Raw genomic sequence first — 55,103 nt, forward strand, 5'->3', positions numbered from 1 at the left:
AGTCCGCATTTGACGGAAGCTTCCTTTGGCGCATGCCTTCTTTCTGAAAATGAAGAAGTGAGTATTATGCTGAATGAGGAAGATCATATTCGCATTCAATGTCTGTTCCCGGGATTTCTGCTTTCAGAAGCATTAAAAGCAGCAAATCAGGTGGACGATTGGATTGAAGAACGGATTGACTATGCTTTTTCAGAACAAAGAGGCTACTTGACCAGCTGTCCTACAAATGTCGGAACCGGGCTTAGAGCTTCTGTCATGATGCACCTTCCTGCTTTAGTGTTAACTAGACAAATAAACAGAATTATTCCGGCAATTAATCAATTGGGGCTTGTTGTTAGAGGAATTTACGGTGAAGGCAGCGAAGCATTAGGGAATATCTTTCAAATTTCCAACCAAATTACCCTCGGTAAATCGGAACACGACATTGTCGAAGATCTGAACAGCGTCGTTGCTCAGTTGATCGAACAAGAGCGTTCAGCAAGAAAGGCGCTTTATCAGACTTCGCAAATCGAGCTTGAAGACCGCGTCTACAGATCTTACGGCGTACTGTCCAATTGCCGGATGATCGAATCGAAAGAAACAGCAAGATGTCTTTCAGACGTTCGTCTTGGAATTGACCTGGGGATAATAAAAGGTCTTTCCAGCAATATACTTAATGAGCTGATGATCCTCACGCAGCCTGGATTTCTCCAGCAATATTCAGGAGGAGTCTTAAGGCCAAACGAGAGGGACATCAGGCGGGCTGCTCTTATCAGGGAGCGTCTGAAATTAGAAAACAACGGCAATAGACAGGAGGATGAAACGATATGATGTTTGGAAGATTCACAGAAAGAGCACAAAAAGTATTGGCGCTTGCTCAAGAAGAAGCTCTGCGTCTGGGCCATAATAACATTGGAACAGAACATATTCTCCTCGGCCTTGTCCGCGAGGGAGAAGGGATTGCTGCAAAGGCGCTGCAGGCATTGGGACTCAGCCCTGACAAGATTCAAAAAGAAGTTGAAAGCCTCATTGGCCGAGGGCAAGAGATGTCACAATCGATCCATTACACACCGAGAGCCAAAAAAGTGACTGAACTGGCAATGGATGAAGCAAGAAAGCTTGGTCACTCCTACGTTGGAACTGAACACATCCTCCTCGGCTTAATCCGAGAAGGGGAAGGTGTTGCGGCAAGGGTGCTGAATAATTTAGGCGTCAGCTTAAACAAAGCGAGACAGCAAGTATTGCAGCTGTTGGGCAGCAATGAGAGTGGTGGCGCTGCTTCAGGCGCCAACAGCAATGCCAACACACCAACCTTAGACAGTCTTGCCAGGGATCTCACGGCGATTGCAAAAGAAGACAGCCTTGACCCCGTAATCGGCAGAAGCAAAGAAATTCAGCGCGTAATTGAAGTGCTGAGCCGCAGAACGAAAAACAACCCTGTGTTAATCGGGGAGCCCGGTGTCGGTAAGACAGCGATTGCCGAAGGCCTCGCCCAGCAGATCATCAATAACGAAGTACCGGAGATTCTCCGCGATAAGCGAGTTATGACGCTTGATATGGGAACGGTTGTCGCCGGTACGAAATACCGCGGTGAATTTGAAGACCGCCTGAAAAAAGTGATGGACGAAATTCGTCAAGCGGGAAATATCATCCTCTTTATCGATGAGCTGCATACTCTCATCGGAGCCGGGGGAGCGGAAGGGGCCATCGATGCCTCCAATATCCTTAAACCGTCTTTGGCGCGCGGAGAGCTGCAATGTATCGGAGCGACAACCCTTGATGAATACCGCAAATACATTGAAAAAGATGCTGCACTCGAACGGCGTTTTCAGCCGATTCAGGTTGACCAGCCGTCTCCTGAAGAGAGCATTCAAATATTGAGAGGTCTCAGAGACCGCTATGAAGCCCACCACCGCGTATCGATTACGGATGAAGCGATCGAAGCGGCTGTGAAGCTGTCAGACCGGTATATTTCGGACCGTTTTCTGCCTGACAAGGCGATCGACTTAATCGATGAAGCCGGTTCAAAGGTTCGCCTGCGTTCATTTACAACGCCTCCGAACTTAAAAGAGCTTGAACAAAAGCTTGATGAAGTAAGGAAAGAAAAAGATGCCGCTGTCCAAAGCCAGGAATTCGAAAAAGCAGCGTCATTACGGGATACGGAGCAGCGCCTGCGCGAACAGGTCGAAGAAACCAAGAAAACCTGGAAAGAAAAGCAGGGACAGGAAAATTCAGAAGTGACCGTCGACGATATTGCAATGGTTGTTTCAAGCTGGACCGGAGTGCCGGTTTCGAAAATTGCGCAGACTGAAACAGACAAATTACTGAACATGGAGAGCATTCTTCATTCCCGCGTTATCGGCCAAGATGAGGCTGTCGTTGCGGTTGCCAAAGCAGTCAGACGCGCGCGTGCCGGCTTAAAAGATCCAAAACGTCCTATCGGTTCGTTTATTTTCCTCGGCCCTACAGGCGTAGGAAAAACGGAGCTTGCCCGTGCACTTGCCGAGTCCATTTTCGGCGATGAAGAAGCCATGATTCGCATCGATATGTCCGAGTATATGGAAAAACATTCAACATCAAGACTCGTCGGTTCCCCTCCGGGATATGTCGGCTATGATGAAGGCGGACAGCTCACTGAAAAAGTGAGAAGAAAACCGTATTCCGTCGTCTTGCTTGACGAAATCGAAAAAGCGCACCCTGATGTCTTCAATATTTTGCTGCAAGTGCTTGAAGACGGTCGCCTGACTGATTCAAAAGGGCGCACAGTCGACTTTAGAAATACGATTTTGATCATGACATCAAACGTCGGTGCGAGCGAACTGAGAAGAAATAAATACGTCGGGTTTAATGTGCAGGATGAAACCCAGAATTATAAAGATATGAAAGACAAAGTCATGGGCGAATTAAAACGCGCCTTCAGACCTGAATTTATCAACCGGATTGATGAGATTATCGTCTTCCACTCTTTGGAGAAAAAACATTTGAAAGATATTGTATCCCTCATGTCAGAACAATTAACTAAGCGTCTGAAAGAACAGGATCTGTCAATTGAGCTGACTGAAGCGGCTAAAGAAAAAATTGCCGATGAAGGCGTGGATCTCGAATACGGGGCGCGCCCTCTCAGAAGAGCAATCCAAAAACACGTGGAGGACCGGCTGTCTGAAGAGCTCCTGAAAGGCCATATTGAAAAAGGCCAGCATATTGTTTTGGATGTAGAAGGCGGAGAATTTGTCGTAAAAACCGAAGCTAAAACGAACTAATATAGAGACAAAAGAAAGAGGCATACGATGTTCATCAGTATGCCTCACTTTCTTATAAAGGGAGCGTTTTGAAAAATCAATGGCTAAAACAAAGACTAAATTCATTTGTCACTCATGCGGTTACGAATCCGCCAAGTGGATGGGGAAGTGCCCCGGATGCGGCACATGGAATACCATGGTGGAAGAAACGATAAAAAAACCCGCCGCCAACAGAAGAACCGCTTTTTCACATTCCGTTCAAACGGTGCAAAAGCCTTCACCTCTCACTTCAATCGAAACAACAGAAGAGCCGCGAATTAAAACGAAACTGGGCGAATTCAACCGCGTCTTGGGAAACGGTATTGTCAAAGGTTCACTCGTTTTAATCGGAGGCGATCCCGGCATCGGGAAATCAACCTTGCTGCTTCAAGTATCTGCCCAGCTCGCTGATTCAAAAGAAAATGTCCTGTACATCTCAGGTGAAGAATCGGTCAAGCAGACAAAGCTGAGAGCAGACCGTCTAGGCATCAACAGTCCCACTCTTCACGTTTTATCTGAAACCGATATGGAGTATATTACGTCTTCTATAGAAGAGATGAATCCATCATTCGTGGTGGTTGATTCGATTCAAACCGTTTACCAAAGTGATATTACATCTGCTCCAGGCAGCGTGTCCCAGGTCAGGGAATGCACCGCTGAGCTGATGAGAATTGCAAAAACAAAAGGGATTCCGATATTTATCGTCGGGCATGTCACAAAAGAAGGTTCGATTGCCGGACCGAGACTTCTGGAACATATGGTCGACACCGTCCTTTATTTTGAAGGTGAGCGGCATCATACATTTCGGATTTTAAGAGCCGTCAAAAACCGGTTTGGATCAACGAATGAAATGGGAATCTTTGAAATGAGGGAAGAGGGCCTGACAGAAGTGCTGAATCCGTCGGAGATCTTTCTCGAAGAGCGCTCGGCTGGAGCAGCCGGCTCGAGTGTCGTGGCTTCAATGGAAGGCACGAGGCCGGTCTTAGTAGAGATTCAGGCGCTGATTTCCCCGACGAGTTTTGGAAATCCGCGCAGGATGGCAACCGGAATTGATCATAACCGCGTCTCATTGCTGATGGCGGTTTTAGAAAAAAGGGTGGGGCTGCTGCTGCAAAATCAAGACGCCTATTTAAAAGTCGCCGGCGGCGTCAAGCTGGACGAGCCGGCGATCGACCTCGCCGTTGCGGTGAGCATCGCCTCAAGCTTCAGAGACACCCCGCCTCATCCGACGGATTGTTTTATCGGCGAAGTCGGCTTGACAGGGGAAGTCCGCAGAGTATCAAGGATAGAACAGAGGGTGCAGGAAGCGGCGAAGCTTGGTTTTAAAAGAATGATTATTCCTTCTGCAAATGTGGAAGGATGGACAAAGCCGAAAGGAATTGAAGTCGTCGGTGTTGAAAATGTAGCTGAGGCCCTTCGAGCTTCATTAGGAGGATCATAATATATGGAAAAAGACAAAAAAGGAGCGAAACAGGATCTTTCAGAAATATTGCAGTTTGTCGCCCCCGGCACACCTCTTCGCGAGGGAATCGAAAACGTCCTTCGGGCCAAAACAGGCGGATTAATCGTGGTCGGCTTCAATGATAAAGTGAAAGAAGTGGTTGACGGAGGGTTCCACATTAATTCTTCTTTCTCTCCGGCTCATCTGTACGAGCTGGCTAAAATGGACGGGGCGATTATTCTCAGCGATTCAGGGCAGAAAATTTTATATGCCAATACGCAGCTTATGCCTGAGGCGACGATACCATCCTCTGAGACGGGCATGAGGCACAGAACGGCCGAGCGTGTGGCCAAGCAGACCGGCTGTCTGATCATTGCGATTTCTGAAAGGCGGAATGTGATTACGCTCTATCAGGAAAATATGAAATATATACTCAAAGATATCGGCTTTATCTTAACAAAAGCCAATCAGGCGATTCAGACACTCGAAAAATACAAACTCATTTTGGACCATGCGATTTCCAATTTGAATGCGCTGGAGTTTGAAGAGCTTGTGACATTTGGGGATGTCATCTCTGTTCTGCATCGATATGAAATGGTGCTCAGAATCAAAAATGAAATTAATATGTATATTAAAGAGCTTGGAACAGAAGGCCATCTCATCAGGCTCCAGGTTAGTGAACTGATCACTGATATGGAGCAGGAAGCGGCGCTGTTCGTTAAAGATTATGTGAAAGAAAAAATCAAAGACCCGTTTGTCCTGCTGAAGCAGCTACAGGATATGTCGAGTTTCGAATTGCTGGATGACTCGATTCTCCTTAAGCTTTTAGGCTATTCTGCAACTACGAATATGGAGGAATACGTTTTCCCGAGAGGCTACAGGCTCCTTCACAAAATCCCCCGTCTCCCGATGCCGATCGTAGAAAATGTTGTCGAAGCATTCGGCCATTTAAAGCTTATTATCGAAGCGGATGTAAAAGAATTGGATGAAGTGGAAGGAATTGGGGCGGTCCGTGCCCAAAAGATAAAGAAAGGGTTAAAGAGACTTCAGGAGAAACATTATACTGACAGGCAGCTGTGAGAAAAATTTCTAAAAGTGATTAAAATTTGCAATTTATGGGTATATTATTCTTACTTTTTGTTTTCCCTTTTTCCGGTTGAAACAGCTGCATTCATAAAAATTAAAACGATTATTTTAAAGGAGGTGAAGGTATGTTGAAACGAATAGTTCAAGCGTTCTTTGCGATTTTGGGAGGCGTTATCGGTATTTTTCTCATACCGGAATTGTTTGTGCTGTTAAATGTACAGGACATACCTTTAGTAACAAACCCGTATGCGTCCGCTTGTTTAGGAGCTATCATCTTTTTTCTTCTGGGCATCTGGTGTGCGGATCATGTCATCAACTGGGTGAAACAAATTGAGGATTCCTTGATCAAAGCACCTGTCTCAGATTTATTGTTCGGCTCTTTGGGATTAATCTTCGGACTTATGCTCGCTTATCTTATCGTCAATGTCATTCCGTTAAAAGACATCCCTTATCAGTTGATCAGCACGGTCATTCCGATTGTGTTGGCCGCATTTCTCGGCTATCTCGGATTCCGTGTAGGTTTCAAGAAAAAGGATGAAATGCTGACACTTTTCACATCGAGAAAGAAAAAAGGTTCTGCTGAGGAAGAGCGTCCTGAAGAAGACAAAAAGCTGAAAATTTTAGACACAAGTGTTATTATAGATGGGAGAATTGCTGATATTTGTCAGACCGGATTTCTTGAAGGCGTCATTGTGATTCCTCAGTTTGTGCTTGAGGAGCTGCAGCATATCGCCGACTCTTCAGACGTCCTCAAACGAAACAGAGGACGGAGAGGACTGGATATTTTAAATCGGATCCAGAAAGAGCTCGATATCAAAGTTGAAATTTATGAAGGCGATTTTGAAGATATTCAAGAGGTCGACAGCAAGCTTGTCAAACTGGCGAAATTGACCTCAGGCGTTGTCGTTACCAACGATTTCAATTTGAACAAAGTATGCGAGCTCCAAAAGGTTGCCGTATTGAACATCAACGACCTTGCCAACGCCGTCAAACCTGTCGTGCTTCCGGGAGAAGAAATGAAGGTGCAGGTCATCAAAGACGGGAAAGAACATAATCAGGGCGTGGCTTATCTGGACGACGGCACGATGATTGTCGTGGAAGAAGGGCGAAATTATATCGGCAAACATATCGACGTGCTCGTGACCAGCGTGCTGCAGACAGCGGCAGGCAGAATGATATTCGCCAAGCCAAAACTGCTGGAAAAGGCGCTTTGAAAAAGGGAGAAATAAAATGAATTACGAAGTCGTTATTCCTGCCGCCGGACAAGGTAAACGAATGAATGCCGGGAAAAACAAACTGTTTATCGAGGCGAAAGGAATACCTGTGATTATTCATACATTAAAGGTGTTTGATAACCATGATGCCTGCAAAAGGATCATTCTTGTCATCAATGAACAGGAATTCGGTGAATTCAGCACCCTTTTAAAAACCTATCATTTTACAACTCCGATCGAGATGGTTCCGGGCGGAAGAGAACGCCAGCAAAGCGTATTTGCGGGTATTAAAGCGGCCGGCAAAGAGGAAACGGTCCTCGTCCATGACGGAGCAAGACCCTTTATTAAACGGGAATATATCGAACAGCTTGTCGAGAAAACGAAGGAAACAGGGGCTGCTATCGTTGCCGTACCTGTTAAAGACACGATCAAACGCGTTCAAGACGGTGAAGTAGCCGGAACGATTGAACGTTCAAGCTTGTGGGCCGCTCAAACCCCACAAGCTTTTCGTCTTTCTATTCTGATGAATGCTCACCTTGAGGCTGAAACAAAAGGTTTCCTCGGTACGGACGACGCCAGTCTGGTCGAGGAAGCCGGAGGTACGGTTGCAATCATTCAAGGGGATTATCAAAACATCAAACTGACGACCCCGGATGACTTGCTTGTCGCAGAAGCGATATTAGAAGCGGAAAAGAGGAATGAACATGTTTAGAATAGGCCAAGGATTTGACGTCCATCAACTAGTGGAAGGCAGGCCGCTCATTATCGGGGGAATTACGATTCCTTACGAAAAAGGCCTGCTCGGACATTCGGATGCCGATGTGCTTTTGCACACGATTGCGGATGCATGTCTCGGCGCCGTCGGCGAGGGCGATATCGGAAAACACTTTCCGGATACCGACCCTGAGTTCAAAGATGCCGACTCCTTCAAACTCCTTCGTCACGTCTGGATGATTGTGAAGGAAAAAGGCTATACGCTCGGGAACCTGGATTGTACAATCATCGCCCAAAAGCCTAAAATGGCGCCGTATATCGAAGACATGAGAGCCAGAATTGCCGAAGGGCTTGAGGCGGAAATGTCCCAAATTAACGTAAAAGCGACCACAACCGAAAAGCTCGGATTTACGGGAAGAGCCGAAGGAATCGCCGCTCAGGCTTCCGTTCTGCTCCAAAAGGTATAATTCATTTTGAAGACAGGTTCATTTGATGATAGAATAGGAAATAAATTTGAACTCTGTTAGAGACGAAAGGAAGTTAGACAGATGGGAAACGAAGTTCGGGTTCGTTATGCGCCGAGCCCAACAGGCCATTTACATATCGGAAATGCCAGAACCGCTCTCTTTAATTATTTGTTTGCCCGGAGCCAAGGCGGAAAATTCATCATCCGCATTGAAGATACGGACCGGAAGCGTAACATTGAAGGCGGAGAGCAAAGCCAGCTGAACTATTTAAAATGGCTGGGCATCGACTGGGATGAAAGCGTGGATGTCGGCGGAGAATACGGACCATACCGCCAATCCGAAAGAAACGACATTTACAAAACATATCACGAGGAGCTTCTTGAAAAAGGGCTTGCCTACAAATGTTACTGCACGGAAGAAGAGCTTGAGAAAGAGCGCGAGGAACAGGCTGCCCGCGGAGAAATGCCGCGCTACTCAGGCAAGTGCCGCAATTTAACTAAAGAAGAGCAGGAAAAGCTCGAAGCTGAAGGAAGACAGCCGAGCATCCGCTTTAAAGTCCCTCAAGGAGAAGTCATCAGCTTCAATGACATCGTCAAAGGAGAAATTTCTTTTGAAACAGACGGCATCGGCGACTTCGTTATCGTGAAGAAAGACGGAACGCCTACTTACAACTTTGCCGTAGCTGTCGATGACTATTTAATGAAAATGACGCATGTCCTGCGCGGCGAAGACCACATTTCCAATACGCCGAAGCAGATCATGATTTACAACGCCCTTGGCTGGGACATCCCGGCATTTGGACATATGACATTAATCGTCAATGAAAACCGTAAAAAACTGAGCAAACGGGATGAGTCCATCATTCAGTTTATCGAACAGTACGAAGAGCTCGGCTATTTGCCGGAAGCATTGTTTAACTTCATCACTCTTCTCGGCTGGTCGCCGGTCGGAGAAGAAGAGCTGTTTACAAAAGAACAGTTTATTGAGATATTTGATGTACACCGTTTGTCAAAATCACCAGCGGTATTTGATACGCATAAACTGAAATGGGTCAACAACCAGTATGTGAAAAAACTTGATCTTGATCAGGTGATCGAATTGACCGTTCCGCATTTGCAAAAAGCGGGCAAGGTTTCAGAAGAGCTAACAGGCAGCGAACAGGAATGGGTTCGCAAGCTGATTTCTCTATATCAGGAACAGTTGAGCTACGGCGCTGAAATCGTCGAGTTAACAGAGTTGTTCTTTAAAGACGATATCCAGTATAATCGTGAAGCAAGAACAGTTTTAGAAGAAGAGCAGGTTCCGGAAGTGCTTCGCGTATTTGCCGAAAAGCTTGAGCAGCTTGACTCGTTTACGGCAGATGAGATCAAGGCATCCATCAAAGCCGTTCAAAAAGAAACAGGACATAAAGGGAAAAAGCTGTTTATGCCGATCCGCGTAGCGACGACAGGCCAGACCCACGGTCCTGAACTGCCTCAGTCCATTGAATTATTGGGGAAAGACACCGTTTTAAAACGGCTGAATAACATTATTCAATAAGATAAATCGTTGACAGGGATAAGTATAAAGCCAGGGCCTTTAAAGAGAGAGTCTTCATCGGCTGGAAAAGACTTAAGCGCCGGGCTTTAGAAATGCACCTCTTGAGACCTTTGAAGAACGTTTTTACACAAGTATTCAAAGGCGGTATCCGCCGTTATGGATGAGAGTTGAGAAAACAGCTGTGCTGTTTTCTAAACAGAGTGGAACCGCGCGTCAAAAAGCGTCTCTGTCATTAGACAGAGGCGTTTTTTTATATGGTTTGACAATAGATAGAGACAAAGGAAGCGGGGAACGGGGGGAATCATGTGTTCTTTAAAATGCTGAAAGAAGATGTAGACGTCGTATTTGATCAAGATCCAGCTGCGAGAAGCTACATTGAAGTCATCTTAACTTATTCAGGTTTGCATGCTATATGGGCGCATCGAATTGCACATGCTTTATATAAAAGAAAAAGGTTTTTCATCGCCAGAACGATCTCTCAAATCGCCCGCTTCTTTACAGGAATCGAAATTCACCCGGGTGCCAAGATCGGCAGGAGGTTTTTCATCGATCACGGCATGGGGGTTGTGATCGGCGAAACCTGTGAGATCGGAAACAATGTCACGGTTTTTCAGGGCGTAACGCTGGGAGGAACTGGAAAAGAAAAAGGCAAAAGGCATCCGACAATCGAGGATCATGCCCTGATCTCAACAGGGGCAAAAGTGCTTGGATCCATTACAATCGGAAGAGGGGCGAAAATCGGCGCCGGCTCCGTCGTCCTGCATGATGTGCCTGAATGCTCCACCGTTGTCGGCATCCCGGGCCGCGTCGTCGTACAAAACGGAAAGAAAATCAGACGCGACTTGAACCACCAGGACTTGCCGGATCCGGTGGCTGACCGCTTCAGAGAATTGGAAAACGAAATCAGGCAGCTGAAACAAGAGCTCCGGAGAAAAGAAAGGGAAGATGAGCTGTGACACTAACACTGTATAATACTCTCACACGAAAAAAAGAGCCGTTTGTGCCTCTTGAAGAAGGCAAGGTCAAAATGTATGTGTGCGGGCCGACCGTATATAACTACATTCACATCGGAAACGCGAGGCCGGCGATCGTCTATGACACGGTCAGAAAGTATTTGGAGTATAAAGGCTATGACGTCCAATACGTCTCCAATTTTACAGATGTCGATGACAAATTAATTAAAGCGGCAAATGAGCTTGGAGAGGAAGTGCCGGTCATCGCCGAACGCTTTATTAAGGCGTACTTCGAAGATGTCGGCTCACTGGGCTGCACAAAAGCGGATTGCCATCCGCGCGTCACTGAAAACATGGATGAAATCATCGATTTTATTCGAACGCTGATCGATAAGGGCTATGCTTATGAGGCAGACGGGGATGTTTATTATAAAACAAGATCGTTTGAAGGTTATGGAAAGCTGTCGCATCAATCAGTCGATGAGCTGAGATCAGGCGCCCGGATTCAAGTGGGCGAGAAAAAAGAAGATGCGCTCGATTTCGCATTATGGAAAGCGGCGAAAGATAACGAAATCTCCTGGGATAGCCCTTGGGGAAAAGGCCGTCCCGGCTGGCATATCGAGTGCTCTGCGATGGCGAAAAAATATTTGGGCGATTCGATCGACATTCACGCCGGCGGCCAGGATTTGACCTTCCCGCATCACGAAAACGAAATTGCCCAATCGGAAGCATTGACAGGGAAGCCTTTCGCGAAATATTGGCTTCATAACGGCTACATTAATATCGATAATGAGAAAATGTCAAAATCGCTCGGTAACTTTGTGCTTGTGCATGACATTATTAAAGAGCATGATCCCCAAGTGCTGCGGTTTTTCATGCTGTCTGTTCATTACAGACATCCGATCAACTATTCGGTCGAACTTCTTGAGAACACAAAAAATGCTTTTGGTCGTCTAAAAACAGCTTATAGCAATTTGCAGTATCGCCTGAAAAGCAGTACAAATTTAACAGAGGGCGATTCAGAATGGCTTGGAAAAATTGAAGAGCAGCGAAAAGCCTTTGAAACGGCAATGGATGATGATTTTAATACAGCGAATGCAATTTCCGTCCTGTTTGATCTGGCCAAACACGCCAACTACTATCTGCAGGAAAAGAATACTTCAGAACATGTCATTCAGGCGTTTCTACAGCTGTTTGACGAGATCTGCTCAGTGCTCGGCTTCTCCCTCAAGGAACAGGAACTTTTGGATAAGGACATTGAAGAACTGATCGAGAAGCGGAATGAAGCCCGCAGAAACCGTGACTTCGCAACATCTGACCAGATTCGCGACCAGCTGAAAAGCATGAACATTATCCTGGAGGACACTCCACAGGGTACACGCTGGAAAAGAGGAGAATCGTAAACATGAATTTGGAAACCATTAAAGACGCCAAACAGCTGAATGGTTTGGCGCTTGCTTACATGGGTGATGCCGTATTAGAGGTATACGTCAGGCATCACCTCTTAAAGCAAGGCATGACAAGGCCCAATGATCTGCACAGGCAGTCGAGGCGCTATGTCTCTGCCAAGTCGCAGGCAAGCATGCTGTTTGCGCTAGAGGAGCAGGAATTTTTCAACGAGGAAGAACAGGCTGTGCTGAGAAGAGGACGGAATGCCAAATCCGGAACGGTACCGAAAAATACGGATGTTCAAACATATCGTTACAGTACGGCTTTTGAGGCGGTCATCGGGTATCTTTTTCTTGAGAACAGGGAAGATAGGCTTAATGAACTCATCAAAGCAGCACTGGAAAAACGGGATGGCAGGGAGGAAGTCAAATGAGTGAGCAGCATGATTACGTCATAGGAAAAAACGCGGTCATCGAAACATTAAAGTCAGGCCGGGAATTGTATAAGCTGTGGATGGCGGAAAACACAGTGAAGGGACAGGCTCAGCAAGTCGTTGAACTTGCCGCCAAAAAAGGCATCACGATTCATTATGTCCCAAGAAAAAAACTCGATCAAATGGTTTCCGGACAGCATCAAGGCGTCGTCGCTCAGGTCGCGGCTTACGAGTATGCCGAACTGGATGATCTTTTTCAAAAGGCCGAAGACAGAAATGAAAAGCCGTTTATCCTCGTTTTAGACGAGATTGAGGATCCGCACAATCTGGGCTCTATTATGCGCACCGCAGATGCGGTTGGGGCTCATGGCATCATCATCCCGAAGAGGCGCGCGGTCGGCCTTACGACGACTGTCGCCAAAGCCTCGACAGGAGCCATCGAACATATTCCGGTCGTCAAAGTGACCAACCTGTCGCGAACCCTGGAAGAAATGAAGCAACGGGGCATTTGGGTAGTCGGTACCGATGCGTCTGGAAAACAGGACTACAGGTCGCTCGACGGAAATATGCCGCTTGCGCTTGTCATCGGCAGTGAAGGAAAAGGCATGGGAAGGCTTGTAAAAGAGAAATGTGATTTTCTCATCCGCCTGCCGATGGCGGGAAAAGTTACGTCCCTGAACGCCTCAGTCGCAGCCGGCCTCCTGATGTATGAAGTGTACCGGAAACGAAGCCCTCTGGGAGAATAGACGGAATGGACATCCTGTTGGTCGACGGTTATAACATGATTGGGGCATGGCCTCAGTTGAAAGATTTAAAAGAAAACAGTTTTGAAGAAGCAAGGGATCTGTTGATACAGAAGATGGCGGAATATCAATCGTATACTGGGTTCCGGGTAATCGTTGTCTTTGATGCGCATCTCGTTAAAGGAATCGAGAAAAAGAAGGTCAATCATCGCGTAGAAGTGATATTCACAAGGGAAAATGAAACGGCTGATGAACGGATCGAGAAACTGGTGTCAGACTTGAATAATATTCAGACGCAACTCCATGTTGCCACATCTGACTACACAGAGCAATGGGCGATTTTCGGCCAAGGGGCCCTGCGCAAATCAGCCAGGGAGCTGCTCAGGGAAGTCGAAGCGATCGAAAGGCAAATCGAAAAAAGGGTGAAACAAATCACCTCAGAACGTCCCGCGGGGAAAATTCCATTGTCAGAAGACGTCTTGAAGATCTTCGAAAAATGGCGGCGTGGCGACTTGGATTAGGTTGACGCTTTTTTGTCCATTACTGTATAATATTTCTATCTACGTGCGGTCGGGGGGATCGGAGTGAACTTACAAAACAACCAGGGAAAATTCAGCAAAGAACAGTTCAGCAAAGAACGTTTTTGCCAGTTGGAAGACGAGCAGGTCATTGAAATGGTTCATGTCGGAGACAGTGATGCGTTAGATTACTTGATTACAAAGTACCGTAATTTTGTAAGGGCAAAAGCAAGATCCTACTTCTTAATCGGGGCTGATCGGGAAGATATCGTTCAGGAAGGCATGATTGGACTCTACAAATCTATCCGTGATTTTAGAGAGGACAAGCTGACTTCATTCAAAGCTTTTGCAGAATTATGCATTACCCGCCAAATTATTACCGCTATCAAAACAGCTACTCGCCAGAAACATATTCCGCTCAATTCTTATGTGTCGCTGGACAAGCCCATTTATGACGAGGAATCAGACCGGACGCTTCTCGACGTGATTTCCGGAGCCAAGGTCATGAATCCTGAAGAGCTGATCATCAATCAGGAAGAATTCGATGATATCGAGCTGAAAATGGGAGAATTGCTTAGTGATTTAGAAAGAAAAGTTCTTGCGCTCTATCTCGACGGAAGATCCTATCAGGAAATATCCGAAGAACTAAACCGCCATGTAAAATCGATCGATAATGCGCTTCAGCGTGTCAAAAGAAAGCTTGAAAAGTACCTGGAGCTCCGCGAAATCAGCTTGTAGCCAATGCTTATGGCATATTGACAGTCATTTTATGACTGTGATATGTTACTTAGGAAAATGATCGTCCAGAAAAAGGTGTAAACATGAAGAAAAAAGTAACGTTAGCCTGCAAAAATTGCGGAAGTCGTAATTATACGACAATGAAAAGCTCCGCAGCTTTGGCTGAACGGCTCGAAGTAAAGAAATACTGCAATAACTGCAATTCACATACAGTACATCTGGAAACAAAATAGGCGTTTTTGTTTTTAGGTTGTGGAGGTTTCTTACCATGGGTATTATCAAATTTTTAAAGAATGTCGGAAAAGAAATGAAAAAGGTCACCTGGCCTAAAGGAAAAGAACTAACGCGCTATACGATCACTGTTATCACCACCGTTATCTTTTTCGCTATCTTTTTTGCACTCATCGATTCGGGTATTACGCAATTAATTCGTTTAATAGTTGAATAATGATCAGCATAACGTGTTATAATAGATCTAAATATGACTTGCCAAAAAACCCGTTTAACGGGTTTTTTCATTGTTTCAAAATATGAGGCTCGTATAAAAGAAAGTGTCAGTTTCCCGGTACGGCCAAAAACTTTTAAGGTGTGGGGAGGGAAGGACTGAAAGGGTCCTGAATGAGAATGGAAAAGAAATGGTATGTGGTTCATACGTACTCCGGCTATGAAAATAAAGTAAAGGCGAATTTGGAAAAACGGGTGGAATCGATGGGGATGCAGGATAAGATATTCCGCGTCGTTGTACCTGAAGAGGAAGAAACCGATATTAAAAACGGCAAGAAAAAAGTCGTTAAAAAGAAAGTATTCCCTGGGTATGTACTTGTCGAACTAGTCATGACGGATGATTCCTGGTATGTTGTTCGAAATACGCCTGGCGTGACCGGGTTTGTCGGTTCAGCCGGATCAGGTTCAAAGCCGACTGCGCTGCTTCCGGGCGAAGCGGAAAAAATTCTGAAGCGGATGGGGCTTGAAGAAAGAAAAACAGAAATCGACTTTGAATTAAAAGAAACCGTCAAGGTGATCGACGGCCCGTTTGCTGATTTCACAGGGACGATCGAAGAGATCGACCACGACAAAAATAAAGTCAAAGTATTCGTTAATATGTTCGGAAGAGAGACCCCGGTTGAGCTCGAATTTACTCAAGTTGACAAATTGTAATGGAAAAGCGCTTGAAATCACTATATAAAAGTGATAATATACAAAGGTGCGTCTTGGCAAAAAGGTCAAGGCAGCTAGCTTGATATTTTCATCATTCATATAAAGAATGAGACCTTGAGTGGGAGGGTTCACCCTATTACCACATCACGGACTTAAGGAGGTGTGTCTCGTGGCTAAAAAAGTAGTTAAAGTTGTAAAATTGCAAATTCCTGCTGGAAAAGCGAATCCAGCTCCGCCAGTTGGTCCTGCATTGGGTCAAGCCGGTGTTAACATCATGGGATTCTGTAAGGAGTTTAACGCTCGTACATCTGACCAAGCTGGTCTGATCATTCCTGTAGAAATTTCGGTTTACGAAGACCGTTCATTTACATTTATCACAAAAACTCCGCCTGCTGCTGTATTGCTTAAAAAAGCGGCTGGAATTGAGTCAGGTTCTGGTGAGCCTAACCGTAATAAAGTCGCAACCGTTAAACGCGATAAAGTACGTGAAATCGCCGAAACAAAAATGCCTGACTTAAATGCGGCAGATGTTGAAGCGGCTATGCGTATGGTTGAAGGAACTGCCCGCAGTATGGGTATTGTGATCGAAGACTAAGTTTTGTCTCTTTGCTGGGTTGCGAGTTTGGATCAGACAAGTTCGCAACCCTTATTCGTGGGAGGTTATTCCGCTAAAACCACTAAGGAGGAAATTTTAAAATGGCTAAAAAAGGTAAAAAATACGTCGAAGCTGCCAAGCTTGTAGAGCGTACAAAAGCTTACGACGTAAACGAAGCGATTGAGCTTGTGAAAAAAACAAACACAGCTAAATTCGATGCCACTGTTGAAGCGGCATTCCGTTTAGGTGTTGACCCTCGTAAAAACGACCAGCAAATCCGCGGTGCAGTTGTACTTCCAAACGGAACAGGCAAAACTCAGCGCGTTCTTGTTTTCGCTAAGGGCGAAAAAGCGAAAGAAGCAGAAGCTGCTGGTGCAGACTACGTAGGCGATTCTGATTACATCAACAAAATTCAGCAAGGCTGGTTTGATTTTGATGTAATCGTTGCGACTCCTGATATGATGGGTGAAGTCGGTAAAATCGGACGCGTGCTTGGACCAAAAGGTCTTATGCCAAACCCTAAAACAGGAACGGTTACTTTCGAAGTTGAAAAAGCAGTCAACGAAATCAAAGCTGGTAAAGTTGAATACCGCGTTGATAAAGCAGGAAACATCCACGTTCCAATCGGAAAAGTGTCATTCGAAGAAGGCAAGCTTGTAGAAAACTTCGCGACAATGTACGACACAATTTTGAAAGCGAAACCTGCTGCTGCTAAAGGTGTATACGTGAAAAACGTTTCTGTTACATCTACAATGGGACCTGGAATCAAAGTGGACCCTTCAACTTTCAACGTAAAATAATATTGACTTTTGATAAGACGTTCTGATATAATTCAAAACGTTGTAAAAATAAAATATGTCCATTTATACCGTAGACAGTAGGTGCCGATAAGGCTTAATCTCCTACCGAGGTGTATATATATCACAGCTCTAGCGTTACGTATGCTTGTATATACAGCCTCCATGTCGAATGGAGGCTTTTTATATGGAAGATGTCGTTAAAGAACGTGATCACCGAACGGTATAAGTGTTACACAGATGAATCTTACAGGAGGTGTAACCATGAGCAGCGCAATTGAAACAAAAAAAGTTGTTGTTGAAGAAATTACTTCTAAACTGAAAGAAAGTAAATCAACGATCATCGTTGACTATCGCGGCCTTAACGTAGCTGAAGTAACAGAACTTCGTAAACAGCTTCGCGAAGCTAACGTTGAGTTCAAAGTGTACAAAAACACGATGACTCGCCGTGCGGTTGAACAAGCTGAACTTGATGGTTTGAACGATTTCTTAACAGGACCGAATGCGATTGCATTCAGCACTGAAGATGTTGTCGCTCCAGCTAAAGTTCTTAACGAGTTTGCTAAAAAGCACGAAGCTCTTGAAATCAAAGCGGGCGTAATCGAAGGCAAAGTATCTACAGTTGAAGAAGTGAAAGCTCTTGCTGAACTTCCATCTCGCGAAGGCTTGCTTTCTATGTTGCTTAGCGTACTTCAAGCTCCAGTTCGCAACCTTGCTCTTGCAACTAAAGCTGTTGCAGAACAAAAGGAAGAACAAGGCGCTTAATAGCATCAGTATCTAAAAAATAAAACAAAATGGAGGAATTACAAATGGCTTTAAATATCGAAGAAATCATTGCTTCCGTTAAAGAAGCAACTGTACTTGAATTGAACGACTTAGTAAAAGCAATCGAAGAAGAATTTGGCGTAACTGCTGCTGCTCCTGTAGCTGTAGCTGGCGGAGCTGCTGCAGGCGGTGCTGCTGAAGAAAAAACTGAATTTGATCTTGTTCTTGCTGGTGCAGGAGATCAAAAAATCAAAGTTATCAAAGTTGTTCGTGAAATCACTGGTCTTGGCTTGAAAGAAGCTAAAGAACTTGTTGACAACACTCCAAAACCTCTTAAAGAAGGTATTGCGAAAGAAGAAGCTGAAGAGCTTAAAGCTAAACTTGAAGAAGTTGGCGCTTCTGTAGAAGTTAAGTAATCTTCACCTAATCTTTAGGGGAAAGCTCGCTTTTAAAAGCGGGCTTTTTCTTTGCTAATTAATTGTAGTCCCTTCCGCATAAGATACGCCATCTTGTTTCAAGATATCTGGAGAGTTCACCAACTGAGGAGGTTCTGTGATGACTGACCATTATTATTCGGAAAAACCTTCAGCAAAAAGCAGCAGATCAACGTGGGCATTTCGCTTGAGAAACCGGACGTTTACTTTTATCAGCGACAGCGGAGTTTTTTCAAAAAGAGAAGTGGACTTTGGCTCAAGGCTGCTGATTGAAGCTTTCCGGGAACCGGATACAGAAGGTGATTTTTTGGATGTAGGCTGCGGCTATGGCCCGATTGGTCTTTCGCTTGCTGCGGATTTCGAAGATCGAATGGTTCACATGATCGATGTTAATGAAAGAGCTGTCGAACTTTCGAAGGAAAACGCGTTAAATAATCAGATCGACAACACAAAGATCTATCAGAGTGATCTGTTTGCCAACGTCGAACCTGCAAAAAAATTCGCTTCTATTATTACTAATCCCCCCATACGCGCCGGGAAAAAAACTGTGCACGCCATCTTTGAAAAAAGCGCTGAACATTTGCGGCCTTCAGGAGAGCTGTGGGTCGTCATTCAGAAAAAACAAGGCGGGCCTTCTGCCATTGAAAAATTAAAAGAACTTTTTGCGGACGTTGAAGTCGTTCACAAAAAGAAAGGGTACTATATCATCAAAGCAAAAAAAGTTTGACTCGGATTTTCAGCTATGTTAATATTATAAAATGCCAATGTATATATTTTGCTGCTGTTTTTAAGAAACGCCTAGGTTTGTATAAAATATACATTTTTGGGAACACTAATAAAATCGGTATTTTGTTTTTGGATGTGGTTTTCTAAATTAGAAACCCTTTTTTCTTTTGTCTTGTAAAAGTATTTCTTACATATTTGCGGAAGAAATGCTTGTTACACATATATTACGCATGATTTGAGGGGTGAATCAGTTGACAGGTCAACTAGTTCAGTATGGACGACACCGCCAGCGCAGAAGCTATGCACGCATTAGCGAAGTGTTAGAATTACCAAATCTCATTGAAATTCAAACCTCTTCTTATCAGTGGTTTCTTGATGAGGGTCTTAGAGAGATGTTTCAAGACATATCGCCAATTGAGGATTTCACTGGTAACCTCTCTCTGGAATTTATCGACTACAGCTTGGGCGAGCCTAAGTATCCGGTAGAAGAATCAAAAGAGCGCGACGTGACCTACTCAGCTCCGCTGCGTGTTAAAGTCCGCTTAATCAACAAAGAGACCGGTGAAGTAAAGGATCAGGATGTCTTCATGGGTGATTTCCCTATTATGACAGACACTGGAACCTTTATTATCAACGGTGCGGAACGGGTCATTGTATCTCAGCTCGTTCGTTCTCCAAGTGTATATTTTAGTGGTAAAGTAGACAAAAACGGTAAGAAAGGTTTTACCGCGACTGTCATTCCAAACCGTGGCGCATGGTTAGAATACGAGACTGATGCGAAAGATGTTGTTTATGTACGCATCGATCGCACACGTAAGTTGCCGGTTACGGTTCTTTTGCGTGCTCTTGGCTTCGGATCTGACCAAGAGATCATTGATCTCATCGGTGAAAACGAGTATTTGCGCAATACGCTTGATAAAGATAATACGGAAAACACCGATAAAGCGCTTCTTGAAATCTACGAGCGTCTTCGTCCAGGAGAGCCGCCTACAGTAGAAAACGCAAAAAGCCTGCTTGATTCAAGGTTCTTTGATCCGAAAAGATATGACCTTGCAAGTGTAGGACGTTATAAAATTAATAAAAAGCTTCACATCAAAAACAGACTGTTTAATCAGCGGCTTGCTGAAACGCTGATCGATCCTGAAACAGGCGAAATTCTTGCCGAAAAAGGCGCGATTTTAGACAGAAGAACGCTTGACAAAGTCCTGCCTTACCTTGAAAACGGAATCGGTTTTAAAAAGCTGTATCCGAACGGCGGAGTTGTTGAAGATGAAGTGACGCTTCAGTCTATTAAAATCTATGCCCCGACAGATCAAGAAGGGGAGCAGACAATCAATGTGATTGGAAATGCTTATATTGAAGAAGGCGTTAAAAATATTACACCTTCTGATATTATCTCTTCCATCAGCTATTTCTTTAACCTGCTTCACGGAGTGGGCGATACCGACGATATCGACCATTTAGGAAACCGCCGTCTCCGTTCAGTGGGAGAGCTTCTGCAAAACCAATTCCGTATCGGTTTAAGCAGAATGGAGCGTGTTGTTCGTGAAAGAATGTCTATTCAAGATACAAACACGATCACGCCACAGCAGCTGATCAATATTCGCCCTGTCATTGCATCAATCAAAGAGTTTTTCGGAAGCTCGCAGCTTTCTCAGTTTATGGATCAGACGAATCCGCTTGCTGAGCTGACGCATAAGCGCCGTCTGTCAGCGCTTGGACCGGGCGGTTTGACCCGTGAGCGTGCCGGAATGGAAGTCCGTGACGTTCACTATTCCCACTACGGCCGGATGTGTCCGATTGAAACTCCTGAGGGTCCAAACATCGGTTTGATCAACTCGCTTTCTTCATTCGCGAAAGTGAACCGTTTCGGCTTCATCGAAACGCCGTATCGCCGCGTTGACCCTGAGACTGGAAAAGTAACGCCGAGAATCGATTACTTGACAGCTGATGAAGAAGACAACTATGTCGTTGCCCAGGCTAACGCACGTCTGAATGATGACGGATCTTTTGTGGATGACAGCATCGTCGCCCGTTTCAGAGGGGAGAACACCGTTGTTCCGAAAGACCGCGTCGACTATATGGACGTTTCGCCTAAACAGGTTGTCTCTGCCGCGACTGCATGTATTCCATTCTTGGAAAACGATGACTCAAACCGCGCCCTAATGGGAGCGAACATGCAACGGCAGGCTGTACCTCTTATGCAGCCTGAATCTCCGATCGTCGGAACCGGAATGGAGTATGTATCTGCAAAAGACTCCGGTGCCGCTGTTATTTGCCGCCATCCTGGAATCGTTGAACGGGTGGAAGCGAAAAACATCTGGGTGCGCCGTTATGAAGAAGTCGACGGCCAGAAAGTCAAAGGAAACCTTGATAAATACAGCCTGCTGAAGTTTGTTCGTTCCAACCAGGGAACTTGCTACAACCAGCGTCCGATCGTAAGCGTCGGTGATGAGGTTGTAAAAGGTGAAATTTTAGCTGACGGTCCGTCTATGGAAAAAGGTGAGCTTGCCCTTGGACGCAACGTCATGGTCGGCTTTATGACATGGGATGGCTACAACTACGAGGATGCCATCATCATGAGCGAACGCCTTGTAAAAGACGACGTATACACGTCTATTCATATTGAGGAATACGAATCAGAGGCCCGGGATACAAAACTCGGACCTGAAGAAATTACACGTGATATTCCAAACGTCGGTGAAGACGCTCTTCGCAATCTCGATGAACGCGGAATTATCCGTGTCGGTGCTGAAGTAAAAGACGGAGATCTTCTTGTTGGTAAAGTAACGCCTAAAGGTGTTACAGAGCTTACTGCAGAAGAGCGCCTGCTTCACGCCATCTTCGGCGAAAAAGCGCGTGAAGTCCGCGATACGTCGCTGCGTGTGCCTCACGGAGGCGGCGGTATCATCCTTGATGTAAAAGTGTTCAACCGCGAAGACGGAGACGAACTGCCTCCGGGCGTTAACCAGCTCGTCCGCGTTTACATCGTTCAGAAGCGTAAAATTTCTGAAGGGGACAAAATGGCCGGACGCCACGGGAACAAAGGTGTTATTTCGAAAATCCTTCCTGAGGAAGATATGCCGTATCTGCCTGACGGAACACCGATTGACATCATGTTAAACCCGCTGGGCGTACCATCGCGTATGAACATCGGGCAGGTGTTGGAGCTGCACCTTGGTATGGCTGCACGCCGTCTCGGTCTGCATGTCGCGTCGCCGGTATTTGACGGTGCCCGCGAAGAAGATGTGTGGGAAACGCTTGAAGAAGCCGGCATGTCAAGGGACGCAAAGACAGTCCTTTACGACGGCCGAACTGGGGAGCCGTTTGACAACCGGGTGTCTGTCGGCATCATGTACATGATCAAATTGGCTCACATGGTTGACGACAAATTGCACGCGCGTTCTACAGGTCCTTACTCACTCGTTACCCAGCAGCCTCTCGGAGGTAAAGCGCAGTTCGGTGGACAGCGTTTTGGAGAGATGGAAGTTTGGGCGCTTGAAGCTTACGGTGCAGCATATACACTTCAAGAAATCCTGACTGTTAAATCGGATGATGTCGTAGGCCGTGTGAAAACATACGAAGCCATCGTAAAAGGCGACAATGTTCCAGAACCTGGTGTTCCGGAATCGTTCAAAGTATTGATCAAAGAGCTTCAAAGCTTAGGTATGGACGTCAAAATCCTATCAAGCGACGAAGAAGAAATCGAAATGAGAGACTTGGAAGACGACGAAGACGCGAAACAAAACGAAGGGCTTTCTCTGCCGAATGATGAAGAGTCTGAAGAATTCGTTTCTGCTGACGCAGAGCGCGATGTCGTCACAAAAGAATAAACGAATTTTATACGCAAGTGACAGGGTATAACCCGAAGATAAAAAGGGAGGTAGGCCCCTTGCTGGATGTGAACAATTTTGAGTATATGAACATCGGTCTCGCTTCACCTGACAAAATCCGTTCATGGTCTTACGGAGAAGTGAAAAAGCCTGAAACAATCAACTATCGTACTTTGAAACCTGAAAAAGATGGTCTATTCTGCGAGCGCATTTTCGGTCCTCAAAAGGACTGGGAATGCCACTGCGGAAAGTACAAGCGGGTTCGTTATAAAGGCGTAGTCTGCGACCGTTGTGGAGTTGAAGTAACCCGGGCTAAAGTCCGTCGTGAGAGAATGGGGCATATCGAGCTGGCAGCCCCTGTTTCTCACATCTGGTATTTTAAAGGAATCCCGAGCCGTATGGGTCTTGTGCTGGATATGTCTCCGCGCGCATTGGAAGAAGTCATTTACTTTGCTTCTTATGTCGTAACAGATCCGGCCAATACACCGCTTGAGAAAAAACAGCTTCTTTCTGAAAAAGAGTACCGGGCGTACCTTGATAAATACGGAAATAAATTCCAGGCATCAATGGGTGCTGAAGCGATTCATAAGCTCCTTCAAGATATCGACCTCGATAAAGAAGTGGATATGCTGAAAGAAGAGCTTAAAACGTCACAAGGACAGCGCCGCACACGTGCGATCAAACGCTTGGAAGTATTGGAAGCATTCCGCAACTCCGGAAATAAGCCGTCCTGGATGATCCTCGACGTTCTTCCGGTCATTCCGCCTGAGCTGAGACCGATGGTACAGCTTGACGGTGGACGTTTTGCAACTTCCGATCTGAACGATTTGTACCGCCGTGTCATCAACCGTAACAATCGTTTAAAACGTCTTTTGGATCTTGGAGCGCCAAGCATTATCGTTCAAAACGAAAAGCGCATGCTTCAAGAAGCCGTGGACGCGCTGATCGATAACGGACGCAGAGGCCGTCCTGTTACAGGTCCGGGAAACAGACCGTTAAAATCCCTTTCTCACATGCTGAAAGGTAAACAAGGCCGTTTCCGTCAAAACCTTCTCGGTAAACGTGTTGACTACTCAGGCCGTTCGGTTATCGTCGTAGGTCCGAACCTGAAAATGTATCAATGCGGTCTTCCGAAAGAAATGGCGCTGGAACTGTTCAAGCCATTCGTCATGAAAGAGCTTGTTGAAAAAGGTCTTGCCCACAACATTAAGAGTGCGAAGCGTAAAATTGAGCGCGTTCAGCCGGAAGTCTGGGATGTCCTTGAATCAGTTATCAAAGAACACCCTGTGCTTCTCAACCGTGCACCTACGCTTCACAGATTAGGTATTCAAGCGTTTGAACCAACGCTTGTCGAAGGCCGTGCCATCCGTCTTCATCCGCTTGTATGTACGGCATACAACGCTGACTTTGACGGTGACCAAATGGCGGTTCACGTTCCTTTATCAGCAGAAGCGCAAGCTGAGGCGCGCATCTTGATGCTTGCCGCACAAAACATCCTGAACCCTAAAGACGGAAAACCGGTCGTTACGCCGTCTCAGGATATGGTGCTTGGAAACTACTATCTGACGCTAGAACGCCCAGGCGCAGTCGGCGAAGGTATGGTTTTCAAAGATACGGATGAAGCGCTTCTTGCGTATCAAAACGGATATGTTCATTTGCATACGAGAGTAGCCGTTGCGGTTAACTCCCTGAAAAATGAAACATTTACCGAAGAACAGCGTTCCAAGCTGCTCGTTACAACTGTCGGAAAACTGATCTTCAACGAGATTCTTCCGCCGTCGTTCCCATACATGAACGAACCGACGAAGAGCAACATTGAAGAAAAAACACCTGACCGTTTCTTCTTGGATTACGGTGCAGATGTTAAAGAAGCCATTAAGAACCAGGAAATCAACCAGCCGTTCAAAAAAGGCATTTTGGGTAAAATCATTGCGGAGATCTTCAAAAGATTCCATATTACAGAAACATCAAAAATGCTTGACCGCATGAAAAACCTTGGATTTAAATATTCGACAAAAGCCGGAATTACGGTCGGTGTTTCCGATATCGTCGTATTGGACGACAAACAGGAAATCCTTGAAGAAGCGCAAGGAAAAGTTGATAACGTCATGAAGCAGTTCAGACGTGGTCTGATTACTGAAGAAGAGCGTTATGAACGGGTCATTTCCATCTGGAGTGCAGCTAAAGATACGATCCAAGGCAAGCTGATGAAATCCCTGGATGAAATCAACCCGATCTACATGATGAGTGATTCCGGAGCCCGGGGTAACGCATCAAACTTTACGCAGCTTGCGGGTATGCGCGGTCTGATGGCCAACCCGGCTGGACGGATCATCGAACTTCCGATCAAGTCAAGCTTCCGCGAAGGTTTAACGGTACTCGAGTACTTTATCTCTACTCACGGTGCGCGTAAAGGTCTTGCGGATACGGCTCTGAAGACAGCCGACTCAGGTTACCTGACACGCCGTCTCGTAGACGTAGCCCAAGACGTCATCATTCGTGAGACTGACTGCGGCACAGACCGAGGTATTCTTGCCAAAGCCATCACGGAAGGCACAGAAGTGATCGAGCGTCTTGAAGAGCGTCTTGTCGGCCGATTCGCGAGAAAACCTGTTAAACATCCGGAAACAGGTGAAGTGCTTGTGGATGAAAACGAGCTGATCGACGAAGATAAAGCGCTCGAAATTGTCGAAGCAGGCATTGAAGAAGTGTGGATCCGCTCCGCATTTACATGTAATACGTCACATGGTGTATGTAAACGATGCTACGGCCGCAACCTGGCAACAGGAACCGACGTCGAAGTCGGGGAAGCAGTCGGAATCATCGCTGCCCAGTCCATTGGTGAGCCGGGTACACAGTTAACAATGCGTACCTTCCATACGGGCGGGGTTGCCGGAGACGATATTACACAAGGTTTGCCGCGTATCCAGGAATTGTTTGAAGCGCGAAACCCTAAAGGTCAAGCGACGATCTCTGAAATTGACGGTGTCGTAGCTGAAATCAATGAAGTGCGTGACAAACAGCAGGAAATCGTCGTTCAGGGCGAAGTCGAAAGCCGTTCATATACGGCGCCTTACAACGCGCGCCTGAAAGTCACTGAAGGAGAGAAAATTTCCCGTGGCCAGGTGCTGACAGAAGGTTCGGTTGATCCGAAAGAGCTTCTGAAAGTTACTGACATCACGACGGTGCAAGAATACCTCCTTCATGAAGTGCAGAAGGTTTATCGTATGCAAGGGGTTGAAATCGGGGATAAGCACGTCGAGGTTATGGTTCGCCAGATGCTTCGCAAAGTGCGTGTCATCGATGCCGGCGACACGGAAGTGCTGCCAGGCACGCTGCTCGATATTCACCAGTTTACCGAAGCGAACAAAAAAGTTCTGCTCGGAGGCAAACGCCCTGCAACAGGCCGTCCGGTGCTTCTCGGTATCACCAAAGCATCGCTTGAAACGGATTCCTTCCTGTCTGCCGCGTCATTCCAGGAAACAACACGTGTCCTGACAGATGCAGCAATCAAAGGAAAACGCGATGAGCTTCTCGGCCTGAAAGAGAATGTTATCATCGGTAAGCTTGTTCCTGCTGGAACGGGTATGCTGAACTACCGTAAAGTGAAGCCGGTATTGCAAGTCCAATCATCTGATGAAATGGTTCCGGCTGAATAAATAAAAAAATCCTAAAGAAGGATGTCACTAAAAATTGTCATCATGTGTTGACATCCTTCTTTCAGGATGATAATATAACCAAGGTGCTCAATTTAAACCTGTTACTTTGGAGGATATATGATGTCTTATGATAAAGTATCACAGGCTCAATCTATTATTATCGGTACGAAGCAGACAGTCAAAGCGCTGAAGCGCAATTCTGTTAAGGAAGTCGTCGTAGCAAAAGACGCTGATCCTTTTCTGACGTCAGATGTTATTAACCTGGCAAATGAACAAGGGATTCCCGTCTCAATGGCAGAGTCCATGAAAAAGCTCGGCAAAGCCTGCGGAATTGAAGTCGGAGCTGCAGCTGTTGCCATTATTCAATAACGTACTCGTTGTTTTTGCTTTTATGCAAAGGCATTGTTTTTTGCTTTTAAATGAACCACCTGGGTATGTGGGTTATAAAACATGATGAAGGGAGGAATTACAAAATGCCTACAATTAATCAGCTAGTCCGCAAAGGACGCGTAAGCAAAGTTGAAAATTCTAAGTCTCCAGCACTTAACAAAGGATACAACAGCTTCAAGAAAGAGCACACTAACGTATCTTCACCACAAAAACGCGGAGTATGTACTCGTGTCGGTACAATGACACCGAAGAAGCCGAACTCGGCGCTTCGTAAATATGCCCGTGTTCGTTTAACTAACGGAATCGAGGTTACGGCCTACATTCCTGGTATCGGACACAACCTGCAAGAGCACAGTGTCGTATTGATCCGCGGTGGACGTGTAAAAGACTTACCGGGGGTACGCTACCACATCGTGCGTGGCGCGCTTGATACTGCCGGAGTTGAAAACCGTGCACAAGGCCGTTCTAAATACGGTACAAAACGTCCTAAGAAAAAATAATTCCGTTTAAATACAAATAAAAGGGTTTTTAAAAGCAAGGAGTTCTGGCAATGCTGTTAAGGGCATCAGGCTTTTCGCGCCTAGCGCTGGTTTGATCCCGGCAGCTGAACCGTGAAATCCCTCTGCTTACTGTAAACCCGTAACAAGAGAAGGGAGGATAATCAGATGCCACGTAAAGGTCCTGTAGCAAAAAGAGATGTTTTACCTGATCCGCTTTACAACTCTAAACTGGTTACTCGTTTGATCAACAAAATGATGATCGACGGTAAAAAAGGTAAAGCTCAAACAATCCTATACAAGTCATTCGATATTATTAAAGAACGTACCGGCAACGATGCAATGGAGGTTTTCGAACAAGCATTGAAGAACATCATGCCAGTGCTTGAAGTTAAAGCACGCCGCGTAGGTGGTGCAAACTACCAAGTACCTGTAGAGGTTCGTCCTGAACGCCGTACGACTCTTGGACTTCGCTGGTTAGTAAACTACGCTCGTCTTCGCGGAGAAAAAACGATGGAAGAGCGTTTAGCTAACGAAATCCTTGATGCAGCTAACAACACTGGTGCAGCTGTTAAGAAACGTGAAGATACTCATAAGATGGCTGAAGCAAACAAAGCGTTCGCTCACTATCGCTGGTAATCTCACACGACAAAATATTATTCCCTAAGAAGGAAGGAGAAAAGACCCAATGGCAAGAGAGTTCTCCTTAGAAAAAACTCGTAATATCGGAATCATGGCTCACATCGATGCCGGTAAAACGACAACAACTGAACGTATCTTGTTCTACACAGGCCGTATCCATAAAATTGGTGAAACTCATGAAGGGGCTTCCCAAATGGACTGGATGGAGCAGGAACAAGAACGCGGTATCACAATCACATCCGCTGCAACAACTGCACAGTGGAAAGGTTACCGCGTAAACATCATCGACACACCAGGACACGTAGACTTCACAGTTGAGGTTGAACGTTCCCTGCGCGTACTTGATGGTGCCGTTGCCGTTCTTGACGCACAATCAGGCGTTGAGCCGCAAACTGAAACAGTTTGGCGTCAGGCAACAACTTACGGAGTACCTCGTATCGTATTTGTCAACAAGATGGACAAAACGGGTGCGGACTTCCTTTACTCTGTAGGAACTCTTAAAGACCGTCTTGAGGCGAACGCTCACGCGATCCAATTACCGATTGGCGCCGAAGACAATTTCGAAGGGATCATCGACCTTGTAGAAAACGTTGCGTACTACTATGAAGATGATCTTGGAACACGCTCTGATGCGCGTGAAATCCCTGCCGAGTACAAAGACAAAGCTGAAGAGCTTCGCGCCAGCTTGATTGAAGCTGTTGCTGAGCTTGATGAAGAGCTTATGATGAAGTACTTGGAAGGCGAAGAAATCACAGTTGACGAGCTGAAAGCGGCAATCCGCAAAGGAACTTGTAACGTGGAGTTCTATCCGGTTCTTTGTGGATCAGCTTTCAAAAACAAAGGTGTTCAATTAGTGCTTGACGCAGTTCTTGACTACCTGCCAGCTCCAACTGACGTACCGGCAATCAAAGGTACTCTGCCTGATTCTGAGGAAGAGGTTACTCGTGAGTCTTCTGACGACGCACCTTTCTCAGCGCTTGCATTTAAAGTTATGACTGACCCTTACGTTGGTAAATTGACGTTCTTCCGTGTGTACTCAGGAACACTTGATTCCGGTTCATACGTAAGAAACTCAACAAAAGGCAAACGTGAGCGCGTCGGACGTATCCTGCAAATGCACGCCAACAGCCGTGAAGAAATCTCTACTGTGTACGCAGGGGATATCGCTGCTGCTGTAGGTTTGAAAGACACGACTACAGGGGACACGCTTTGCGACGAGAAAAACCTTGTTATTCTTGAATCTATGGAATTCCCTGAGCCTGTTATCCACGTTGCAATCGAGCCTAAATCTAAGGCTGACCAAGACAAAATGTCTACTGCACTGGCTAAATTGGCTGAAGAGGATCCAACATTCCGTGCGCATACTGACCCTGAAACAGGTCAAACGATTATCGGCGGTATGGGTGAGCTTCACCTTGATATCATCGTTGACCGTATGAAACGCGAATTTAAAGTTGAAGCCAACGTTGGTGCTCCTCAAGTTGCGTATCGTGAAACATTCCGTGCGAGCGCGCAAGTTGAAGGTAAATTCGTACGTCAGTCTGGTGGACGCGGACAGTTCGGACACGTTTGGATCGAATTCTCTCCAAACGAAGAAGGAAAAGGCTTTGAGTTCGAAAACGCAATCGTCGGTGGTGTCGTTCCTCGTGAATACATTCCGGCTGTTCAAGCAGGACTTGAAGATTCACTTCAAAACGGTGTAGTCGCAGGTTACCCTGTTATCGACATCAAAGCGAAATTGTTTGACGGTTCTTACCATGACGTCGACTCAAACGAAATGGCGTTTAAAATCGCTGCTTCAATGGCGCTTAAAAACGCGGCAAGCAAGTGTAACCCGGTTATTCTTGAGCCGATCTCCAAAGTTGAAGTCGTTATCCCAGAAGAATACATGGGAGACATCATGGGTGATATTACATCACGCCGCGGTCGTGTAGAAGGTATGGAAGGACGCGGAAACGCTCAAGTCGTTCGCGCGATGGTTCCACTTTCTGAAATGTTCGGTTACGCTACGGCTCTCCGTTCAAACACACAAGGACGCGGTACGTTCACAATGGTCTTTGACCATTACGAAGAAGTGCCTAAGAGCATTGCTGATGAGATCATCAAAAAAAATCAAGGTGAATAATTGATTTTGCCTCTTCATTAAAGTATAAATACTATTGTAAGATGAGAAAGTGAAACATCGCTTTCACTTTCTATCACTCTATATAACAAAAACTAACCTTTTTAAGGAGGATTTTCAGAATGGCTAAAGAAAAATTCGACCGTTCCAAATCACATGCCAACATTGGTACAATTGGACACGTTGACCATGGTAAAACTACATTAACAGCTGCTATCACAACTGTGCTTCATAAGAAATCTGGTAAAGGTACTGCTATGGCATACGACCAAATCGACGGTGCTCCAGAAGAGCGTGAGCGCGGTATCACAATCTCTACTGCACACGTTGAGTACGAAACAGAAACTCGTCACTATGCACACGTTGACTGTCCAGGACACGCTGACTATGTTAAAAACATGATCACTGGTGCTGCGCAAATGGACGGAGCGATCCTTGTTGTATCTGCTGCTGACGGTCCAATGCCACAAACTCGTGAGCACATCCTTCTTTCTCGTAACGTAGGTGTGCCTTACATCGTAGTATTCTTGAACAAATGCGACATGGTAGACGACGAAGAGCTTCTTGAGCTAGTTGAAATGGAAGTTCGCGATCTTCTTTCTGAGTATGAGTTCCCTGGTGACGATGTACCAGTTATCAAAGGTTCTGCACTTAAAGCTCTTGAAGGTGACGCTGAATACGAAGCTAAAATCTTCGAACTGATGGATGCAGTTGACGAATACATCCCAACTCCAGAGCGCGATACTGAAAAGCCATTCATGATGCCTGTTGAGGACGTATTCTCAATCACAGGTCGTGGAACAGTTGCTACTGGACGCGTAGAGCGCGGACAAGTTAAAGTCGGTGACGAAGTTGAAATCATCGGTCTTCAAGAAGAAAACAGCAAAACAACTGTTACAGGTGTTGAAATGTTCCGTAAGCTTCTTGACTATGCAGAAGCTGGAGACAACATCGGTGCACTTCTTCGCGGTGTATCTCGTGAAGATATCCAACGTGGTCAAGTACTTGCTAAACCAGGTACAATCACTCCACATAAAAAGTTCAAAGCTGAAGTTTACGTTCTTTCTAAAGAAGAGGGTGGACGTCACACTCCATTCTTCTCTAACTACCGTCCTCAGTTCTACTTCCGTACAACTGACGTAACGGGTATCATTCAGCTTCCAGAAGGCGTAGAAATGGTTATGCCTGGAGACAACATCGAAATGACTGTTGAATTGATTTCAACAATCGCGATCGAAGACGGAACTCGCTTCTCTATCCGTGAAGGCGGACGTACAGTTGGTTCTGGCGTAGTATCTTCTATCACTGAATAATACTTATAAAATAAAAAACGAGATCCGACGACCGGGTCTCGTTTTTTATTTGTCCTGAAGTCCTTGATTATCCTTGCTGGAATCTGTATAATAAAAAAAGTGTGCAAAAGCCGGTAATATTCAATATTACCTTGCATCATGCCTATAAATTTTGTATAATAGTGCATGTTGGTCTTTGACTGCGATGAAGTGAGAGGTTGCTGACACACCCGGCCGCTTTGCCATGGCAAGGTGATTCAGGTTTTTCTCACGGAGAATTGTCTAATGTAAGTAGGCGAAAAGGAGGGAAAATAATGGCAAAACAAAAAATTCGTATTCGTTTAAAAGCGTATGATCATAGAATCCTTGATCAATCTGCTGAGAAGATTGTTGAAACGGCTAAACGTTCCGGAGCCAGCGTTTCTGGTCCGATTCCGTTGCCAACTGAGAAATCAGTTTACACAATCCTTCGTGCGGTGCACAAATACAAAGATTCTCGTGAGCAATTCGAAATGCGTACACATAAACGTTTAATCGACATTGTGAACCCAACACCACAAACTGTCGATGCTCTAATGCGATTAGATTTACCATCTGGTGTCGATATCGAAATTAAACTTTAATCTAAAATATAGAATGATTTTTATAGGAGGTGTGACGAATGACCAAAGGAATCTTAGGAAGAAAAATTGGTATGACGCAAGTTTTCGCAGAAAACGGTGATCTTATTCCGGTAACTGTTATCGAAGCTGCTCCTAACGTTGTACTTCAGAAGAAAACTTCTGAAAACGACGGCTATGAAGCGATTCAGATCGGTTTTGACGACAAGCGTGAGAAGCTTGCCAACAAACCAGAAAAAGGACACGTTGCAAAAGCGGAAACTGCTCCTAAGCGCTTCGTTAAAGAATTACGCGGAGTGGATATGGATGCGTATGAAGTTGGTCAGGAAGTCAAAGTTGATATTTTCTCTAACGGAGAAGTCGTAGATGTAACAGGAACATCGAAAGGTAAAGGTTTCCAAGGCGCCATCAAACGCCACGGACAATCTCGCGGACCTATGTCTCACGGTTCACGCTACCATCGCCGTCCTGGTTCAATGGGACCGGTAGACCCTAACCGTGTATTCAAAGGAAAGCTGTTGCCTGGACGTATGGGCGGAGAGCAAATCACTGTTCAAAACCTTGAAATCGTAAAAGTGGATGCAGAGCGCAATCTTCTTTTAGTTAAAGGTAACGTTCCTGGTGCGAAAAAATCATTAGTCGCTGTTAAAAGCGCTGTTAAATCTAAATAATTCTCTTAGGAAAGGAGGAAATTGATCATGCCAAAAGTAGCTTTATATAACCAAAACGGTTCTACTGCTGGTGATATCGAATTAAACGACTCTGTATTTGGAATCGAGCCAAATGAGAGCGTAGTATTCGACGCTATTCTTATGCAAAGAGCTTCCTTACGTCAAGGAACTCATAAAGTAAAAAATCGTTCGGAAGTACGTGGCGGAGGTCGCAAACCTTGGCGTCAAAAAGGTACCGGCCGTGCTCGTCAGGGATCTATCCGTTCACCGCAATGGCGCGGAGGTGGTATCGTATTCGGTCCTACACCACGCAGCTATGCATATAAATTACCGAAAAAAGTTCGCCGCTTGGCTATCAAATCAGCATTGTCTTCTAAAGTGAATGACAACAACTTGATCGTTCTTGAAGATCTTAATCTTGATGCGGTTAAAACAAAAGAAATGGCAGCTATCCTTAAAGGTCTGTCTATCGAGAAGAAAGCTTTAATCGTAACTGCGGATGCAAACGAGACAGTTGAACTATCTGCTCGTAACCTTCCAGGAGTTACTGTTGTTGAAGCTAACGGAATCAACGTCCTCGATGTTGTCGGTCATGAGAAGCTTGTGATCACGAAAGCAGCGGTTGAAAAAGTAGAGGAGGTGCTTGCATAATGAAAGATCCTCGTGATGTTCTAAAGCGCCCCGTCATTACTGAACGTTCTGCTGATTTAATGACTGAGAAAAAATATACGTTTGAAGTAGACGTAAGAGCTAACAAAACAGAAGTGAAAGACGCTGTTGAGCAAATCTTTGGAGTGAAAGTTGAAAAAGTCAACATCATGAACTACAAAGGGAAATTCAAACGTGTCGGCCGCTACTCTGGTATGACAAACAAACGCAGAAAAGCGATTGTTAAGCTTACTGAAGACAGCAAAGAAATCGAAATTTTTGAAGCTTAATCACTTGTAAAAAGAAGGAGGGAAATTCAAAATGGCGATTAAAAAGTACAAACCGACCTCTAACGGACGTCGCGGCATGACTACGTCTGATTTCGCGGAAATCACGACAGATCAGCCGGAAAAATCCTTGCTTGCCCCGCTTCACAAAAAAGGCGGACGCAACAACCAAGGTAAATTAACTGTACGTCATCAAGGCGGCGGACATAAACGCCAATACCGTATTATCGACTTCAAACGCGATAAAGATGGTATACCTGGACGCGTTGCTACAGTTGAGTACGATCCAAACCGTTCAGCTAACATTGCTCTAATTAACTATGTAGACGGAGAAAAACGCTACATCCTGGCTCCTAAGGGCCTTCAAGTAGGAACTGAAATCATGTCAGGACCAGAAGCTGACATTAAAGTAGGTAACGCACTTCCACTGATCAACATCCCTGTTGGTACAGTCGTGCACAACATTGAATTGAAACCTGGAAAAGGCGGACAGCTTGTACGTTCAGCTGGTACATCTGCTCAAGTTCTTGGTAAAGAAGGAAAATACGTTCTTGTACGTCTGAACTCCGGTGAAGTTCGCATGATTCTTTCTGCTTGCCGTGCTTCTATCGGTCAAGTAGGTAACGAACAGCACGAACTGATCAACATTGGTAAAGCAGGACGTTCACGCTGGAAAGGCATCCGTCCTACAGTTCGCGGTTCTGTTATGAACCCTAACGATCACCCGCACGGTGGTGGTGAAGGACGCGCTCCGATCGGACGTAAATCACCTATGTCTCCATGGGGTAAACCAACTCTTGGATTCAAAACTCGTAAGAAAAAGAACAAATCAGATAAATTCATCGTACGTCGTCGTAAAAATAAATAACGGGGTTGTCTACGGTTCATATCGGACCGTAGTGCAATCACGAAGGGAGGTTCCAAAATGGCTCGCAGCTTAAAAAAAGGACCATTTGTCGATGATCATCTAATGACAAAAATCGAGAAATTAAATGAAGCGGATAAGAAACAAGTTGTGAAAACTTGGTCTCGCCGTTCTACTATTTTCCCGCAATTTATCGGTCACACAATCGCAGTCTATGATGGACGCAAACATGTGCCTGTTTACATCTCTGAAGATATGGTAGGTCACAAGTTGGGTGAATTCGCACCGACACGCACTTACAAAGGTCATGCTAGTGATGACAAAAAAACAAGACGCTAATGAGAGGAGGCTTTTAAATGCAACAAGCTAAAGCTGTCGCAAGAACAGTCCGTATTGCTCCTCGTAAGGCACGTCTAGTAATGGACCTGATTCGAGGCAAGCAAGTAGGTGAAGCAGTATCGATCTTAAACCTTACGCCAAAAGCTGCTTCCCCGATTATTGAAAAAGTTTTAAAATCTGCTATCGCTAACGCTGAGCACAACTACGAAATGGATGCAAACAACCTGGTTGTTACTCAAGCTTACGTGAACGAAGGCCCTACGTTGAAAAGATTCCGTCCGCGCGCTATGGGACGTGCAAGCCAAATCAACAAACGTACGAGCCACATTACTATCGTTGTATCAGAAAAGAAGGAGGGATAACTCGTGGGTCAAAAGGTAAATCCAGTCGGTCTTCGTATTGGTGTTATACGTGATTGGGAATCTAAGTGGTACGCTGGCAAAGATTACGCTGACTTCCTTCACGAAGATCTGAAAATCCGTGAATTTATTAATCAACGCCTGTCTGACGCTTCTGTTTCTAAAGTGGAAATCGAGCGTGCGGCAAACCGTGTAAATATTACGATCCACACAGCTAAGCCTGGTATGGTTATCGGTAAAGGCGGTTCTGAAGTAGAAGCGCTTCGCAAAGCCCTTAACAGCCTTACTGGCAAGCGTGTACACATTAACATTCTTGAAATCAAAAGAGCTGATCTTGATGCTCAGCTAGTTGCTGATAACATTGCTCGTCAATTGGAAAACCGTATCTCTTTCCGTCGTGCGCAAAAGCAACAAATCCAACGCACAATGCGCGCTGGTGCACAAGGAGTTAAAACAATGGTTTCCGGTCGTCTTGGCGGCGCTGACATCGCTCGTTCTGAATACTACAGTGAAGGAACTGTTCCATTGCACACACTTCGTGCAGACATCGACTATGCTACATCTGAAGCTGACACAACTTACGGCAAGCTTGGTGTAAAAGTCTGGATCTATCGTGGAGAGGTTCTTCCTACTAAGAAGAAAACTGAGGAAGGAGGAAAATAATATGTTAATGCCAAAACGCGTTAAATATCGCAGAGAGCATCGCGGAAAAATGCGCGGCCGTGCAAAAGGCGGCTCTGAAGTGCATTTCGGTGAATACGGCATCCAGGCTCAAGAAGCTTCTTGGATTACAAACCGTCAAATCGAAGCTGCGCGTATCGCAATGACTCGTTACATGAAACGTGGCGGTAAAGTTTGGATCAAAATTTTCCCTTCTAAGCCTTATACAGCTAAGCCTCTAGAGGTTCGGATGGGTTCCGGTAAAGGTGCTCCTGAAGGATGGGTAGCTGTTGTAAAACCGGGCAAAGTTTTATTTGAAATTTCTGGTGTGTCTGAGGAAGTCGCTCGTGAAGCTCTTCGTCTTGCATCTCACAAATTGCCAATTAAAACGAAGTTCGTAAAACGTGAAGAAATTGGTGGTGAATCAAATGAAAGCTAATGAAATTCGTGACCTTACCACTGCTGAAATTGAACAAAAAGTAAAGTCTCTTAAAGAAGAACTTTTCAATCTTCGCTTTCAATTAGCGACAGGACAACTTGAAAACACTGCTCGCATTCGTGAAGTGCGCAAGTCAATCGCGCGCATGAAAACTGTGATTCGGGAAAGAGAAATTGCTGCCAACAAATAATTCCGGAGGGAGGTTCTCTAAAACATGAGCGAACGCAATCAGCGCAAAGTCTACCAAGGACGTGTTGTTTCTGACAAAATGGATAAAACCATTACTGTTGTTGTAGAAACTTACAAAAAACATTCACTCTACGGTAAACGCGTAAAGTACTCTAAAAAATTCAAAGCACATGATGAAAATAACCAAGCTAAAATCGGAGACATCGTAAAGATCATGGAAACTCGTCCATTATCTGCGACTAAACGTTTTCGTCTAGTTGAAGTTGTCGAAGAAGCTGTTATTATCTAATAAAGTTCGGAAACCTTTTTCCGAAGGGAGGTAACAAATAATGATTCAACAAGAGACTCGTTTAAAAGTAGCTGATAACTCTGGTGCCCGTGAAGTATTAACAATCAAGGTGCTTGGTGGTTCTGGACGCAAAACAGCTAACATTGGTGATGTCATTGTTTGCACGGTTAAACAAGCAACACCAGGAGGCGTTGTCAAAAAAGGTGAGGTCGTAAGAGCTGTAATCGTACGTTCTAAGAGCGGCGCGCGCAGAAATGACGGATCTTACATCAAATTCGATGAGAATGCATGTGTTATCATCCGTGACGACAAAAGCCCGCGCGGAACTCGTATCTTCGGACCTGTAGCACGTGAACTTCGTGATAACAACTTCATGAAAATTGTTTCTCTAGCTCCAGAAGTACTTTAATGATATCAATGCCGGACTAAGGAGGTGCGATCAGGATGCATGTTAAAAAAGGCGATAAAGTAATGGTTATCTCTGGTAAAGACAAAGGAAAACAAGGTGTGATCCTTGCAGCTTTCCCTAAAAAAGACCGCGTAATCGTTGAGGGTGTCAACATGGTGAAGAAGCACTCAAAGCCGACTCAAGCTAACCCTCAAGGCGGAATTTTAAATCAAGAGGCGCCAATTCATGTGTCAAACGTAATGCCGCTCGATCCTAAAACAGGTGAAGTGACTCGCGTAGGATACAAAGTGGAAAATGGCAAAAAAGTTCGTATTGCAAAAAAATCTGGGCAAGTTCTAGATAACTAGTAATAAAGGAAGGGAGGTCTATCTCATGAACCGCCTTAAAGAAAAGTACAATAAAGACATTACACCTGCATTAATGAAAAAGTTCGAATACAAATCTGTGATGCAAGTGCCTAAAATCGAAAAAATCGTAATCAACATGGGTGTTGGTGACGCTGTTCAAAACGCTAAAGCTATCGATAGCGCTGTAGAAGAACTAACGTTTATCGCTGGTCAGAAACCTGTCGTTACTCGTGCGAAGAAATCTATTGCTGGATTCCGTCTTCGTGAAGGAATGCCAATCGGTGCGAAAGTAACTCTTCGCGGAGAGCGCATGTACGATTTCCTTGATAAACTAATTTCTGTTTCTTTACCGCGTGTACGTGACTTCCGCGGAATTTCAAAAAAATCTTTTGACGGTCGTGGAAACTACACACTAGGAATCAAAGAACAGCTGATCTTCCCTGAAATTGACTATGATAAGGTAACTAAAGTTCGCGGTATGGACATCGTTATTGTAACGACTGCCAACACTGATGAAGAAGCTCGTGAACTGTTAACTCAATTAGGTATGCCATTCCAGAAATAATCAATGAAAGGGAGGCGAAATCGTGGCTAAAAAGTCAATGATTGCGAAACAAAAACGCACACCGAAGTTTAAAGTACAAGAGTACACTCGCTGCGAACGCTGCGGCCGTCCGCACTCTGTTATTCGTAAATTTAAACTTTGCCGTATTTGTTTCCGTGAACTTGCATATAAAGGACAAATTCCTGGCGTTAAAAAAGCCAGCTGGTAATCCCCGTTTATGGGAAGGAGGTTATTAAATAATGGTTATGACAGATCCGATTGCAGATATGCTGACTCGAATTCGTAATGCAAACATGGTACGTCATGAGAAGCTCGAAATTCCTGCTTCGAAGTTGAAAAGAGAAATCGCTGAAATCTTGAAAAGAGAAGGTTTCATCCGTGACGTAGAATTCATTGAAGATAACAAGCAAGGTATCATCCGTGTTTTCTTGAAATACGGACAAAACAACGAGCGTGTCATCACTGGCCTTAAGAGAATCAGCAAACCAGGTCTGCGCGTTTACGCTAAGTCAAACGAAGTGCCTCGCGTACTGAACGGACTTGGAATCGCAATTCTTTCTACATCACAAGGTGTGTTAACAGATAAAGAAGCCCGCGCTAAACAGGCTGGCGGAGAAGTATTAGCATACGTTTGGTAAGAAGTTTAACATGAATGGAGGTGTTTGGTATGTCTCGTGTAGGTAAGAAGCTACTTGAGATTCCTTCAGGCGTTACAGTTACTCTGAACGACAACACTGTAACCGTGAAAGGACCAAAAGGAGAATTAACTCGTACGTTTCATCCTGATATGAAGATTAAAATTGAGGACAATGTACTTACTGTAGAGCGTCCTTCAGATAATAAAGAACACCGTGCGCTGCATGGCACAACTCGCAGCATCATCGGAAACATGGTTGAAGGTGTATCTAAAGGTTTTGAAAGAGGTTTGGAATTAGTCGGTGTCGGTTACCGTGCTTCTAAATCCGGAAACAAACTTGTTTTGAACGTTGGATACTCTCACCCTGTAGAAATCGTTCCTGAAAACGGAATTGAAATCGAAGTTCCATCTCAAACAAAAGTGGTTGTAAAAGGTACAGATAAAGAGCGTGTTGGAGCTACTGCTGCAAACATTCGCGCTGTACGTTCTCCAGAACCTTACAAAGGCAAAGGGATCCGCTATGAAGGAGAAATGGTTCGTCGTAAAGAAGGTAAATCTGCTAAGTAAAACCGCTTAATGTGAGAAAGGAGTGACCCAGATGATTACGAAAACAAGCAAGAATGCTGCACGTCTTAAAAGACACGGTCGTGTTCGCGCGAAGCTTTCAGGAACCCCTGAGAGACCTCGTCTAAATGTTTTCCGTTCAAACAAACATATTTACGCACAAGTGATCGATGACGTGAACGGTGTTACACTTGTGAGTGCATCAACTCTTGATAAAGACTTTAACGCTGAAAATGGCAGCGATACGTCTGCGGCTGCAAAAGTTGGCGAGCTTGTTGCAAAACGCGCTTCTGAAAAAGGTATTACAAATGTCGTGTTCGACCGTGGCGGTTACCTTTATCATGGACGTGTAAAAGCATTGGCTGATGCTGCACGCGAAGCTGGATTAGAATTTTAATAAAAGAAGGAGGGACATATGAATATGCGTCGTATTGACCCAAGCAAATTAGAGTTAGAAGAACGCTTAGTTACCGTTAACCGCGTAGCGAAAGTTGTTAAAGGTGGTCGTCGTTTCCGCTTCGCAGCTCTAGTCGTTGTCGGTGACAAAAACGGACACGTAGGATTCGGTACTGGTAAAGCACAAGAAGTACCAGAAGCGATCCGCAAAGCTGTTGAAGATGCGAAAAAGAATTTGATCGAAGTACCAATGGTTGGAACTACAATTCCACACGAAATCATCGGACGTTTCGGTGCAGGAAACATCTTGTTAAAACCTGCTTCTGAAGGTACGGGAGTTATCGCTGGAGGCCCAGTACGTGCGGTACTTGAGCTTGCAGGTGTAGCTGATATCCTTTCTAAGTCTTTAGGTTCTAACACACCGATCAACATGATCCGTGCAACAGTCCAAGGTTTAAGCGAGCTGAAACGCGCTGAGGACGTTGCGAAGCTTCGTGGAAAATCTGTAGAAGAACTGTTAGGATAAGGAGGGAACATTAATGGCTAAATTAGAAATTACCCTCAAACGCAGTGTAATCGGACGCCCGGAAGATCAGCGTATTACTGTAAGAACGCTCGGTTTAAAGAAAACAAACCAAACTGTCGTTCATGAAGACAACGCTGCAATCCGCGGTATGGTTAACAAAGTATCTCATTTAGTTTCTGTTAAAGAACTTTAAAAATAAACGATAGGCTAAGGAGGTGTCCAAATGAAACTTCATGAATTAAAGCCCGCAGAAGGTTCACGTAAAACGCGCAACCGCGTAGGTCGTGGTATTGGTTCTGGTAACGGTAAAACAGCAGGTAAAGGTCATAAAGGTCAAAACGCTCGTTCTGGCGGCGGTGTACGTCCTGGATTCGAGGGTGGACAAATGCCTTTGTTCCAACGTCTTCCTAAACGCGGTTTCACAAACATCAACCGCAAGGATTTCGCTGTAGTCAACCTAGACAAACTCAACAGCTTTGCAGAAGGGACGGAAGTTACTCCTGAACTTCTTTTAGAAACAGGTGTAATCAGCAAGTTGAAATCTGGAGTGAAAATTCTTGGCGACGGTCAATTAGAAAAGAAACTAACTGTTAAAGCCAATAAATTCTCCGCTTCTGCTAAACAAGCAATTGAGGCTGCTGGCGGTACAGCTGAGGTGATCTAACTTGTTTAAGACAATCTCCAATTTTATGCGTGTGAAGGATATTCGGAATAAGATTATCTTCACTCTTTTAATGCTTATCGTCTTTCGTCTCGGTTCGTTCATTCCTGTGCCGCATGTAAACACAGAAGTTTTAAAGGCACAGGATCAAATGAGCGTATTTGGGATTCTAAACACATTTGGCGGCGGTGCATTGTTCAACTTCTCCATTCTTGCGATGGGAATCATGCCTTACATCACAGCTTCAATCATCATTCAGCTCCTGCAGATGGATGTTGTGCCGAAGTTTACCGAATGGTCTAAGCAAGGAGAAGTTGGTCGCCGAAAACTAGCACAGTTCACAAGGTACTTCACAATCGTTCTTGGATTTATCCAGGCTTTAGGTATGTCTTACGGGTTTAACAACATGGCCGGCGGCGCGTTGATTACAAACCCTGGAGTCGGTACTTATTTGCTTATTGCGGTTGTACTAACTGCTGGAACTGCTTTTTTAATGTGGCTGGGAGAACAAATTACGTCTCATGGAGTTGGTAACGGAATATCCATTATCATCTTCGCCGGTATCGTTGCCGGCATTCCGCAGACGATTAATCAGATCTACGCTCAGCAGTTTGTAGATGCTGGAGATCAGTTATTCTTGCAAATCATAAAGGTTGTCGTTATATTGGTTGCGATTTTGGCGATTGTTGTTGGCGTTATTTTCATCCAACAGGCAGTTAGAAAAATCTCAATTCAATATGCGAAAGGTTCAGGCCGTTCACCGGTTCCTGGCGGCCAGTCTACACACTTGCCGCTGAAGGTTAACCCGGCGGGAGTTATTCCGGTTATCTTTGCAGTAGCATTTATCACCACTCCGCGGACCGTGGCAACATTTTTTGGTACCAATGACGTCACGAATTGGATTCAAAAAACGTTTGATTACACGCATCCGGTCGGAATGGGAGTTTATGCGGCGTTGATCATCGCCTTTACCTATTTCTATGCATTTGTGCAGGTAAACCCTGAGCAAATGGCCGATAATCTTAAAAAACAAGGTGGCTATATTCCGGGAGTTCGTCCAGGAAAAATGACTCAAGATAGAATTACGAGCATTTTGTATCGACTTACATTTGTAGGCTCCATATTCTTGGCCGTGATTGCCATTCTTCCTGTCTTGTTCGTTAATATTGCTGGGCTGCCTTCATCTGCACAAATTGGTGGAACAAGTTTGCTGATTGTCATCGGGGTTGCACTTGAAACAATGAAGCAGCTTGAAAGCCAGCTGGTAAAACGAAACTATCGTGGATTTATGAAGCACTAGAGGAAATGGGGCGCGCCCATTCCCTCTAAAATAGAGAGGACGGGGAATCCGAAATGAACTTAGTCTTAATGGGACTGCCTGGGGCCGGTAAAGGGACACAGGCTGAACGGATTGTTGAAGATTTTGGGATACCTCATATCTCAACAGGAGACATGTTCCGCGCTGCGATGAAAGAAGAAACGGATCTGGGACTCGAAGCCAAATCATACATTGATAAAGGTGAGCTTGTTCCGGATGAAGTGACAATTGGTATTGTCAGGGAGAGACTTGGCAAGAATGATTGTGACGGAGGTTTTCTTCTGGACGGATTTCCGAGAACAGTCGCTCAAGCTGAAGCACTTGAGGAAATTCTTAAAGGACTTGGCAAGTCGATTGACCATGTCATCAACATTCAAGTCGATAAAGATGCATTGATGGAACGTCTGACAGGACGCAGAATCTGCAGAAACTGCGGTGCAACTTATCATTTAGTCTTTAATCCGCCTGCGAAAGAAAATGTATGCGACAAGTGTGGAGGAGAGCTTTATCAGCGTGAAGACGATAATGAAGCTACTGTATCTACACGGTTAGAGGTCAACATGAAGCAAACCCAGCCTTTACTCGATTTCTATGCGGATAAAGGATATCTCGTAAACATTGACGGGCAGAAGCACATCAATGAAGTTTACGCTGATATAAAGGAGCTTCTCGGAGGCCTGGACAAATGATTATTTGTAAAACTCCCCGAGAAATCGAAATCATGCGGGAAGCCGGAAGAATTGTCGCTTTAACTCATCAGGAGCTGAAAAAGCACATTAAACCCGGCATCTCGACAAAAGAACTGGATCAAATTGCCGAACGTTTTATTACAAAGCAAGGTGCAATCCCGTCTTTTAAAGGGTATAATGGTTTTCGCGGGAGCATTTGCGTTTCGGTCAACGAAGAACTCGTGCACGGTATTCCGGGAAAACGGGTCCTTCGCGACGGAGACATCATCAGCATCGATATCGGTGCGAAGCTGAACGGTTATCATGGTGACTCTGCATGGACTTATCCAGTGGGTACGATTAGCGATGATGATCAAAAGCTGCTGGATGTGACAGAGGAGTCTTTATATAGAGGCTTGAAGGAAGCAAAACCGGGAGAACGTTTGTCGAATATTTCCCACGCAATTCAAACGTATGTCGAAAGCGAACAATTTTCAGTCGTCAGGGAATATGTAGGACACGGGGTAGGGCAGGATCTTCATGAGGATCCGCAAATTCCTCACTACGGTCCGCCGAACAAAGGCCCGCGTTTAAAGGCTGGCATGGTCCTGGCCATTGAGCCGATGGTTAATGCAGGCACACGCTATGTCAAAACATTGGCTGACAACTGGACGGTTGTAACTGTGGACGGGAAGAAGTGTGCTCACTTTGAACACACGATTGCCATAACGGAAGCCGGTTTTGAGATACTGACAAAAGCCTAGGTGAAATGAGATGTATCGGAAAACACCTGAAATTGGACAGTTCGTACGCATAGCAAGAGGCCGCGAAATGAACCAATACGCAGTTGTTATTGATATAGTCGATCATCATCATGTGCTGGTAGCAGACGGAGAAAAGCGTAAATTTCATTCTCCTAAGAAAAAGAATATCAATCATTTAACCTTTTATGATTGCGTATCTCCGGAAGTTCAGAACAGTATAAACGAAACAGGGCGTGTGACAAACGGAAAATTGAGATTTTCTCTTTTGAAATTTGTCAGAGAGCAAGTTACTGATTTGAAGAAGGGAGAACACTTGAATGGCGAAAGACGATGTAATTGAAGTGGAAGGTACTGTAGTCGAAACGCTGCCAAACGCAATGTTCAAAGTTGAACTTGAGAATGGCCATACGGTTTTGGCTCACGTATCTGGTAAAATCCGCATGCACTTCATTCGCATTTTACCTGGAGACAAAGTTACGGTAGAATTATCTCCATATGACTTAACTCGTGGTAGAATTACGTACCGTTACAAATAAAGCACTCCGGAAATTGAAGGAGGTTGGAAACACATGAAAGTGAGACCATCAGTTAAACCGATCTGTGAAAAATGTAAGGTCATTCGCAGAAAAGGAAAAGTAATGGTGATCTGTGAAAATCCAAAGCATAAACAAAAACAAGGATAATTTTTAAGGAGGTGCGAGAGAGATGGCTCGTATTGCTGGTGTAGATATCCCACGTGATAAACGTGTTGTTATTTCATTAACATACATCTTTGGAATCGGTCGTACAACGGCTCAGCAAATCTTAAAAGAAGCTGGAGTTTCTGAAGATACTCGCGTTCGTGATTTGACTGAAGAAGAACTTGGTAAAATCCGTGACGTGATTGACAAATTGAAAGTTGAAGGTGACCTTCGCCGTGAAGTGTCTCTTAACATCAAACGTCTGATCGAAATCGGAAGCTACCGCGGAATTCGTCATCGTCGCGGATTGCCTGTTCGCGGTCAAAATACTAAAAATAACGCGCGTACTCGTAAAGGTCCGCGTCGTACTGTAGCTAACAAGAAAAAATAAGCAAGGGAGGTAATTAAACAATGGCTGCTGCTCGTAAAACAAACACGCGTAAACGCCGCGTGAAAAAGAATATTGAATCTGGAATTGCTCATATCCGTTCAACTTTCAACAACACGATTGTTACTATCACAGATGTTCATGGTAATGCTCTTTCTTGGTCAAGCGCCGGATCTCTTGGATTTAAAGGTTCTAAAAAATCCACTCCGTTTGCTGCGCAAATGGCCGCTGAAACAGCTGCTAAAGGTTCTATCGAACATGGACTTAAAACTCTTGAAGTTACTGTAAAAGGACCTGGTTCTGGCCGTGAAGCTGCAATTCGTGCACTTCAAGCTGCTGGACTGGAAGTTACAGCAATCAGAGACGTAACGCCTGTTCCTCATAACGGATGCCGTCCGCCAAAACGTCGCCGCGTGTAATTTGTTTGTATAGATTTTGTGTCCCTGTCAATAATGGGTTATGATACAGTTAATTTATAAAACGAATGCACACTCGTTGCCTGAGCACATACGGGACTAAACAATGGGGAATTTCGGATAGAATCAGAGAAATTCTTTCCGGGGTTTCGACGTTTTGAAGGAGGGTTTTATGAAATGATCGAGATTGAAAAACCAAAAATCGAAACGGTTGAAATCAGCGACGATGCCAAGTATGGTAAATTTGTCGTAGAGCCACTTGAGCGTGGATATGGTACAACTTTGGGTAACTCCTTACGTCGTATCCTTTTATCCTCACTCCCTGGTGCCGCTGTAACATCGATCCAAATAGATGGTGTACTGCATGAATTCTCGACGATCGAAGGCGTCGTTGAAGATGTTACAACGATTATCTTAAACATTAAAAAACTTGCACTGAAAATCTACTCTGAAGAAGAGAAGACGCTTGAGATTGATGTACAGGGTGAAGGAGTTGTAACAGCTGCTGATATTACCCACGACAGTGATGTTGAGATTTTGAATCCTGATCTTCACATTGCGACTCTTGGCCAAAATGCGAGTTTTCGAGTTCGCTTAACCGCTCAAAGAGGTCGCGGGTATACACCAGCTGACTCGAATAAGAGAGACGATCAGCCAATTGGGGTCATCCCGATTGATTCCATCTTTACACCTGTTTCTCGTGTAACATATCAAGTTGAGAATACTCGTGTGGGTCAGATTACAAACTATGACAAACTTACGCTTGACGTATGGACAGATGGAAGCACTGGACCAAAAGAAGCAATTGCGCTTGGTTCAAAGATTTTGACTGAACACCTTAATATTTTTGTCGGTTTGACCGACGAAGCTCAGCATGCTGAAATTATGGTTGAAAAAGAAGAGGACCAAAAAGAAAAAGTTCTTGAAATGACTATTGAAGAGCTCGATCTTTCAGTCCGTTCTTACAACTGCTTGAAGCGTGCGGGAATCAATACAGTTCAAGAACTTGCGAACAAAACTGAAGAAGATATGATGAAAGTTCGCAACCTGGGTCGCAAGTCGCTTGAAGAAGTAAAAGCGAAACTTGAAGAACTTGGACTTGGCCTTCGCAAAGACGATTGACTAGTTTCCATGTGAACTAGGATTTTCGTGTGTTTTTTATTTCAGATCGAGTATTTCAATAAAGGAGGGGACACCACATGTCATACAGAAAACTAGGACGCACTAGTGCACAGCGTAAAGCAATGCTGCGTGATCTTACAACAGACTTGATCATCAACGAGAGAATCGAAACAACAGAAGCTCGCGCGAAAGAACTTCGCTCTGTTGTAGAAAAAATGATTACACTTGGCAAGCGCGGAGATTTACACGCACGCCGCCAAGCAGCTGCATACATCCGCAATGAGGTTGCAGATGCAGAGAAAGACCAAGATGCACTCCAAAAACTTTTCTCTGATGTAGCACCTCGTTATGAAGAGCGCCAAGGCGGATACACACGTATTATGAAGCTTGGTCCTCGCCGTGGTGACGGAGCACCAATGGCTATCATCGAATTGGTTTAATCACATATTTTGTGTGTCTAAAGAAGGGCGGGACAGTTTTTAACTGGATCTATGCCCTTTTTTTAGATACCGGGGAATTTTCTATGATAAAAGAATAGTCAGAAAAGCAGAGCTTTAGAGGAGAGGAGGCCGGACGGGCAAATGAATCAAGATCGATTAATCGCTGCAGAGGATATCACGTTTCGCTACCAGAAAGATGCGGACAGGCCTGCGCTTGATCATGTATCTTTCCAAGTGTCGAAAGGAGAATGGCTTGCGATCGTAGGTCACAACGGCTCAGGGAAGTCGACGCTCGCCCGTGCTTTAAACGGACTGATCCTGCCTGACGAAGGATCGATTGAAGTCGGCGGTATTCAGCTGACGGAAGAGACGGTCTGGGATGTCCGAAAAAAAATCGGCATGGTGTTTCAAAATCCGGATAACCAATTTGTCGGGACAACCGTTCGCGATGATGTGGCTTTTGGTTTAGAAAACAACGGAGTTCCAAGAGAAGACATGGTGGAAAGGGTGGATTGGGCCGTTCAACAGGTGAACATGCAAGAATTTCTCGATCAAGAGCCGCACCATCTCTCTGGAGGGCAAAAGCAGCGTGTTGCGATTGCGGGAGTGCTTGCCGCCCGTCCTGACATCATGATTCTCGACGAGGCGACTTCCATGCTCGACCCGATGGGACGGGAAGAAGTGCTGGATACGGTCAGAAGGCTGAAAGACCAGGGAATGGTTACGGTCATTTCGATTACACATGACTTAAACGAAGCTGCTAAGGCCGACCGGATCATCGTCATGAACGGCGGAAGAAAATTTGCCGAAGGCACGCCGGAGGAAGTCTTTCGTCTGAATCAAGACCTGATAAAAATCGGGCTTGATTTGCCTTTTTCTTTTCAGCTCAGCCAAATGCTGAAGGAAAGCGGTCTGGCTTTGAAAGGCGATCATCTGACACAAGAAGGATTGGTGAATGAGCTATGGACATTGAAATCAAAGATGTAGAGCACCGATACCAGATGAAAACGCCTTTTGAACGCCTGGCGATCTATGATGTCAACGCCGTGATTAAAGAAGGAAGCTATGTTGCTGTGATCGGCCATACAGGATCGGGAAAATCGACGTTGCTTCAGCACCTGAACGGGCTTTTAAAACCGACAAAAGGACAGATACGCCTCGGCGGGGACGTTCTCGAAGCAGGCAAAAAGAATAAACACTTAAAAGCTTTGCGGAAAAAGGTCGGGATTGTCTTTCAGTTTCCTGAACATCAGCTGTTTGAAGAAACAATTTTAAAGGACATTTCATTCGGCCCGATCAATTTCGGCATGAGCCGGGAGAAGGCGGAAGAAAAGGCGAGGGAAATGCTGAAGCTTGTAGGTTTGAATGAGGAGCTGTCCGACAGGTCCCCGTTTGAACTAAGCGGCGGGCAAATGCGCCGCGTGGCCATTGCGGGAGTGCTGGCGATGGAGCCGGAGGTTCTCGTCCTCGATGAACCGACGGCAGGGCTCGACCCAAGAGGCCGCAAAGAGATCATGGACATGTTCTACAGCCTCCATAAGCAGAGGAATCTGACGACGATTCTCGTCACCCACAGTATGGAAGATGCGGCGGCGTATGCAGATGAACTGATTGTGATGCATAAAGGCACGGTCAAAGCAAAAGGGACGCCGCGGGAGCTTTTTTCAAGGAAAGACGATATCGCTGCCTTTGGGCTTGATTTGCCGGAAACGATTAAATTCCAAAAACGTCTTGAAGAAACGCTGGGCATTACGTTCAAAGCGCCGATCTTGACGATTGAAGAAGCAGCCTCCGAAATTAAAGCTCTTTTTCAGGAGGAAAATGCCCTATGATGGACAATATCATTATCGGCAAATATGTACCCGGGACATCGATCATTCACCGGCTTGATCCGCGTACAAAGCTGTTAACCATTTTCCTTTTTGTCTTTATCGTTTTTTTCGCGAATAATACGGAAACATATGCACTGCTCGGCCTGTTTACGGTCGCAGCCGCAGCTTTGTCGGGCGTTCCGGTGCGATTCCTTTTAAAAGGGATGAAGCCCGTGTTCTGGATTGTGCTGTTTACGTTTCTGCTTCATATTTTTATGACAAGGGAAGGGCCGCTTCTCGCCGATCTCGGCTTGTTTAAAATTTATGAGCAGGGGCTTGTTCAAGGGATTTTTATTTCGCTGCGCTTTGTTTACCTCATCATGATCACAACGATTTTAACATTGACGACGACTCCAATCGAAGTGACCGATGGTTTGGAGCATTTGCTCGGTCCGTTTAAAAAATTAAAGCTTCCCGTTCATGAACTCGCTCTCATGATGTCCATCTCCCTCAGATTTATACCGACTCTGCTCGAAGAGACGGATAAGATCATGAAAGCGCAAATGGCAAGAGGCGTTGATTTTACGAACGGCCCGGTCAAAGAACGTGTCAAAGCGATCGTTCCTCTTCTTGTTCCGCTGTTTGTCAGTGCCTTTAAAAGAGCCGAAGAGCTTGCAACTGCGATGGAGGCGCGAGGATACAGGGGAGGGGAAGGCCGTACAAAATACAGGCAGCTGACGTGGAAATGGAAGGATACTTCCGTGCTCCTCATTTTAGCTGGTCTTGGCGTATTGCTAATTTTATTGCGGACTTAGGTGATAGACGATGAGAATGAAGTGTACGATTTCATATGACGGACACCTTTTTTACGGCTACCAAGTGCAGCCTGGTCAAAGAACGGTGCAGGATGAGCTTGAAAAAGCGCTGCAAACGCTCCATAAAGCGAAGGAGCGTATTCCTGTCGTTTCATCCGGGCGCACCGACAGCGGCGTTCACGCGGTCGGACAGACGATTCATTTTGACAGTCCGCTATCCATCCCTGAGGCGAAATGGCCGTATGCTTTGAATGCCCTGCTGCCTGATGATATATCGGTCCACAATGCGGAAGCTGTGGATGATCAATTTCATGCGAGGTTTTCTGCAAAAAGAAAAGAATACCGGTATATGATTTACAGGGGCAGACATCCGGACGTTTTTAAACGCCACTATGCATACCATGTTCCGTATGACCTTGATATGGAAAAAGTCCAAGAAGCCTCCCGCTTTCTGGTTGGAACCCATGATTTCACAAGCTTTTGTGCAACCAAAACCGAAGTGAAGGACAAAGTTAGAACGGTCTATGAACTCGAATGGTCTGACACAGGGGACGGACTGCAGATGAGGATTGTGGGCAGCGGATTTTTGTATAACATGGTTAGAATCATTGCCGGCACGCTTCTTGATGTAGGAACCGGAAAATTTTCCCCTGGAGACATTGAAAAGATGATTCTTGCCAGAAGCCGCGATGCCGCAGGGCGCACTGCACCGGCGCACGGCTTGTATTTATGGCGTGTTATCTATGACAACTAAACCAGGTGTAACATTTTCTTGACAGAGAGTACAGAAAGTTATAAGATATCATATGGTATGTATTTCAACCCCACGATAAGCCCCGGAAACTTATTGTGTTTTGAAATAGAACGTAATTGAAGTTTATTGAAAATGGCAGATTTATTTAGGAGGGAAATTTAATGCGTACAACACCTATGGCTAACGCAAGTAATATTGAACGCAAGTGGTTAGTTGTTGATGCTGCTGGCAAGACGCTAGGACGTCTTTCTACAGAAGTTGCATCTATCCTTCGCGGAAAACATAAACCAACTTACACACCACACGTTGACACTGGAGATCATGTGATCATCATCAACGCTGAAAAAATCGAGTTAACTGGTAAAAAGTTAACGGACAAAATCTACTACCGTCACACTCAACATCCAGGCGGTTTAAAATCAAGAACTGCTCTTGAAATGCGTACAAACTACCCTGAGAAAATGCTTGAACTTGCGATCAAAGGCATGCTTCCAAAAGGTTCTCTAGGTCGTCAAATGTTCAAAAAATTGAACGTATACCGTGGTTCTGAGCATCCACACCAAGCACAAAAACCTGAAGTTTACGAACTTCGCGGTTAATTAAAAAGGAGGTTACCAATTTGGCACAGGTTCAATATTACGGTACTGGCCGTCGTAAAAGCTCTGTAGCGCGTGTGCGTTTAGTTCCAGGAGAAGGCCGTATCATCGTGAATAATCGTGAAATCAGCGAGCACATCCCATCTGCAGCTCTAATCGAAGATATCAAACAACCATTAAATTTGACTGAAACAGCTGGTACTTATGACGTTTTAGTAAACGTTCATGGAGGCGGCTTATCCGGTCAATCCGGAGCAATCCGTCACGGTATCGCCCGCGCTTTGCTTGAAGCAGATCCGGAATACCGTTCAACTCTAAAACGTGCCGGTCTACTGACTCGTGACGCACGTATGAAAGAACGTAAAAAATACGGACTTAAAGGCGCACGCCGTGCACCTCAGTTCTCAAAACGTTAATTTATGGCGTTTCAAAGGCTCTCAAGACTTTTGTCTTGGGGGTCTTTTTTATTGCTGCCGTCCTACATATGAAGCGGATACCGGAACACGGTTCATCTCCCGCGCCCAGACGGATATTTGTCCGATGTGATGTATTTCATGGGCGATCAAATGCCTTAAAATGTCGCCTTGTGTATAGGTATCTTCTGACCAAGACGTTTTGACAGGCTTTTGTTCGGCTGTGCTGGAAAAATGAAAAACCACACTCTCAACCTCGGGACGATACGCTTCAGAAAACTTGATAATGTGCTGAATCGACGGGTAGTCGGAAAACTCGGGAGTGAAGTCCGGCTTGTCTAAAATGGCATACATCCAGCTCACCTCAACATCGACAATATGAAACAAGTTTTTCAAAATGCTTTCCATACCGCCTGAACGCTTCTTTTCGATTTCCTCCGGCTGCTGCTTCAGGCACCAGTCAAACCATTCATCACGAACTTGCCAATTATACTGAAACAAACCTTTCATCTCATGCTCACCTCTCCTAATATGTTCGGCTTTTCGCTCTGTTTCCCTTCCCGGATTGCCAAGGATACACATTCATGATGTAATTAGTCTTACAAAGCATGAAGGAGAGAAAAGATGATTCAAACAATGATGAAACAGTTGCATACTGAATTAAAACAACATTTCCGTCCGTTTTTGAATCCTCCTGCAACAGAGGAAGACATTCAAAAAGCTGAAAATGAAATGGAAGCTACGTTTCCTGAAGAGCTCAGGGCGCTTTATCTTACCCATAATGGTGAAAAAGAATCGGGCCCCGGATTATTTTTCGGACTTCCTTTTCTTTCCTTGCAAGAAATGCTCACGGAGTGGCGAATATGGAAGGGGCTTGAAGGAGATGGAGAATTGGAAGAGATCGATGCATATTCGGTTCCGCCGTGTTGGATTAAAGAAAAATATGTGAACCGCCGATGGATTCCGATTAGCAGGGATTACGGAGGAAATCATATTGGTGTAGACCTTGATCCTGATCAGGAGGGGCAAGCTGGACAAGTAATCAATTTCGGGCGTGACGAAGAAATAAAGTATGTGATTGCTCATCATGTGACAGATTTACTGATCCATATAACAAATACGCTCAAAAATGGTCATTATACAATTGATGAATATGATGATGCTGTCAGCTGGAGCTACGGCAAAGAGGAAGAGCTTCATTTCCTGGATGCCATCCGTTCTATGGAACTTCCGGTGTTGCATGCAAGACCGCAGGAAGCCAATCTTGAACATACGGACAGATGGCTTCGTCAGCTGGACGATCGCTGGACTGCGATTGTGGAAACGATGGCTGAAAGTCCAAAGGCATTTTGTAACAAGATAAAGCTGCGTTTAGCGGGCAGGGAGCTGACACACATTAAACCGCTATCAATCTGTACGGATATGAGGGAATTAAATATAAGTGCAAATCGTATTCATGATTTAACGCCTTTGCAAAGCATGATCTTTTTGAAAAAGCTTTATCTTGGAAATAACCCGGTAGCAGATTTAAAGCCAATCGCTCAATTGAAACATCTGCAGTATTTAAATGTGGAGAAAACATGCGTGATCGATTTGTCTCCGCTTGCGGATTTATCATCTTTGAGAGGATTGGATATGACAGATATTCAAGCTGCAGAATACGCGCCGCTCAGTCACTGTAAAAACCTTGAGTTTTTAAAGGTAGATGTTTGTAATGAAAAGCAAATAAACGATATTTCTCAAATCAGCACGTTGAAACGATTACATATACGCGGAGATGAACATGTATCCGAAGAAGAGATAAAAGCGATAGCAGGTTTGAAAACATTAAGGTCTTTAACGGTTGAAAATATTACGTTAGAAAACGTTGATTTCTTAGGCACGATTCATACGCTTCAAACACTAAAACTTATAAATTCGTCCGTTAAAGACGGATCCGTTCTTGCCAGCCTGGAACATCTGAAAAGACTGGAATTGGATGGTTCTGAAATCGTAAACCTTAAAGTGGTGGCCCAATCTCCTTCTTTAGAGGAGTTTACCGGTTCTTTTGACCAATTTTATGTATTGAAGGACATATGCAAGAAAAAAGTGGATTTCTCTAAAGTAATTGGCGATATGTCTGAAGAAGAAGAGGAGATATGGAGCAGCTATGTGAGTGAATAGCTTTTCATCTCGCGGCTCCTAATATTTTCGGCTTCTTCCTCCGTTTCCCTTCCTCAGAAAAGCATGATTTCCGGCTTCTGACTGCACAATACAAGGTAAAAAGGAGGCGGTTCTATGGGGACGGTTGTATCTTTTAATAATGAAAAACAAAAGAAGCAGATCAATTTGGAAAAAAAGCTTCTGCGCGAACTGTCTTTGGAAAAAATGCTGAATTCTGCGGAGGAATGCTTTGCTCCTCTTTTTCACTTTTTTTCTAAGCACACGGATATTTTGTATGACGGCTGCATCGATTTTGCCATTGAGGCCTATTTGCTGGGAGCCGAGTACGGAAAGTTCGGCTATCACGGAGAACCCGTTCAACGAGCGATGGTCCGCTCAGAAAAAGAAGAAAAACAGCTTCTGCACGAGCTTTATGAATATGCGGTGAGCTGGTCTGAGGCTTTTAATATTCAAACGGCTCATGAACCACTCTATTATGCGTGCGAATACTTCATCCAAAGCTGGTGGAAGGAAGGCTTCAGCCAGCGTGAAAGACGCTTTAAGCTTCGGCTCAGATAATTTATGTAAAAGTGCGGCCAAGCTGAATCATATTTCCTTTCCTTGTCCCATATGTTGTAGTAAGGACGAGCGGGAGGGAAAGGGATGAAGAAAAAAATAAAATGGCTCGGGTTTTTACTCGGCTTTGTCGTTTTATTATGTTTATTTCAATATCAATTCCACAATGATGATTCTTGGCGGTCATGGAATCTTCCGTTGAGCGGCAAGATCATTTATATTGATCCTGGACACGGGGGCGCAGATGGAGGGGCATCAAGCGGTGAACTCCTTGAAAAAGACGTGGCGCTTGAAGTATCCCTTAGAATCAGGGACTATCTCCAGGAACAGGGCGCCTTGGTGTTGCTGACGAGGGAGGACGATCATGATCTCGCTCCTGAAGAAACGAAGGGACTCAGCAGAAGGAAAGCGGAAGACTTGCGAAAAAGGGTCGACATGATCAACGATTCTGAAGCCGACCTTTACCTCAGCATCCATTTGAATGCGATTCCTTCCGCCCGATGGAGCGGTGCGCAAAGCTTCTTTTACGGGCAATATGAAGAAAACGAACGGGCCGCCAAGTTTATTCAGGATGAATTAAGACATAATCTTGAAAACACGACGCGGAAGGCAAAGCGGATACACGGCATTTATTTGATGCAAAATGTGAAAAAGCCGGGGGCCCTCGTCGAGATCGGGTTTTTGTCAAATCCGAAAGAAGCAAAACAGCTGGCCAAGCCCAAATATCAGGACAAAATCGCGGCATCCGTATATAAAGGTGTATTGCGCTACTTTACAGAAGACAGAGACCCTCCTGAATAAGAGGGTTTCTTTTTGTGTCAAAGACACTATAAGGAAAGATATGCTATACTTATTTTGTAAACGAATACAACAAAGGGTGAGATCAATGTTGCGAGAAGACGATGTAAAAAAAATAGTCGGCGATTTGGACGAGCCATTTCTTCACAAGCCGCTCAGAGAGCTGGATGCCGTCAAGGAAATTAAAATAAAACCCGAAAAACGGCACGTCAGCGTAAAGGTGGCGCTCGCAAAAACGGGATCTGCCGAACAAATGCAGCTTCAGCAGGAAATCGTCATACGGTTAAAAGAAGCCGGTGCAGAGACGGTCGGCCTGCGTTTTGAGGAGCTGCCTGAAGAAGTCGTGATGAATAATCAAGAGTCTGCCCAAGGGCAAGATCAATCTCTGCTGAATAGTGAAAAACAGCCTGTGTTTTTAGCGGTGGCAAGCGGTAAAGGCGGCGTCGGCAAGTCGACGGTGTCCGTCAATTTGGCTGTGTCTTTGGCTCGAATCGGAAAGAAAGTCGGATTAATCGACGCCGATATTTAC

At 45.0% G+C, this 55,103-nt stretch carries 71 protein-coding genes and 2 other annotated features (2 of these 73 only partly in view); of the genes, 70 read left to right on the forward strand and 1 reads right to left on the reverse strand.

Annotated elements, in window-relative coordinates; genetic code table 11:
• The 66 genes from mcsB to rpsI form a co-directional block, all read left to right on the forward strand.
• Positions 1-810 carry the 3' portion of a protein-arginine kinase McsB gene (gene mcsB / locus M1D67_RS00585; protein WP_479831533.1) on the forward strand. It extends 282 nt beyond the left edge of the window, so 810 of the gene's 1,092 nt are visible here — the last part of the coding sequence; its start codon lies off the left edge, out of view; its stop codon occupies positions 808-810.
• Entirely contained in the window at positions 807-3,239 is a 2,433-nt protein-coding gene (clpC, locus tag M1D67_RS00590; protein WP_020449838.1) for an ATP-dependent protease ATP-binding subunit ClpC, read from the forward strand. Before mcsB ends, clpC begins: the two co-directional genes overlap by 4 nt.
• A gap of 79 nt (positions 3,240-3,318) precedes the next feature.
• Positions 3,319-4,698, forward strand: a complete 1,380-nt coding sequence (radA, locus tag M1D67_RS00595) for a DNA repair protein RadA (RefSeq protein WP_020449839.1) — start codon at positions 3,319-3,321, stop codon at positions 4,696-4,698.
• Positions 4,699-4,701: 3 nt separating this feature from the next.
• Positions 4,702-5,778, forward strand: coding sequence for a DNA integrity scanning diadenylate cyclase DisA (gene disA / locus M1D67_RS00600; protein WP_020449840.1), 1,077 nt, complete (start codon positions 4,702-4,704; stop codon positions 5,776-5,778).
• A 131-nt stretch (positions 5,779-5,909) separates the two neighbouring features.
• Entirely contained in the window at positions 5,910-6,998 is a 1,089-nt protein-coding gene (locus tag M1D67_RS00605; protein ID WP_009330350.1) for a PIN/TRAM domain-containing protein, read from the forward strand.
• A 16-nt stretch (positions 6,999-7,014) separates the two neighbouring features.
• Positions 7,015-7,710: a 2-C-methyl-D-erythritol 4-phosphate cytidylyltransferase gene (gene ispD / locus M1D67_RS00610; RefSeq protein WP_065643141.1), complete on the forward strand. Its 696-nt coding sequence runs from the start codon at positions 7,015-7,017 to the stop codon at positions 7,708-7,710.
• Positions 7,703-8,179: a 2-C-methyl-D-erythritol 2,4-cyclodiphosphate synthase gene (ispF, locus tag M1D67_RS00615; protein ID WP_020449842.1), complete on the forward strand. Its 477-nt coding sequence runs from the start codon at positions 7,703-7,705 to the stop codon at positions 8,177-8,179. Before ispD ends, ispF begins: the two co-directional genes overlap by 8 nt.
• Before the next feature lie 81 nt (positions 8,180-8,260).
• Positions 8,261-9,718, forward strand: a complete 1,458-nt coding sequence (gene gltX / locus M1D67_RS00620; RefSeq protein WP_103750568.1) for a glutamate--tRNA ligase — start codon at positions 8,261-8,263, stop codon at positions 9,716-9,718.
• Positions 9,719-9,949, forward strand: a binding site (T-box leader).
• A 74-nt stretch (positions 9,950-10,023) separates the two neighbouring features.
• Positions 10,024-10,674, forward strand: a complete 651-nt coding sequence (cysE, locus tag M1D67_RS00625) for a serine O-acetyltransferase (protein WP_020449844.1) — start codon at positions 10,024-10,026, stop codon at positions 10,672-10,674.
• Positions 10,671-12,074 (forward strand): cysteine--tRNA ligase, encoded by a 1,404-nt coding sequence (gene cysS / locus M1D67_RS00630; protein WP_035337469.1) that lies wholly within the window; start codon positions 10,671-10,673, stop codon positions 12,072-12,074. The genes cysE and cysS overlap by 4 nt, the downstream gene beginning before the upstream one ends.
• 2 nt (positions 12,075-12,076) lie before the next feature.
• On the forward strand, positions 12,077-12,493 hold the full coding sequence (locus M1D67_RS00635; RefSeq protein ID WP_144497585.1) for a Mini-ribonuclease 3: 417 nt from the start codon (positions 12,077-12,079) through the stop codon (positions 12,491-12,493).
• Entirely contained in the window at positions 12,490-13,239 is a 750-nt protein-coding gene (rlmB, locus tag M1D67_RS00640) for a 23S rRNA (guanosine(2251)-2'-O)-methyltransferase RlmB (RefSeq protein ID WP_256164559.1), read from the forward strand. Before M1D67_RS00635 ends, rlmB begins: the two co-directional genes overlap by 4 nt.
• Positions 13,240-13,244: 5 nt before the next feature.
• Complete coding sequence (gene rae1, locus M1D67_RS00645; protein ID WP_020449848.1) at positions 13,245-13,757, forward strand: ribosome-dependent mRNA decay endonuclease Rae1/YacP; 513 nt, start codon at positions 13,245-13,247, stop codon at positions 13,755-13,757.
• A gap of 63 nt (positions 13,758-13,820) precedes the next feature.
• Positions 13,821-14,492 (forward strand): RNA polymerase sporulation sigma factor SigH, encoded by a 672-nt coding sequence (gene sigH, locus M1D67_RS00650; RefSeq protein ID WP_003178288.1) that lies wholly within the window; start codon positions 13,821-13,823, stop codon positions 14,490-14,492.
• A gap of 83 nt (positions 14,493-14,575) precedes the next feature.
• Entirely contained in the window at positions 14,576-14,725 is a 150-nt protein-coding gene (rpmG, locus tag M1D67_RS00655; protein WP_020449849.1) for a 50S ribosomal protein L33, read from the forward strand.
• Between the two features lie 35 nt (positions 14,726-14,760).
• Positions 14,761-14,940 (forward strand): preprotein translocase subunit SecE, encoded by a 180-nt coding sequence (gene secE, locus M1D67_RS00660; RefSeq protein WP_003178291.1) that lies wholly within the window; start codon positions 14,761-14,763, stop codon positions 14,938-14,940.
• Positions 14,941-15,116: 176 nt separating this feature from the next.
• Positions 15,117-15,650: a transcription termination/antitermination protein NusG gene (gene nusG / locus M1D67_RS00665; protein WP_003178298.1), complete on the forward strand. Its 534-nt coding sequence runs from the start codon at positions 15,117-15,119 to the stop codon at positions 15,648-15,650.
• A 169-nt stretch (positions 15,651-15,819) separates the two neighbouring features.
• Positions 15,820-16,245 (forward strand): 50S ribosomal protein L11, encoded by a 426-nt coding sequence (rplK, locus tag M1D67_RS00670; RefSeq protein WP_003178300.1) that lies wholly within the window; start codon positions 15,820-15,822, stop codon positions 16,243-16,245.
• 101 nt (positions 16,246-16,346) lie between these two features.
• Positions 16,347-17,045 carry a 50S ribosomal protein L1 gene (rplA, locus tag M1D67_RS00675; protein ID WP_020449850.1) on the forward strand — a complete coding sequence of 233 codons (699 nt, stop codon included), beginning with the start codon at positions 16,347-16,349 and terminating at the stop codon, positions 17,043-17,045.
• Between the two features lie 50 nt (positions 17,046-17,095).
• Positions 17,096-17,237 (forward strand) — a sequence feature (ribosomal protein L10 leader region).
• Positions 17,238-17,306: 69 nt separating this feature from the next.
• Positions 17,307-17,807 (forward strand): 50S ribosomal protein L10, encoded by a 501-nt coding sequence (gene rplJ, locus M1D67_RS00680; protein ID WP_003178304.1) that lies wholly within the window; start codon positions 17,307-17,309, stop codon positions 17,805-17,807.
• A gap of 44 nt (positions 17,808-17,851) precedes the next feature.
• Positions 17,852-18,223, forward strand: coding sequence for a 50S ribosomal protein L7/L12 (gene rplL, locus M1D67_RS00685; RefSeq protein ID WP_003178305.1), 372 nt, complete (start codon positions 17,852-17,854; stop codon positions 18,221-18,223).
• A gap of 139 nt (positions 18,224-18,362) precedes the next feature.
• Positions 18,363-18,968, forward strand: a complete 606-nt coding sequence (locus tag M1D67_RS00690; protein ID WP_020449851.1) for a class I SAM-dependent methyltransferase — start codon at positions 18,363-18,365, stop codon at positions 18,966-18,968.
• 250 nt (positions 18,969-19,218) lie between these two features.
• A complete protein-coding gene (gene rpoB / locus M1D67_RS00695; RefSeq protein ID WP_020449852.1) occupies positions 19,219-22,800 on the forward strand; it encodes a DNA-directed RNA polymerase subunit beta in 3,582 nt (1,193 codons plus the stop codon).
• A gap of 59 nt (positions 22,801-22,859) precedes the next feature.
• Complete coding sequence (rpoC, locus tag M1D67_RS00700) at positions 22,860-26,459, forward strand: DNA-directed RNA polymerase subunit beta' (protein WP_020449853.1); 3,600 nt, start codon at positions 22,860-22,862, stop codon at positions 26,457-26,459.
• A gap of 120 nt (positions 26,460-26,579) precedes the next feature.
• Entirely contained in the window at positions 26,580-26,828 is a 249-nt protein-coding gene (locus tag M1D67_RS00705; RefSeq protein WP_023855916.1) for a 50S ribosomal protein L7ae-like protein, read from the forward strand.
• A gap of 104 nt (positions 26,829-26,932) precedes the next feature.
• Complete coding sequence (gene rpsL / locus M1D67_RS00710) at positions 26,933-27,349, forward strand: 30S ribosomal protein S12 (protein WP_020449855.1); 417 nt, start codon at positions 26,933-26,935, stop codon at positions 27,347-27,349.
• A gap of 165 nt (positions 27,350-27,514) precedes the next feature.
• Complete coding sequence (gene rpsG, locus M1D67_RS00715) at positions 27,515-27,985, forward strand: 30S ribosomal protein S7 (RefSeq protein WP_003178317.1); 471 nt, start codon at positions 27,515-27,517, stop codon at positions 27,983-27,985.
• Positions 27,986-28,034: 49 nt separating this feature from the next.
• Positions 28,035-30,113 (forward strand): elongation factor G, encoded by a 2,079-nt coding sequence (gene fusA / locus M1D67_RS00720; protein WP_023855914.1) that lies wholly within the window; start codon positions 28,035-28,037, stop codon positions 30,111-30,113.
• A gap of 119 nt (positions 30,114-30,232) precedes the next feature.
• Complete coding sequence (gene tuf / locus M1D67_RS00725; RefSeq protein ID WP_023855913.1) at positions 30,233-31,423, forward strand: elongation factor Tu; 1,191 nt, start codon at positions 30,233-30,235, stop codon at positions 31,421-31,423.
• 293 nt (positions 31,424-31,716) lie between these two features.
• Complete coding sequence (gene rpsJ, locus M1D67_RS00730; RefSeq protein ID WP_003156464.1) at positions 31,717-32,025, forward strand: 30S ribosomal protein S10; 309 nt, start codon at positions 31,717-31,719, stop codon at positions 32,023-32,025.
• A 38-nt stretch (positions 32,026-32,063) separates the two neighbouring features.
• The gene (rplC, locus tag M1D67_RS00735) at positions 32,064-32,693 is read left to right on the forward strand and encodes a 50S ribosomal protein L3 (RefSeq protein ID WP_020449858.1); all 630 of its coding nucleotides are present in this window, start codon (positions 32,064-32,066) and stop codon (positions 32,691-32,693) included.
• 27 nt (positions 32,694-32,720) lie between these two features.
• Entirely contained in the window at positions 32,721-33,344 is a 624-nt protein-coding gene (rplD, locus tag M1D67_RS00740; protein ID WP_020449859.1) for a 50S ribosomal protein L4, read from the forward strand.
• Complete coding sequence (gene rplW, locus M1D67_RS00745) at positions 33,344-33,631, forward strand: 50S ribosomal protein L23 (RefSeq protein WP_020449860.1); 288 nt, start codon at positions 33,344-33,346, stop codon at positions 33,629-33,631. The genes rplD and rplW overlap by 1 nt, the downstream gene beginning before the upstream one ends.
• A gap of 31 nt (positions 33,632-33,662) precedes the next feature.
• Positions 33,663-34,496: a 50S ribosomal protein L2 gene (gene rplB, locus M1D67_RS00750; RefSeq protein WP_020449861.1), complete on the forward strand. Its 834-nt coding sequence runs from the start codon at positions 33,663-33,665 to the stop codon at positions 34,494-34,496.
• Between the two features lie 57 nt (positions 34,497-34,553).
• A complete protein-coding gene (rpsS, locus tag M1D67_RS00755; RefSeq protein WP_003178334.1) occupies positions 34,554-34,832 on the forward strand; it encodes a 30S ribosomal protein S19 in 279 nt (92 codons plus the stop codon).
• A gap of 17 nt (positions 34,833-34,849) precedes the next feature.
• The gene (gene rplV / locus M1D67_RS00760) at positions 34,850-35,194 is read left to right on the forward strand and encodes a 50S ribosomal protein L22 (protein ID WP_020449862.1); all 345 of its coding nucleotides are present in this window, start codon (positions 34,850-34,852) and stop codon (positions 35,192-35,194) included.
• Between the two features lie 3 nt (positions 35,195-35,197).
• Positions 35,198-35,854 carry a 30S ribosomal protein S3 gene (rpsC, locus tag M1D67_RS00765; RefSeq protein ID WP_023855912.1) on the forward strand — a complete coding sequence of 219 codons (657 nt, stop codon included), beginning with the start codon at positions 35,198-35,200 and terminating at the stop codon, positions 35,852-35,854.
• 1 nt (position 35,855) lies between these two features.
• A complete protein-coding gene (gene rplP / locus M1D67_RS00770; RefSeq protein ID WP_020449863.1) occupies positions 35,856-36,290 on the forward strand; it encodes a 50S ribosomal protein L16 in 435 nt (144 codons plus the stop codon).
• Positions 36,280-36,480, forward strand: a complete 201-nt coding sequence (gene rpmC, locus M1D67_RS00775; RefSeq protein ID WP_003178343.1) for a 50S ribosomal protein L29 — start codon at positions 36,280-36,282, stop codon at positions 36,478-36,480. The genes rplP and rpmC overlap by 11 nt, the downstream gene beginning before the upstream one ends.
• 24 nt (positions 36,481-36,504) lie before the next feature.
• Positions 36,505-36,768: a 30S ribosomal protein S17 gene (gene rpsQ, locus M1D67_RS00780; RefSeq protein ID WP_003178345.1), complete on the forward strand. Its 264-nt coding sequence runs from the start codon at positions 36,505-36,507 to the stop codon at positions 36,766-36,768.
• A gap of 40 nt (positions 36,769-36,808) precedes the next feature.
• Complete coding sequence (gene rplN / locus M1D67_RS00785) at positions 36,809-37,177, forward strand: 50S ribosomal protein L14 (RefSeq protein ID WP_020449864.1); 369 nt, start codon at positions 36,809-36,811, stop codon at positions 37,175-37,177.
• A gap of 35 nt (positions 37,178-37,212) precedes the next feature.
• Positions 37,213-37,524, forward strand: coding sequence for a 50S ribosomal protein L24 (gene rplX, locus M1D67_RS00790; protein ID WP_003178350.1), 312 nt, complete (start codon positions 37,213-37,215; stop codon positions 37,522-37,524).
• A gap of 25 nt (positions 37,525-37,549) precedes the next feature.
• Positions 37,550-38,089 carry a 50S ribosomal protein L5 gene (gene rplE, locus M1D67_RS00795; protein ID WP_020449865.1) on the forward strand — a complete coding sequence of 180 codons (540 nt, stop codon included), beginning with the start codon at positions 37,550-37,552 and terminating at the stop codon, positions 38,087-38,089.
• Positions 38,090-38,111: 22 nt separating this feature from the next.
• Complete coding sequence (gene rpsN, locus M1D67_RS00800) at positions 38,112-38,297, forward strand: 30S ribosomal protein S14 (protein WP_003178353.1); 186 nt, start codon at positions 38,112-38,114, stop codon at positions 38,295-38,297.
• A gap of 31 nt (positions 38,298-38,328) precedes the next feature.
• Positions 38,329-38,727: a 30S ribosomal protein S8 gene (rpsH, locus tag M1D67_RS00805; protein WP_003178355.1), complete on the forward strand. Its 399-nt coding sequence runs from the start codon at positions 38,329-38,331 to the stop codon at positions 38,725-38,727.
• A 29-nt stretch (positions 38,728-38,756) separates the two neighbouring features.
• Positions 38,757-39,293, forward strand: coding sequence for a 50S ribosomal protein L6 (gene rplF, locus M1D67_RS00810; protein ID WP_003178356.1), 537 nt, complete (start codon positions 38,757-38,759; stop codon positions 39,291-39,293).
• Between the two features lie 31 nt (positions 39,294-39,324).
• Complete coding sequence (rplR, locus tag M1D67_RS00815; RefSeq protein WP_020449866.1) at positions 39,325-39,687, forward strand: 50S ribosomal protein L18; 363 nt, start codon at positions 39,325-39,327, stop codon at positions 39,685-39,687.
• Positions 39,688-39,711: 24 nt separating this feature from the next.
• On the forward strand, positions 39,712-40,212 hold the full coding sequence (gene rpsE / locus M1D67_RS00820) for a 30S ribosomal protein S5 (protein ID WP_023855910.1): 501 nt from the start codon (positions 39,712-39,714) through the stop codon (positions 40,210-40,212).
• Between the two features lie 13 nt (positions 40,213-40,225).
• A complete protein-coding gene (gene rpmD, locus M1D67_RS00825; RefSeq protein ID WP_020449868.1) occupies positions 40,226-40,405 on the forward strand; it encodes a 50S ribosomal protein L30 in 180 nt (59 codons plus the stop codon).
• A gap of 30 nt (positions 40,406-40,435) precedes the next feature.
• On the forward strand, positions 40,436-40,876 hold the full coding sequence (rplO, locus tag M1D67_RS00830; protein WP_020449869.1) for a 50S ribosomal protein L15: 441 nt from the start codon (positions 40,436-40,438) through the stop codon (positions 40,874-40,876).
• Between the two features lies 1 nt (position 40,877).
• The gene (secY, locus tag M1D67_RS00835; RefSeq protein ID WP_020449870.1) at positions 40,878-42,173 is read left to right on the forward strand and encodes a preprotein translocase subunit SecY; all 1,296 of its coding nucleotides are present in this window, start codon (positions 40,878-40,880) and stop codon (positions 42,171-42,173) included.
• A gap of 53 nt (positions 42,174-42,226) precedes the next feature.
• On the forward strand, positions 42,227-42,880 hold the full coding sequence (locus M1D67_RS00840) for an adenylate kinase (protein WP_020449871.1): 654 nt from the start codon (positions 42,227-42,229) through the stop codon (positions 42,878-42,880).
• Complete coding sequence (map, locus tag M1D67_RS00845) at positions 42,877-43,623, forward strand: type I methionyl aminopeptidase (protein WP_479831534.1); 747 nt, start codon at positions 42,877-42,879, stop codon at positions 43,621-43,623. Before M1D67_RS00840 ends, map begins: the two co-directional genes overlap by 4 nt.
• A gap of 10 nt (positions 43,624-43,633) precedes the next feature.
• On the forward strand, positions 43,634-43,963 hold the full coding sequence (locus M1D67_RS00850) for a KOW domain-containing RNA-binding protein (RefSeq protein ID WP_023855908.1): 330 nt from the start codon (positions 43,634-43,636) through the stop codon (positions 43,961-43,963).
• Positions 43,941-44,159, forward strand: coding sequence for a translation initiation factor IF-1 (infA, locus tag M1D67_RS00855; RefSeq protein WP_003178377.1), 219 nt, complete (start codon positions 43,941-43,943; stop codon positions 44,157-44,159). Before M1D67_RS00850 ends, infA begins: the two co-directional genes overlap by 23 nt.
• Before the next feature lie 33 nt (positions 44,160-44,192).
• Entirely contained in the window at positions 44,193-44,306 is a 114-nt protein-coding gene (gene rpmJ / locus M1D67_RS00860) for a 50S ribosomal protein L36 (protein ID WP_003156543.1), read from the forward strand.
• 22 nt (positions 44,307-44,328) lie between these two features.
• Positions 44,329-44,694: a 30S ribosomal protein S13 gene (gene rpsM, locus M1D67_RS00865; protein WP_003178378.1), complete on the forward strand. Its 366-nt coding sequence runs from the start codon at positions 44,329-44,331 to the stop codon at positions 44,692-44,694.
• 20 nt (positions 44,695-44,714) lie between these two features.
• The gene (rpsK, locus tag M1D67_RS00870) at positions 44,715-45,110 is read left to right on the forward strand and encodes a 30S ribosomal protein S11 (protein ID WP_020449874.1); all 396 of its coding nucleotides are present in this window, start codon (positions 44,715-44,717) and stop codon (positions 45,108-45,110) included.
• 174 nt (positions 45,111-45,284) lie between these two features.
• A complete protein-coding gene (locus M1D67_RS00875; RefSeq protein ID WP_020449875.1) occupies positions 45,285-46,229 on the forward strand; it encodes a DNA-directed RNA polymerase subunit alpha in 945 nt (314 codons plus the stop codon).
• Between the two features lie 77 nt (positions 46,230-46,306).
• Positions 46,307-46,669: a 50S ribosomal protein L17 gene (rplQ, locus tag M1D67_RS00880; RefSeq protein ID WP_020449876.1), complete on the forward strand. Its 363-nt coding sequence runs from the start codon at positions 46,307-46,309 to the stop codon at positions 46,667-46,669.
• Between the two features lie 141 nt (positions 46,670-46,810).
• Positions 46,811-47,656, forward strand: a complete 846-nt coding sequence (locus M1D67_RS00885; protein WP_318602724.1) for an energy-coupling factor ABC transporter ATP-binding protein — start codon at positions 46,811-46,813, stop codon at positions 47,654-47,656.
• Positions 47,632-48,501, forward strand: a complete 870-nt coding sequence (locus M1D67_RS00890; RefSeq protein ID WP_328038350.1) for an energy-coupling factor ABC transporter ATP-binding protein — start codon at positions 47,632-47,634, stop codon at positions 48,499-48,501. Before M1D67_RS00885 ends, M1D67_RS00890 begins: the two co-directional genes overlap by 25 nt.
• A complete protein-coding gene (locus tag M1D67_RS00895; RefSeq protein WP_023855906.1) occupies positions 48,498-49,295 on the forward strand; it encodes an energy-coupling factor transporter transmembrane component T family protein in 798 nt (265 codons plus the stop codon). Before M1D67_RS00890 ends, M1D67_RS00895 begins: the two co-directional genes overlap by 4 nt.
• A 10-nt stretch (positions 49,296-49,305) precedes the next feature.
• Complete coding sequence (gene truA / locus M1D67_RS00900) at positions 49,306-50,049, forward strand: tRNA pseudouridine(38-40) synthase TruA (protein WP_025810423.1); 744 nt, start codon at positions 49,306-49,308, stop codon at positions 50,047-50,049.
• A gap of 161 nt (positions 50,050-50,210) precedes the next feature.
• Complete coding sequence (gene rplM, locus M1D67_RS00905) at positions 50,211-50,648, forward strand: 50S ribosomal protein L13 (protein ID WP_003178393.1); 438 nt, start codon at positions 50,211-50,213, stop codon at positions 50,646-50,648.
• A gap of 20 nt (positions 50,649-50,668) precedes the next feature.
• Positions 50,669-51,061, forward strand: coding sequence for a 30S ribosomal protein S9 (rpsI, locus tag M1D67_RS00910; protein ID WP_023855904.1), 393 nt, complete (start codon positions 50,669-50,671; stop codon positions 51,059-51,061).
• 48 nt (positions 51,062-51,109) lie between these two features.
• On the opposite strand, the gene M1D67_RS00915 is transcribed toward rpsI, so the two are convergent.
• Complete coding sequence (locus M1D67_RS00915; RefSeq protein ID WP_023855903.1) at positions 51,110-51,568, reverse strand: DinB family protein; 459 nt, start codon at positions 51,566-51,568, stop codon at positions 51,110-51,112.
• Positions 51,569-51,682: 114 nt separating this feature from the next.
• Between M1D67_RS00915 and M1D67_RS00920 the strand changes: the two genes are divergently transcribed.
• The 4 genes from M1D67_RS00920 to M1D67_RS00935 all read left to right on the forward strand — a co-directional run.
• Positions 51,683-53,221: an SMI1/KNR4 family protein gene (locus M1D67_RS00920; RefSeq protein ID WP_479831535.1), complete on the forward strand. Its 1,539-nt coding sequence runs from the start codon at positions 51,683-51,685 to the stop codon at positions 53,219-53,221.
• A 114-nt stretch (positions 53,222-53,335) separates the two neighbouring features.
• Positions 53,336-53,779 (forward strand): YbaK family protein, encoded by a 444-nt coding sequence (locus M1D67_RS00925; protein ID WP_023855901.1) that lies wholly within the window; start codon positions 53,336-53,338, stop codon positions 53,777-53,779.
• A gap of 84 nt (positions 53,780-53,863) precedes the next feature.
• The gene (cwlD, locus tag M1D67_RS00930; protein ID WP_023855900.1) at positions 53,864-54,577 is read left to right on the forward strand and encodes an N-acetylmuramoyl-L-alanine amidase CwlD; all 714 of its coding nucleotides are present in this window, start codon (positions 53,864-53,866) and stop codon (positions 54,575-54,577) included.
• A gap of 85 nt (positions 54,578-54,662) precedes the next feature.
• On the forward strand, positions 54,663-55,103 hold the beginning of the coding sequence (locus tag M1D67_RS00935) for an Mrp/NBP35 family ATP-binding protein (RefSeq protein WP_020449903.1). 621 nt of this gene lie beyond the right edge of the window; 441 of the gene's 1,062 nt are visible here — the first part of the coding sequence; the start codon lies at positions 54,663-54,665; the stop codon falls past the right edge of the window.

Source organism: Bacillus sp. PK6-025 (assembly GCF_056530265.1).

Bases quoted from the DNA above. Each gene is read 5' to 3' on its own strand.
- clpC (WP_020449838.1), top strand. From the start codon at position 807: ATGATGTTTGGAAGATTCACAGAAAGAGCACAAAAAGTATTGGCGCTT.
- radA (WP_020449839.1), top strand. From the start codon at position 3,319: ATGGCTAAAACAAAGACTAAATTCATTTGTCACTCATGCGGTTACGAA.
- disA (WP_020449840.1), top strand. From the start codon at position 4,702: ATGGAAAAAGACAAAAAAGGAGCGAAACAGGATCTTTCAGAAATATTG.
- M1D67_RS00605 (WP_009330350.1), top strand. From the start codon at position 5,910: ATGTTGAAACGAATAGTTCAAGCGTTCTTTGCGATTTTGGGAGGCGTT.
- ispD (WP_065643141.1), top strand. From the start codon at position 7,015: ATGAATTACGAAGTCGTTATTCCTGCCGCCGGACAAGGTAAACGAATG.
- ispF (WP_020449842.1), top strand. From the start codon at position 7,703: ATGTTTAGAATAGGCCAAGGATTTGACGTCCATCAACTAGTGGAAGGC.
- gltX (WP_103750568.1), top strand. From the start codon at position 8,261: ATGGGAAACGAAGTTCGGGTTCGTTATGCGCCGAGCCCAACAGGCCAT.
- M1D67_RS00635 (WP_144497585.1), top strand. From the start codon at position 12,077: ATGAATTTGGAAACCATTAAAGACGCCAAACAGCTGAATGGTTTGGCG.
- rlmB (WP_256164559.1), top strand. From the start codon at position 12,490: ATGAGTGAGCAGCATGATTACGTCATAGGAAAAAACGCGGTCATCGAA.
- rae1 (WP_020449848.1), top strand. From the start codon at position 13,245: ATGGACATCCTGTTGGTCGACGGTTATAACATGATTGGGGCATGGCCT.
- rpmG (WP_020449849.1), top strand. From the start codon at position 14,576: ATGAAGAAAAAAGTAACGTTAGCCTGCAAAAATTGCGGAAGTCGTAAT.
- secE (WP_003178291.1), top strand. From the start codon at position 14,761: ATGGGTATTATCAAATTTTTAAAGAATGTCGGAAAAGAAATGAAAAAG.
- nusG (WP_003178298.1), top strand. From the start codon at position 15,117: ATGGAAAAGAAATGGTATGTGGTTCATACGTACTCCGGCTATGAAAAT.
- rplA (WP_020449850.1), top strand. From the start codon at position 16,347: ATGGCTAAAAAAGGTAAAAAATACGTCGAAGCTGCCAAGCTTGTAGAG.
- rplJ (WP_003178304.1), top strand. From the start codon at position 17,307: ATGAGCAGCGCAATTGAAACAAAAAAAGTTGTTGTTGAAGAAATTACT.
- rplL (WP_003178305.1), top strand. From the start codon at position 17,852: ATGGCTTTAAATATCGAAGAAATCATTGCTTCCGTTAAAGAAGCAACT.
- M1D67_RS00690 (WP_020449851.1), top strand. From the start codon at position 18,363: ATGACTGACCATTATTATTCGGAAAAACCTTCAGCAAAAAGCAGCAGA.
- M1D67_RS00705 (WP_023855916.1), top strand. From the start codon at position 26,580: ATGTCTTATGATAAAGTATCACAGGCTCAATCTATTATTATCGGTACG.
- rpsL (WP_020449855.1), top strand. From the start codon at position 26,933: ATGCCTACAATTAATCAGCTAGTCCGCAAAGGACGCGTAAGCAAAGTT.
- rpsG (WP_003178317.1), top strand. From the start codon at position 27,515: ATGCCACGTAAAGGTCCTGTAGCAAAAAGAGATGTTTTACCTGATCCG.
- fusA (WP_023855914.1), top strand. From the start codon at position 28,035: ATGGCAAGAGAGTTCTCCTTAGAAAAAACTCGTAATATCGGAATCATG.
- tuf (WP_023855913.1), top strand. From the start codon at position 30,233: ATGGCTAAAGAAAAATTCGACCGTTCCAAATCACATGCCAACATTGGT.
- rpsJ (WP_003156464.1), top strand. From the start codon at position 31,717: ATGGCAAAACAAAAAATTCGTATTCGTTTAAAAGCGTATGATCATAGA.
- rplC (WP_020449858.1), top strand. From the start codon at position 32,064: ATGACCAAAGGAATCTTAGGAAGAAAAATTGGTATGACGCAAGTTTTC.
- rplD (WP_020449859.1), top strand. From the start codon at position 32,721: ATGCCAAAAGTAGCTTTATATAACCAAAACGGTTCTACTGCTGGTGAT.
- rplW (WP_020449860.1), top strand. From the start codon at position 33,344: ATGAAAGATCCTCGTGATGTTCTAAAGCGCCCCGTCATTACTGAACGT.
- rplB (WP_020449861.1), top strand. From the start codon at position 33,663: ATGGCGATTAAAAAGTACAAACCGACCTCTAACGGACGTCGCGGCATG.
- rpsS (WP_003178334.1), top strand. From the start codon at position 34,554: ATGGCTCGCAGCTTAAAAAAAGGACCATTTGTCGATGATCATCTAATG.
- rplV (WP_020449862.1), top strand. From the start codon at position 34,850: ATGCAACAAGCTAAAGCTGTCGCAAGAACAGTCCGTATTGCTCCTCGT.
- rplP (WP_020449863.1), top strand. From the start codon at position 35,856: ATGTTAATGCCAAAACGCGTTAAATATCGCAGAGAGCATCGCGGAAAA.
- rpmC (WP_003178343.1), top strand. From the start codon at position 36,280: ATGAAAGCTAATGAAATTCGTGACCTTACCACTGCTGAAATTGAACAA.
- rpsQ (WP_003178345.1), top strand. From the start codon at position 36,505: ATGAGCGAACGCAATCAGCGCAAAGTCTACCAAGGACGTGTTGTTTCT.
- rplN (WP_020449864.1), top strand. From the start codon at position 36,809: ATGATTCAACAAGAGACTCGTTTAAAAGTAGCTGATAACTCTGGTGCC.
- rplX (WP_003178350.1), top strand. From the start codon at position 37,213: ATGCATGTTAAAAAAGGCGATAAAGTAATGGTTATCTCTGGTAAAGAC.
- rplE (WP_020449865.1), top strand. From the start codon at position 37,550: ATGAACCGCCTTAAAGAAAAGTACAATAAAGACATTACACCTGCATTA.
- rpsH (WP_003178355.1), top strand. From the start codon at position 38,329: ATGGTTATGACAGATCCGATTGCAGATATGCTGACTCGAATTCGTAAT.
- rplF (WP_003178356.1), top strand. From the start codon at position 38,757: ATGTCTCGTGTAGGTAAGAAGCTACTTGAGATTCCTTCAGGCGTTACA.
- rplR (WP_020449866.1), top strand. From the start codon at position 39,325: ATGATTACGAAAACAAGCAAGAATGCTGCACGTCTTAAAAGACACGGT.
- rpsE (WP_023855910.1), top strand. From the start codon at position 39,712: ATGCGTCGTATTGACCCAAGCAAATTAGAGTTAGAAGAACGCTTAGTT.
- rpmD (WP_020449868.1), top strand. From the start codon at position 40,226: ATGGCTAAATTAGAAATTACCCTCAAACGCAGTGTAATCGGACGCCCG.
- rplO (WP_020449869.1), top strand. From the start codon at position 40,436: ATGAAACTTCATGAATTAAAGCCCGCAGAAGGTTCACGTAAAACGCGC.
- M1D67_RS00840 (WP_020449871.1), top strand. From the start codon at position 42,227: ATGAACTTAGTCTTAATGGGACTGCCTGGGGCCGGTAAAGGGACACAG.
- map (WP_479831534.1), top strand. From the start codon at position 42,877: ATGATTATTTGTAAAACTCCCCGAGAAATCGAAATCATGCGGGAAGCC.
- M1D67_RS00850 (WP_023855908.1), top strand. From the start codon at position 43,634: ATGTATCGGAAAACACCTGAAATTGGACAGTTCGTACGCATAGCAAGA.
- infA (WP_003178377.1), top strand. From the start codon at position 43,941: ATGGCGAAAGACGATGTAATTGAAGTGGAAGGTACTGTAGTCGAAACG.
- rpmJ (WP_003156543.1), top strand. From the start codon at position 44,193: ATGAAAGTGAGACCATCAGTTAAACCGATCTGTGAAAAATGTAAGGTC.
- rpsM (WP_003178378.1), top strand. From the start codon at position 44,329: ATGGCTCGTATTGCTGGTGTAGATATCCCACGTGATAAACGTGTTGTT.
- rpsK (WP_020449874.1), top strand. From the start codon at position 44,715: ATGGCTGCTGCTCGTAAAACAAACACGCGTAAACGCCGCGTGAAAAAG.
- M1D67_RS00875 (WP_020449875.1), top strand. From the start codon at position 45,285: ATGATCGAGATTGAAAAACCAAAAATCGAAACGGTTGAAATCAGCGAC.
- rplQ (WP_020449876.1), top strand. From the start codon at position 46,307: ATGTCATACAGAAAACTAGGACGCACTAGTGCACAGCGTAAAGCAATG.
- M1D67_RS00885 (WP_318602724.1), top strand. From the start codon at position 46,811: ATGAATCAAGATCGATTAATCGCTGCAGAGGATATCACGTTTCGCTAC.
- M1D67_RS00890 (WP_328038350.1), top strand. From the start codon at position 47,632: ATGGACATTGAAATCAAAGATGTAGAGCACCGATACCAGATGAAAACG.
- M1D67_RS00895 (WP_023855906.1), top strand. From the start codon at position 48,498: ATGATGGACAATATCATTATCGGCAAATATGTACCCGGGACATCGATC.
- truA (WP_025810423.1), top strand. From the start codon at position 49,306: ATGAGAATGAAGTGTACGATTTCATATGACGGACACCTTTTTTACGGC.
- rplM (WP_003178393.1), top strand. From the start codon at position 50,211: ATGCGTACAACACCTATGGCTAACGCAAGTAATATTGAACGCAAGTGG.
- M1D67_RS00915 (WP_023855903.1), bottom strand. From the start codon at position 51,568: ATGAAAGGTTTGTTTCAGTATAATTGGCAAGTTCGTGATGAATGGTTT.
- M1D67_RS00920 (WP_479831535.1), top strand. From the start codon at position 51,683: ATGATTCAAACAATGATGAAACAGTTGCATACTGAATTAAAACAACAT.
- M1D67_RS00925 (WP_023855901.1), top strand. From the start codon at position 53,336: ATGGGGACGGTTGTATCTTTTAATAATGAAAAACAAAAGAAGCAGATC.
- cwlD (WP_023855900.1), top strand. From the start codon at position 53,864: ATGAAGAAAAAAATAAAATGGCTCGGGTTTTTACTCGGCTTTGTCGTT.